At 73.7% G+C, this 53,672-nt stretch carries 37 protein-coding genes and 1 tRNA gene (1 of these 38 running past the window's edge); 27 read left to right on the top strand and 11 right to left on the bottom strand.

Annotation, left to right across the window (positions count from 1 at the left end; all coding sequences use genetic code 11):
* Nucleotides 1-160: 160 nt before the first annotated feature.
* From ACGFXC_RS17935 to ACGFXC_RS17925, 3 genes are all read right to left on the bottom strand, one after another.
* Entirely contained in the window at nt 161-1,405 is a 1,245-nt protein-coding gene (locus tag ACGFXC_RS17935) for an ATP-binding protein (RefSeq protein WP_393713775.1), read from the bottom strand.
* On the bottom strand, nt 1,402-2,142 hold the full coding sequence (locus ACGFXC_RS17930; protein ID WP_393713773.1) for a hypothetical protein: 741 nt from the start codon (nt 2,140-2,142) through the stop codon (nt 1,402-1,404). The genes ACGFXC_RS17935 and ACGFXC_RS17930 overlap by 4 nt, the downstream gene beginning before the upstream one ends.
* A gap of 144 nt (nt 2,143-2,286) precedes the next feature.
* A complete protein-coding gene (locus ACGFXC_RS17925; protein WP_393713771.1) occupies nt 2,287-2,925 on the bottom strand; it encodes a hypothetical protein in 639 nt (212 codons plus the stop codon).
* Between the two features lie 183 nt (nt 2,926-3,108).
* Between ACGFXC_RS17925 and ACGFXC_RS17920 the strand changes: the two genes are divergently transcribed.
* The gene (locus tag ACGFXC_RS17920; RefSeq protein WP_393713769.1) at nt 3,109-3,915 is read left to right on the top strand and encodes a nuclease-related domain-containing protein; all 807 of its coding nucleotides are present in this window, start codon (nt 3,109-3,111) and stop codon (nt 3,913-3,915) included.
* A gap of 25 nt (nt 3,916-3,940) precedes the next feature.
* On the opposite strand, the gene ACGFXC_RS17915 is transcribed toward ACGFXC_RS17920, so the two are convergent.
* Complete coding sequence (locus tag ACGFXC_RS17915) at nt 3,941-5,119, bottom strand: Ku protein (RefSeq protein ID WP_393713767.1); 1,179 nt, start codon at nt 5,117-5,119, stop codon at nt 3,941-3,943.
* Nucleotides 5,120-5,150: 31 nt separating this feature from the next.
* On the opposite strand from ACGFXC_RS17915, the gene ligD reads away from it, so the two are divergent.
* The gene (ligD, locus tag ACGFXC_RS17910; RefSeq protein WP_393713765.1) at nt 5,151-6,035 is read left to right on the top strand and encodes a non-homologous end-joining DNA ligase; all 885 of its coding nucleotides are present in this window, start codon (nt 5,151-5,153) and stop codon (nt 6,033-6,035) included.
* Nucleotides 6,035-6,928 carry an ATP-dependent DNA ligase gene (locus ACGFXC_RS17905; RefSeq protein ID WP_393713822.1) on the top strand — a complete coding sequence of 298 codons (894 nt, stop codon included), beginning with the start codon at nt 6,035-6,037 and terminating at the stop codon, nt 6,926-6,928. The genes ligD and ACGFXC_RS17905 overlap by 1 nt, the downstream gene beginning before the upstream one ends.
* A 64-nt stretch (nt 6,929-6,992) precedes the next feature.
* Here ACGFXC_RS17905 and ACGFXC_RS17900 read toward each other — a convergent pair whose 3' ends face one another.
* Nucleotides 6,993-7,397, bottom strand: coding sequence for a DUF6479 family protein (locus tag ACGFXC_RS17900; protein WP_393713763.1), 405 nt, complete (start codon nt 7,395-7,397; stop codon nt 6,993-6,995).
* 52 nt (nt 7,398-7,449) lie between these two features.
* Nucleotides 7,450-8,433: an XdhC family protein gene (locus ACGFXC_RS17895; RefSeq protein WP_393713761.1), complete on the bottom strand. Its 984-nt coding sequence runs from the start codon at nt 8,431-8,433 to the stop codon at nt 7,450-7,452.
* Nucleotides 8,434-8,693: 260 nt separating this feature from the next.
* Between ACGFXC_RS17895 and ACGFXC_RS17890 the strand changes: the two genes are divergently transcribed.
* Complete coding sequence (locus ACGFXC_RS17890) at nt 8,694-9,935, top strand: MFS transporter (protein ID WP_393713759.1); 1,242 nt, start codon at nt 8,694-8,696, stop codon at nt 9,933-9,935.
* 143 nt (nt 9,936-10,078) lie between these two features.
* Nucleotides 10,079-11,128: a beta family protein gene (locus ACGFXC_RS17885; protein ID WP_393713757.1), complete on the top strand. Its 1,050-nt coding sequence runs from the start codon at nt 10,079-10,081 to the stop codon at nt 11,126-11,128.
* Here ACGFXC_RS17885 and ACGFXC_RS17880 read toward each other — a convergent pair.
* Nucleotides 11,096-11,338: a hypothetical protein gene (locus ACGFXC_RS17880; protein WP_393713755.1), complete on the bottom strand. Its 243-nt coding sequence runs from the start codon at nt 11,336-11,338 to the stop codon at nt 11,096-11,098. The two genes, ACGFXC_RS17885 and ACGFXC_RS17880, sit on opposite strands and share 33 nt — an antisense overlap.
* A 288-nt stretch (nt 11,339-11,626) precedes the next feature.
* On the opposite strand from ACGFXC_RS17880, the gene ACGFXC_RS17875 reads away from it, so the two are divergent.
* Genes ACGFXC_RS17875 through ACGFXC_RS17865 form a run of 3 tightly spaced genes read left to right on the top strand, consistent with a single transcriptional unit; the run spans nt 11,627 to nt 14,132 of the window.
* The gene (locus tag ACGFXC_RS17875) at nt 11,627-12,037 is read left to right on the top strand and encodes a hypothetical protein (RefSeq protein WP_393713753.1); all 411 of its coding nucleotides are present in this window, start codon (nt 11,627-11,629) and stop codon (nt 12,035-12,037) included.
* Nucleotides 12,034-13,521, top strand: coding sequence for a hypothetical protein (locus tag ACGFXC_RS17870; RefSeq protein ID WP_393713751.1), 1,488 nt, complete (start codon nt 12,034-12,036; stop codon nt 13,519-13,521). The genes ACGFXC_RS17875 and ACGFXC_RS17870 overlap by 4 nt, the downstream gene beginning before the upstream one ends.
* The gene (locus tag ACGFXC_RS17865; protein WP_393713749.1) at nt 13,518-14,132 is read left to right on the top strand and encodes a hypothetical protein; all 615 of its coding nucleotides are present in this window, start codon (nt 13,518-13,520) and stop codon (nt 14,130-14,132) included. Before ACGFXC_RS17870 ends, ACGFXC_RS17865 begins: the two co-directional genes overlap by 4 nt.
* A 453-nt stretch (nt 14,133-14,585) precedes the next feature.
* On the opposite strand, the gene ACGFXC_RS17860 is transcribed toward ACGFXC_RS17865, so the two are convergent.
* A tRNA-Arg gene (locus ACGFXC_RS17860) sits at nt 14,586-14,657 on the bottom strand.
* A 106-nt stretch (nt 14,658-14,763) separates the two neighbouring features.
* Between ACGFXC_RS17860 and ACGFXC_RS17855 the strand changes: the two genes are divergently transcribed.
* The 15 genes from ACGFXC_RS17855 to ACGFXC_RS17785 all read left to right on the top strand — a co-directional run bounded on the left by ACGFXC_RS17855 (nt 14,764) and on the right by ACGFXC_RS17785 (nt 32,164).
* Complete coding sequence (locus ACGFXC_RS17855) at nt 14,764-15,234, top strand: response regulator (protein ID WP_393713747.1); 471 nt, start codon at nt 14,764-14,766, stop codon at nt 15,232-15,234.
* A gap of 81 nt (nt 15,235-15,315) precedes the next feature.
* Complete coding sequence (gene nrtL / locus ACGFXC_RS17850; RefSeq protein ID WP_393713746.1) at nt 15,316-16,302, top strand: ArgS-related anticodon-binding protein NrtL; 987 nt, start codon at nt 15,316-15,318, stop codon at nt 16,300-16,302.
* A 19-nt stretch (nt 16,303-16,321) separates the two neighbouring features.
* Nucleotides 16,322-17,713 carry a diaminopimelate decarboxylase gene (gene lysA / locus ACGFXC_RS17845; protein WP_393713744.1) on the top strand — a complete coding sequence of 464 codons (1,392 nt, stop codon included), beginning with the start codon at nt 16,322-16,324 and terminating at the stop codon, nt 17,711-17,713.
* Between the two features lie 167 nt (nt 17,714-17,880).
* Nucleotides 17,881-19,185 carry a homoserine dehydrogenase gene (locus ACGFXC_RS17840; protein ID WP_393713742.1) on the top strand — a complete coding sequence of 435 codons (1,305 nt, stop codon included), beginning with the start codon at nt 17,881-17,883 and terminating at the stop codon, nt 19,183-19,185.
* Nucleotides 19,186-19,191: 6 nt separating this feature from the next.
* Nucleotides 19,192-20,262, top strand: a complete 1,071-nt coding sequence (thrC, locus tag ACGFXC_RS17835) for a threonine synthase (protein WP_393713740.1) — start codon at nt 19,192-19,194, stop codon at nt 20,260-20,262.
* Nucleotides 20,263-20,593: 331 nt separating this feature from the next.
* On the top strand, nt 20,594-21,532 hold the full coding sequence (thrB, locus tag ACGFXC_RS17830) for a homoserine kinase (protein ID WP_393713738.1): 939 nt from the start codon (nt 20,594-20,596) through the stop codon (nt 21,530-21,532).
* A gap of 429 nt (nt 21,533-21,961) precedes the next feature.
* On the top strand, nt 21,962-24,106 hold the full coding sequence (gene rho, locus ACGFXC_RS17825) for a transcription termination factor Rho (protein ID WP_393713736.1): 2,145 nt from the start codon (nt 21,962-21,964) through the stop codon (nt 24,104-24,106).
* Nucleotides 24,107-24,418: 312 nt separating this feature from the next.
* A complete protein-coding gene (locus tag ACGFXC_RS17820) occupies nt 24,419-25,519 on the top strand; it encodes an LCP family protein (protein WP_393713734.1) in 1,101 nt (366 codons plus the stop codon).
* 171 nt (nt 25,520-25,690) lie between these two features.
* Nucleotides 25,691-25,909 (top strand): 50S ribosomal protein L31, encoded by a 219-nt coding sequence (gene rpmE, locus ACGFXC_RS17815; protein WP_351822319.1) that lies wholly within the window; start codon nt 25,691-25,693, stop codon nt 25,907-25,909.
* A 118-nt stretch (nt 25,910-26,027) separates the two neighbouring features.
* Nucleotides 26,028-27,107, top strand: coding sequence for a peptide chain release factor 1 (gene prfA / locus ACGFXC_RS17810; protein ID WP_393713732.1), 1,080 nt, complete (start codon nt 26,028-26,030; stop codon nt 27,105-27,107).
* A gap of 52 nt (nt 27,108-27,159) precedes the next feature.
* Entirely contained in the window at nt 27,160-28,005 is an 846-nt protein-coding gene (gene prmC, locus ACGFXC_RS17805) for a peptide chain release factor N(5)-glutamine methyltransferase (RefSeq protein WP_351822323.1), read from the top strand.
* Between the two features lie 52 nt (nt 28,006-28,057).
* Entirely contained in the window at nt 28,058-28,705 is a 648-nt protein-coding gene (locus ACGFXC_RS17800; RefSeq protein WP_393713729.1) for an L-threonylcarbamoyladenylate synthase, read from the top strand.
* Nucleotides 28,702-29,364 (top strand): protein-tyrosine-phosphatase, encoded by a 663-nt coding sequence (locus ACGFXC_RS17795; protein ID WP_393713727.1) that lies wholly within the window; start codon nt 28,702-28,704, stop codon nt 29,362-29,364. Before ACGFXC_RS17800 ends, ACGFXC_RS17795 begins: the two co-directional genes overlap by 4 nt.
* 108 nt (nt 29,365-29,472) lie before the next feature.
* On the top strand, nt 29,473-30,702 hold the full coding sequence (gene glyA / locus ACGFXC_RS17790) for a serine hydroxymethyltransferase (RefSeq protein WP_393713725.1): 1,230 nt from the start codon (nt 29,473-29,475) through the stop codon (nt 30,700-30,702).
* 115 nt (nt 30,703-30,817) lie between these two features.
* Nucleotides 30,818-32,164: an MraY family glycosyltransferase gene (locus tag ACGFXC_RS17785; protein ID WP_393713723.1), complete on the top strand. Its 1,347-nt coding sequence runs from the start codon at nt 30,818-30,820 to the stop codon at nt 32,162-32,164.
* Between the two features lie 64 nt (nt 32,165-32,228).
* Here the strand turns inward: ACGFXC_RS17785 and ACGFXC_RS17780 are convergent, their stop codons facing one another.
* From ACGFXC_RS17780 to ACGFXC_RS17770, 3 genes are read right to left on the bottom strand one after another with little or no spacing between them, the layout of a single operon-like run.
* Nucleotides 32,229-33,437: a methylmalonyl-CoA mutase family protein gene (locus ACGFXC_RS17780; protein WP_393713721.1), complete on the bottom strand. Its 1,209-nt coding sequence runs from the start codon at nt 33,435-33,437 to the stop codon at nt 32,229-32,231.
* Nucleotides 33,438-33,444: 7 nt separating this feature from the next.
* Entirely contained in the window at nt 33,445-34,176 is a 732-nt protein-coding gene (locus tag ACGFXC_RS17775; protein ID WP_393713719.1) for a 4'-phosphopantetheinyl transferase, read from the bottom strand.
* Between the two features lie 53 nt (nt 34,177-34,229).
* Nucleotides 34,230-35,138, bottom strand: coding sequence for a metallophosphoesterase family protein (locus ACGFXC_RS17770; protein ID WP_393713717.1), 909 nt, complete (start codon nt 35,136-35,138; stop codon nt 34,230-34,232).
* A 306-nt stretch (nt 35,139-35,444) separates the two neighbouring features.
* Between ACGFXC_RS17770 and ACGFXC_RS17765 the strand changes: the two genes are divergently transcribed.
* The 4 genes from ACGFXC_RS17765 to ACGFXC_RS17750 all read left to right on the top strand — a co-directional run.
* Nucleotides 35,445-36,200 carry a thioesterase II family protein gene (locus ACGFXC_RS17765; RefSeq protein WP_393713715.1) on the top strand — a complete coding sequence of 252 codons (756 nt, stop codon included), beginning with the start codon at nt 35,445-35,447 and terminating at the stop codon, nt 36,198-36,200.
* Nucleotides 36,201-36,426: 226 nt separating this feature from the next.
* Nucleotides 36,427-39,453 carry an AAA family ATPase gene (locus tag ACGFXC_RS17760; RefSeq protein WP_393713713.1) on the top strand — a complete coding sequence of 1,009 codons (3,027 nt, stop codon included), beginning with the start codon at nt 36,427-36,429 and terminating at the stop codon, nt 39,451-39,453.
* Between the two features lie 144 nt (nt 39,454-39,597).
* Complete coding sequence (locus ACGFXC_RS17755) at nt 39,598-42,537, top strand: AAA family ATPase (RefSeq protein ID WP_393713711.1); 2,940 nt, start codon at nt 39,598-39,600, stop codon at nt 42,535-42,537.
* Nucleotides 42,538-42,767: 230 nt separating this feature from the next.
* On the top strand, nt 42,768-53,672 hold the 5' portion of the coding sequence (locus tag ACGFXC_RS17750; RefSeq protein WP_393713709.1) for a type I polyketide synthase. The gene runs 7,491 nt beyond the window's last position; only the first 10,905 of its 18,396 coding nucleotides appear in the window; the start codon lies at nt 42,768-42,770; the stop codon falls past the right edge of the window.

Below are 53,672 nucleotides of genomic sequence, written 5' to 3'. Positions count from 1 at the left end.
GGGGTGGGGGCGCCCGGGCCCCCCCGCCCGGGCCCCCCCCCCCCGGGGGGCCCGCCGCGCCCCCCCGCCCCGCCCCCCCCCCCCCCCCCCGGCCCCGGCCCCGGCCGCCCCGCCCCGGCCCCGCCCCGCAGCCACCCCACCCCACCCCCGCCCCGCCCGGCTAGGGCATCGGCGCGGACACGGGAAGCCTCAGCACCGCCAGCGCCCCGCCCCCCTCCGCCTCCCCGAACTCCAGCTCCGCCCCGATCGCCTCCGCCTGACCCACCGCGATGGTCAGCCCCAGCCCGTGCCCCCTGCCGCCGCTGCGGAACCGCTGCGGCCCGTGGGCGAGGAGGTAGTCCGGGTACCCGTCGCCGTGGTCCCGTACGGTCACCACCGGCCCGTCCACCGTCACCACCACCGGACCCCGTCCGTGTTTGTGGGCGTTCGCGACCAGATTCCCCAGCACCCGCTCCAGCCGCCGCCGGTCCGTCTCCACGTGCGCGTCCCGCAGGACGCGGACCTCCGTGTCCGTGCCCGACGCCCGCACCACCCGGTGCGCCAGCCGGGCCAGCTGGTGCAGGTCGGTGTCCACCCGCTCGCTGCCGGAGTCCAGCCGGGAGATCTCCAGCAGGTCCTCCGTCAGCTGCCGCATCGTGCCCACCCGCTCCCGCACCAGCTCCGTCGGCCGCCCCTCCGGCAACAGCTCCGAGGCCGCCTGCAGCCCGGTCAGCGGGGTGCGCAGCTCGTGCGCGACGTCGGCGGTGAACCGCTGCTCGCGCAGCAGCTTCGCCTGTAGGGTCGCCGCCATCGTGTCCAGCGCCCCCGCGACCGTCGAGACCTCGTCCTGGTGCCGCGAGGGGTCCTTCGTCCGCGGATCGCCGACCCGCGCGTCGAGGTCGCCGCCGGTGATCCGGCGGGCGACCGCCGCCGTCTGCTGGAGCCGCCCCGTCACCCGGCTCACGGCGAAGGCCCCCACCAGCAGGGTTCCGCCGAGCGCCAGCAGCGAGGAGCCGATGATCGCGTTGTCCAGGCCCCGGATGGCGCGCGCGCTCTGCCCGTAGTCGACGGCCGTGGCCAGCGCCTTGCCGTCCGCCGGAGCCGCCGCCCACATCAGGGGCCGCCCGCGGGACTCCGCGACGAGCGTCCCGCGCTGTCCGCTCACGGCGAGCGCCCGCAGCCGCGGCGGCAGCCCGGCCGGGTCGAGGGCGGCGCCGCGCGGCAGGTTCTCGCCGGCCTCGTACGCGAGGGCGGCGTCGTGCAGCCTGTTCAGTGCCTTGTCGCGGGCGGTCGCGACGGTCTGCCGGGTCACCTCGACGTGGACGAGCGCGCCCACCACCGCTGCCAGCGAGCAGCACATCACCACGATGAAGCACGCCGACTTCCAGGTCAGCGACGCCGTCCACGCGGGCAGCACCCGCCTCACGGCCCGGCCCCCGCGCCGGCCCCCGCCGAGGAACCCGCCCCCGCCGAGGACCGCGCCCGCGCCGGCACCCGTACGACCTGCTCCCTCGTCGGCAGCATCGTCTTCTGCCGCGGGTCCCAGGACCAGGCGGTGATCAGTTCGTAGCCCGGGTTGCCGCTCGGCACCCGCAGGATCACGTCCTGCCCGGCCAGCTCCACCGAGACGACGGTCTGGGTGGTCGCCATGATCCGGTTGAGCCGTCCGTCGGCGTCCGCCGTGTAGACCCGTACGGACATCATCGTGTCGGGGAGGTCGATGCCCACCACGACCTCGTCCTTGCCGTTCCCGGTGAGGTCCCGGTAGTACGGCTTGCGCACCGGGCACTTGCCCGGCTCCTCGCGCGGCGTCCCGCAGTCCCGGATCGCGGCGGCCGTCTGCGCGGGCATCCCGTCCGGTCCGGTCACGGCCCCGGGGTGGGCCCGCAGCTCCGCCTGGACGAGGGCCACCGGGTCGACGCCGCTCACGTCCTGACCGGGAACCCTCGGCAGCCCCTGGACGTAGACGGGCGGCGCGCCCCCCGGATCGGCGGGCGGTACGTCGGCACCCTTGCGCTCCGGCCACAGGTGTACGGGCCCGATCGCGGTCGGCGTCGGCCCGGCGGCGGACAGCCCCCCGGGATCGCCGCACCCGGCCAGCAGGGGCAGCGGCAACAGTGCCAGGAGCAGGGCGGCACCCGAGCGGAACGGTCGATTTCGCACGGGGTGAGCCCTCCTCTGCACGGCATCCGGTCGATATCCATCAACTTTATGCAGAGAAACATCCCTTTTGCCGCCGCGTCCGTTCACCGGACGCCCGGCACCCGCGCCCGGCACGGTGCGGGTCGGCCCGCCGGCCCGGCCGGCTCAGCCCTCGGTGCGTCCGCGCCGCAGCATCGCGAAGCCCAGCCCGGCCGCTCCGACGGCCGCGATCCCGCCGCCCGCGGCGAGCAGCAGCACGCCCTCGCCCGGCCCGTCGGCGATGGTGTTCAGCCGCAGCGCCTGCACGGTCCCGGTGCCCGTGGCCCCGTCGCGCCCGCCGCCCTCCACGGCGGCGGGCAGCACCCGGCCACCGCCGCCGGCACCGTCCGTCCCGCCCGTGTGCCGGGTCCCGGTCTTGTACCCGTCGCCCGCCACCGCGTGCGAGCCGCCGGCATCCGGAAGGGTGTCCCCGACCCAGGAGGACAGCCGCCCGTCGGGCCGCAGCGCGGTGTGCAGCTCCCCGGTGGTGCCGAAGCCGGTGTACCCGTCACGGCTGTGCAGCGTCGCCACGGTGGCGCCCGCGCGCTGGATCTCGGCCTGGTACGCGTCCTTCGCGACCCGGTACACCTTCGCCGTCGAGAGGCCGTCCGCCAGGGTGAGGCTCTTGACCAGCGTCCGCTGCGTCCCGGAGGCGGCCGGCACCCCGTCGGCGGACGCCGCGCCGGCGGGCAGCGCCAGCACGGCGGCCGCACAGGCGGTCACGGCGGCGGCGCGAACGGCGGAGCGGCGGCGAGCGGTACTCACGGGAATCCTTCGGTACGGGACGGGTCCCGGCGGTTGCGGGCGGCACCAACGTAGGCCCCGGCCGTTGCAGTACGGCGGTGGACGTGTAACAGCGAGGCCGCAAGGAGCCGACGGAGCTGTTACACAACCGAGGGATTGCCGTGGACGGTCCCGGCTGCTCCCATGGACGGCGGGGGTGAGCCGATGCGCGGACTCAAGGTGGTGCCCAGCGGACGGCCCGGCCGGGGCAGGCTCTACGTCAACCGGCCCGACGGCCGGGCGGTGGCCTGGTACGACCGGCGGACCAACCGGATCAGCGTCCTCGCGGACGACCAGCGCGAGCCGGTGCTGGCGGCCCTGCGCCCGTACCTGAGCGGCGAGTGGACCATCGGGCCGCCCCCCGTCCCCACCGCCGCCGACCTGCGCCGGCTCGCGCTGCGGCCCGACCAGGACCTGGCCCCGAACCGCCCGGGCGAAAGGCTGCTCGGCGAACTCGCGTACGGATCGCCCGGCAGCCGGACCCGGCACCGGATGCGCCAGGAGCTCCAGGCGCGCGAACGGATGGGGGCCGAACTGGACCTCCTGGAGGAGTCGGACGCGCACTGGCGGGTCCTGCACGACATCCCGCTGCCCGGCCTCGGGCTGCTGGACCACCTCCTCATCGGGCCGCCGGGCATCCTCGTCGTCCGTACGGTCCCGGGCCGCCGCCAGCGCGCCCGGGTCGGGGACCTGCTGCTGACGGTGGGCCGTGCCGAACCCACCCCGGACCCCCGCTGGATCCGCCGGGCGGCCGCCCTTGCCGCCCGGGTGCTGACGGCGCCGGTGACCCCGGTGCTCGCGCTCGCCGACGCCTCGCGCGTCGAGGTGGCGCCGACGGTCCGGGACGTCCTCGTCCTCCAGCCGCCGACCGCCGCCGCCCTCCTCGCGGCGGCCCCGGTCACCCTCAAACCGCCCGACACCGAAGCGCTCTTCGCCCTGGCCCGCAGCCACTCCGCCTGGTCGGGTCGCTGAGGCGCGGCGCTCGCGCGGCGCTCCGTCAGGCCGAACTCCGCTTGCGGGGCGCCGCCTTCTTCGCGGCCCCCGTGCCGGATTTCGCCGCGCCCGCGCCGGACTTCGCGGCGGCGGCCTTGCCGCCCGCCGTCGCCGAGGCGGACCGGGCGGTGGCCGAAGCCGACTTCTTCCCGCCCGCCGCCGCGCCCGACGCGGCCGTCTTGGCCGTCTTGGCCGTCTTGGCGACCGACGCGGTCTTCCGCCCGGCGGCGGCCTTCTTGGCCGCTCCGGCCCCCGCCGAGGCCGTCGACTTCTTACCCCCCACCGTCTTGGGCGCGGCCGGCGCCGCCTTCCGCCGGATCGGCGTCACCTCGGCCCCGGCCCCGGCGTCGCCCCCGCCCCCGGCTCCCGCGTCGGCCGCGGCCGCGTCGCCGTCGCCGTCCCCGGAGCGCGAGGCCCGGGCGGCCCGGACGCTGCTCTCCAGCGCCGCCATCAGGTCGATGACCTGGCCGCCGGCCGGCTCCGCCACCGTCTGCGCCGGTTCGAACCCGTCGCCCGCCTTCGCCGCGAGCATGGCCTCCACGGCCTCCCGGTAGTCGTCGTGCAGCGAGGCGATCTCCACCTCCCCCAGGGTGGCCATCAGGGCGTCGGCCAGGTCGAGTTCGGCCTCCCGTACGCTTACCGAGCCTTCCGGGGCCACGCCCTCCGGGGCGCGGATCTCGTCCGGCCACAGCAGCCCGTGCATCGCGATCACGTCGTCGACGACCCGCAGCATGCCGAGCCGCTCCCGCCCCCGCAGCGCGTACTTGGCGATCGCGACCTTCCGGCTCCGCTTGAGCGCCTCCCGCAGCAGCGTGTACGGCTTGGCGGCCGTCGCGCCGTTCGCGGCGAGGTAGTAGGCGGCGTCCATCTGGAGGGGATCGATCTCGTCGGCGGGCACGAACGAGACGATCTCGATCGTCTTCGCGGTGGGGATCGGCAGCCGCGCCAGGTCCTCGTCCGTGATCGGGATGATCGATCCGTCCGCCTCCTCGTACCCCTTGCCGATCTCGGCGGTCGACACCTCCTCGCCGTCGAGCTCGCACACCTTGCGGTACCGGACGCGGCCGCCGTCCGTCACGTGGATCTGACGGAAGGAGATCGAATGGCTCTCGGTGGCGTTCACGAGCTTGATCGGAATGCTGACCAAGCCGAAGGAGATCGCCCCGTTCCAAATGGATCGCACGGTTCCTCCTGATTCGTGGCAATCTCATCGTATGACGCCGATCACCATGGTGGAGGGGCGTCGCATCGCGCTCAGCAACCTGGACAAGGTCCTGTACCCGCGGACCGGCTTCACCAAGGGCGAGGTGCTGCACTACTACGCCACCGTCGCACCCGTCCTGCTCCCGCACGTCCACGACCGCCCGGTCTCCTTCCTGCGCTACCCCGACGGTCCGGACGGGCAGCTCTTCTTCACCAAGAACCCGCCGCCCGGTACCCCCGCATGGGTGAAGACCACCCCCGTTCCGCGCTCCGAGGACGAGCGCGCCGAGCAGGTGGTCGTCAGCGACCTGCCCACCCTCATGTGGGCCGCCAACCTCGTCGTCGAGCTCCACACGCCCCAGTGGACCGCCGGCCGCCCGGCCGTCGCCGACCGGATCGTCCTCGACCTCGACCCCGGCCCGCCCGCCACCGTCGTCGAGTGCTGCGCCGCCGCCCTGTGGCTGCGCGAGCGCCTCGCCGCCGACGGCCTGGAGGCCCACGTCAAGACCTCCGGCTCCAAGGGCCTGCACCTGGCCGTCGCCCTGGAGCCGACCCCCTCCGCGCGCGTGTCCGCGTACGCGAAGGCCCTCGCCCAGGAGGCGGAGGCCGCCCTGCCCGGACTCGTCGTGCACCGCATGGCCCGGGCGCTGCGCCCGGGAAAGGTCTTCGTGGACCACAGCCAGAACGCCGCCGCCAAGACCACCGCCGCCCCCTACACGCTGCGCGCCCGCCCCCTGCCGACCGTCTCCGCCCCCGTCTCGTGGGCGGAGACCGAGGCCTGCCGGGCCCCCGCCGACCTGGTGTTCCTCGCCGACGACATCGCGTCCCGGCTGGCCCGCGACGGCGACCTGTTCGCCCCGCTGACCGACCCCGAACGGGCCGGGAGACTGCCGTGATCCGGGTGGCGCTGGCCGCGTCCGTACGGACCCTGCCGCGCGGGGCGGGACTGGCGTACGAGCCCAAGTTCGACGGCCACCGCCTCCTCGTCCGGCGCACGGCGGCGGACGTCGTGCTCCAGGCCCGCTCCGGCCGCATCGTCACCGGCGCGTTCCCCGACCTGGTGGCGGCCGCCCGGCAGCTGCCCGCCGGGACCGTCCTGGACGGGGAAGTCGTGGTCTGGCACGCCGGGCGCACCGACTTCGCGCTGGTCCAGCGGCGCGCCGCGGCCGCCACGCAGGTCCGGGCCGCGGTGCTCGCCCAGTCCCTGCCCGCCTCGTACGCCGCCTTCGACGTGCTGGAGCTGGCCGGGCTCGACGTGCGCGCCCGGCCCTACGAACGCCGCCGGGCGCTCCTCGTCGACCTGCTCCTGCCGCTGGGCCCGCCGCTGCAACCGGTACCGATGACCACCGACCCGGAGCTCGCCGAGACCTGGTACGAGACCCTGCCCGCCAGCGGCATCGAGGGCCTGGTCGTCAAACGGCTCGACGAGGCCTACCCGGCCGGGCGGCGCAGCTGGCGCAAGCTGCGCCACACCGACGTGGCGGACGCGGCCGTGGTCGGCTTCACCGGCACCCCGCGGCATCCCAAGGCGCTCGTCCTGGTGCTGCCGGGGGAGGACGACGAGGAGCCGCTGGTCTCCAGTCCGCTGTCGGCGTCCCTGCGCACGGAGGTGGCGGCGGCCGTCGCGGCCCGTACGCAGACGGCCCCGGCGGGGGCCACCGTCACCGCGATCGGCTTCGGGGACGTGCCGTTCCGCCCGCTGGACCCGCCGCTGGCCGCCGAGGTCCGGCGCAGCTCGGCCCGGCACCCGCCGCCGGAGGTGCTCCGGCTGCGGACCGACCTGCTGTGACGGGCCCGGACGGACCCCTGACCCGCGGTGGGCGCGGGCCAGGGGCCGTTGGGACGGGCCGGCGTCAGGCGTGGGCGCCGCGGCCCGCGTCCGGCGGGGCGCCGGGCTGCGGGTGCGGGCCGGGGCCCTCTTGCGGCGCGTAGCCGGACTCCCGCTCCGCGCGGGCCTCGACCGGGTGGCTGTGGGTCCGGGACCCGAAGTTCCCGTACCCCTGCATCTCGTGCGGGCGCAGGCCCCCTTCGGGGATCTCGACGTAATCCCGTTCCTCGCGCACCTCGTACACCGCACCGCCGTCCGGGAGGTGGGGCTGCGTCTCGGGGGTGGGGGGTGCGGGCTCGTGGTCGCGCACCCGCCTGCCCAGCACGAATCCACCGAGCAGGACTCCGACGACGGCGAGCCCGACGACCAGGAACCAGGCGATGTTGGTCAGTGTCCTGTCCATCGCGAGGGAGATCAGGGTCGTGTTCATACGTCCTATTTTCCCGCTTTTGGTCAGGATTCACGCGGTCGGCCGAAAAGAATCACCGCAGCGGGCCGTCGGAGTCCCGCAGCCCCTGTGCCTCCCGGCCGCCCAGCACCCCGAGGATCTCGGCGCAGATCGCCAGCGCCGTCTCCGCGGGCGTCTTGGCGCCCAGGTCCAGCCCGATCGGCCCGTGCACCCGCGCCAGCTCGGCCTCCCGCACCCCGGCCGCGACCAGGCCCTCGCGGCGCCGCGCGGTGGTCCGGCGGGAGCCGAGCGCCCCGACGTACGGGATCCCGAGCGCGAGCGCCGTGCGCAGGGCCGGCACGTCGAAGTCCGGCTCGTGGCTCAGCAGCACCAGGCAGGCCGCGTCGCGGTGGGCGGTCAGCACCTTCTCCGCCTCGGCCGCGCTCTGCACGGCCACGGCCTCCCACCCCAGCAGCGCCGCCTGCGCCCCGATGACCTCGGCCAGCTCCCCGGCCCCGCCGATCACCACGTGGGGCGCCGACGGGTACGCCTCCACCAGCACCAGCCCGGACCCCCCGTACAGGGCGTCCCGCCCGGGCCGCCGCGTGCCGAGGAGCTCCCCGGCCCGCCGCTCGGCGTCGTCGGCGGGCGTCCCGCCGACCCGTACGACCCGGCTCTCGGCCCGGTCGGCGGCCTCGTTGAGCCGCGTCACCAGCGCCACCCCGGCCCCCGTGCCGAGCAGCTCCCACCACTGCTCCGGCACCGCCGCCAGCGGCTGCAACAGCACCTCGGCCTGGCCGCCGCAGGTCAGCCGGGCCTCGACGGCCTCCCCGGCGCCCACGGACAGCTCGCACACCCGGGCCCGGTCCCCGTCCCCGCCCAGCGCACCCGCTTCGGCGACGAGCTCGGCGTCGAACACCCCCCGGTACAGGGCCCCCACGCACTCGCCCCGCGCGTCCACGAGCACGGCCCCGGCGGGATCCCGCGGCCCGAACCCCTGCTCGGTCACCGGCCGCGCCAGGAACGCGACCCGCCCCTCGGCCACCCACCGCCGTGCGGTCTCCGCCAGCTCACGCATCCTCGTAGCCCCATCCCGTCCGCCTGTCTTCCCGCAAAGTGCCAGGTCAACGGCACGACGCGGCCTCACCAACCACCCTACGCACGCCCCCGCCCCCCACCCACCCCCCAAATCCCACAGACCCACCCCACCCCCCTCGTACAGACCACCGGAAGTGGCCCGCGGACCGGCACGACGCAGAATCGAGGGAGCGGGACGACCGTGTTCCCCAGTGGGCCGCCGTGGCGGCGCGGGGCCGTGGAAAGGGAACCGACCGAGCCGTGGAGACCCTGAGGCGCACCTTCCAGTCCCTGTCGGTGCGCAACTTCCGGCTGTTCGTCCTGGGGCAGCTGCTCTCCGTGACCTGCACCTGGATGATGGTCGTCGCGCAGGACTGGCTGGTGCTGGAGCTGTCCGGGGACTCGGGCAGCGCGCTGGGCGTGGTGACGGCCCTGCAGTTCACGCCCGTGCTGCTGCTGACCCTGTACGGGGGCCGGCTCGCCGACCGGCACAGCAAGCGGCGGCTGCTGATGCTCGCCAACGGCGCGTCCGGGGCGCTCGCCCTGGCGCTCGGCCTGTGGATCCTGCTCGGCGAGGTCCGGCTCTGGCACATCTGGCTCTTCGCGCTGGCCCTGGGCACCGTCAACTCGGTGGAGGCGCCGACCCGGATCTCGTTCGTCGGCGAGATGGTCGGGGGCGAACTCCTGCCGAACGCCTCCGCGATGAGCGCGGCGTACTTCAACGCCGCGCGGGTGGCGGGCCCGGCGCTCGCGGGCTTCCTCATCGCCCGCCTGGACGTCGGGCCCGTCGTCCTGATCAACGCGGTGAGCTACCTGGGTACGGTCATCAGCGTCGCCCTGATGCGCCCGGCCGAGCTGCACGTCCCCGCGGTCCGCCCGGCCAAACCCCGGGTGGTGGACGGGCTGCGCTACATCGGCCGGCGTCCGGACCTGATGCTGCCGCTGGCGCTGGTCGGCGTACTGGGCCTGGCCGGGTTCAACTTCCAGCTGACGCTGCCCCTGCTGGCGAAGACCGAGTTCCACACCGACTCCACCGCCTTCGGCCTGCTCAGCAGCTCCCTGGCGGCGGGCTCCCTGCTGGCCGCCTTCGCCACCACCGCCCGCCGGGGCCGGCCGACGGCCCTCGTGGTGACCGGATCGGCCCTGGCGTTCGGCGCCACCGAGGCCGTCACGGGCCTGGCACCGACCCTGCCGGTGGCCTGCCTGCTGCTGATCCTGACCGGCTTCACGATGATGTACTTCGCCCAGGCCTCGAACCACCGCGTCCAGCTCGGCTCCGACCCCGCCTACCGGGGCCGGGTGATGGCCCTCTACACGGTGATCTTCCAGGGCACGACCCCGCTGGGCGCGCTCGTCACGGGCTTCCTCGCACAACACTGGGGCCCCCGCTGGGCCCTCTCCGCGGGAGGCCTCGTCTCCCTGGCGGCCGCCACCCTCGCCCTGACGGCCCTCCCGTCCCTGGCGGCCCTCAGCCGCAGCCCGGAACCGGACCCCGGGCCCTGAAGTCACGAGCCGGCCGCGCGGGGCGGCCCGCCGTGCGACCGGTGTGCGCCCCTCCCCGGACCGGCGCGTTCCCGTCACACTCGGCCGGGAACGGGCGGGACGTCCGTGGGCTGGTGCGTGCCGGGTGCGCTGGGGGTGAGCCGTTGGCCTACGTTCCGATCCTCAAAGGCAAGGCGGGGGAGTTCTCGGCCCTCCGGCACACCACGCCCGCGGTCCGCTCGTGCATCCGCCCCGTCATGGAGCTGGTGCCCGACCCGGACGTGCGCAACGTCCTCGAGACCTTCTGCGACCGTGCGATGGACGCGGTCCCACCGGGCATGGTGCTGACGGTGGACAGCGGCGCCCTGCCCGCGGCACGCGTGCTGGAGGGCGCCGCCGGGGGCCCGATCGACCGGCTCAGCGAGTCGCTGGGCCTGCGCGGCGTACCGATGCGCCCGGTCATCCGGCTCACGGACCCGCCGGACGTCCTGGCGGAGGCCTCCCGGGCGGCCGCCGCGCACCGCAGCGGCGTCTGCCTGCGCCTGTCCGTGGCGGCCGACGCGCCGGGCCCCCTGCCGGAGCGCGGGCAGATCCGCGCCCTGCTCGGTCGTCTGCGGCTCGGACCGGAGGAGGTCGACCTCCTCGTCGACGCGGGTCCGGTCGGCTCCGACCGGGCCCGCGACCTCCTGGCCGATCGCGCCCTCGGCGCGCTGAGGGCCCTTTCCCCGTGGCCCTGGCGGCGGGAGTGCGTCGCCGCCGGTGCCTTCCCGGTGAACTTGACCGGATTCCCCCGGGGGCGGGCCACGCCGGTTCCCCGGCACGACGTACGGCTGTGGCGACGAGTCGCACGCGGGTGCGACGCCGAGCCGCCGGACTTCGGCGACTTCGGGGTGACGCATCCACGGATGCCGGCGCGGTCCCGCGGGACCCCGGATCCGAACATGCGCTACACGACCCCGGAGGACTGGCAGGTCTACGTCTATCCCCGGGTCCGGTCCGGCAACGACGACTTCTTCGCCCTGAGCGCGGACCTGGTCGGCTCAGCACACTGGCCGGCGGCGGGGGCGCGCACGTCGTGGGGCGACGCACGGCTCGAGGAGTGCGCCACGCGGCAGCGGGCCAGGGCCGGCGGGGGCACGCAGTGGCGGGCCTGGGGCACGTCTCACCACCTGGCGGTGGCCTCACGCGCCCTCATGACCGCGGGCCACGCCTGAGCCCGGCACCCGCCGCGTCCTCACCCCGCCGCCGACGAGCGCCAGCCCCACGGCGATGACCCCGAGGTAGGCGGCGGGCGGGAGGTCGACGACCTTGTGTATCCAGCCCCACTCCGCGCCGAAGAAGGCCCGCGAAGCGAAGCCGACGAGCCCCTGGGCCCCGATGACGTAGCCGATGCTCTCGATGGTGTACCCGATGGTTGTCCGCACCCCCCAACCCTCCCGCGCCCCCGCCACCCCCTCATCCTCCCCAGGACCGAAAGCCCACTAGGCCAAAGGATGCAGCGCCCGCCGCGGCGCCGCCCGCGGCCGCCGCTCGCCCAAAGCGGCCGTGGACTTCTCCTCGTACGGCGGTCGCGGCCCGCTGGGCGGTGCGGGATCGGCTGCCCGTCGGCAGCACCGTGAGCGCCGAGTTGGACCTCCCGCACCGAACGGCCCTGTTCGCGGCGGCCGTTAAGGTTGTCCCTTCCGATTCGCGCGCCAAGGGGGGGGGCTTCTGTGACGTTCGACGAGGAGTGGGCAGCCGCCAAGCAGGGCGTCGCCGCGGGGGGCGGCTCGTCGCATGACCTGGTCGTCACTCAAGACGACCTGGGGGCCGTCGGACACGAGGCGTTCCTCATCCACGGCGAACTGCGCAAGAAGACGGACATCGCCGGCACCGGGGCGACCGGCCGGGCCGCGGCCGAGTGTTCCAGCCGCAACCTGACCATGGGTGCCGAACTGTCCGTGACCCTCTCCACCTGGGACGCGCAGGTCAAAACGGTGCTCCAGATGTACGCGCACATCTCCAACCACCTCGACTACTCCGAGAAGGCCCACGCGAACGACGACGAGGTCATCGCCGCCAGCCTGCGTCACCGCGACGGCTCCGCGATGTCGGTCTCCGAAATACAGATGTACGTGAAGTGACCCTGACCTGGACCGACCTCATCACGCTCGACCTCGCCAAGCTGAACGAATCCGCCTCGGAGTGGAAAACGGCCGCGGAGGAGCTGGCCAAGCTGCACGGCACCGTGCGCGATGGCCTGGTGAAGAAATCGGAGGCGGCCCGCTGGGAGGGAGCGAACGCCACCGTCACCAGAGAGTTCGTCCGCAGCGCGGCCAAGGAGGTGGACGGCCTCCGGCGCGAGGCCCAGGGCATTCACGCGGTCCTGGCCGACGCCCATGAGGAGCTGACCGGGATCCAGAAGCAGGCCAAGGCCCTGTCCGATGAGGCGAGGCGAGGCGACCCGGACCGCGGCTCCGAGCCGGATCCGGGGCTCCTGGTGTCCGATGGCGGCGGTGGCAAGGTCCGGGTGGAGTCATCCATCTGTGACGCGAAGGGTCCCAGCCAGCGAACCCAGAACATGATCCGCTGGTACGCGGAGACACTCGCGGGCCTGGTCAGCCACGCGGCCGAGGTGGACGCGGCGGTCACCCGGGCGCTGCGTGCCTCGCACGGCGCCGACCCGTACAACGCCGGCCACGCCGAGTACGCCTCGCTGGACCAGGACCAGCTGCCCCGCGCCATGAAGCTGGCCGCCCTGGGGGACGATGCCAAGCCCGCCCAACAAGCCGAACTGCGAAGGCTCTGGCAGTCGCTCAGCCCCGACGCGCGGGCGCAGCTGTGGACCGCCCACAGGGGCGACCTGATCGGCGCCGGTCTCCTGAGCCCGTCGGTCAAGCAGGTGGCGCCCGATAGGGGATCCGGCAGGCACGGTGCGGAGGGGGCCGAATGGGGCGACTGGATCACCAGGACCAAGATGCAAGGGCTCGTCGTCCTCGCCGATGGAAGAGGCCTGAACGACGCCTCCCGCAACATGAAGCACTATCTGGACGACACCGGCACGCCGATGGAGCTCCCGGTCGACAAGATGCTCACCGATGACGACGGCTTCCAGGGCCATGTGGACCGCCGTCACCTCCTCAACCACGAAGCGCAATGGCGTGAGCAGGCGCTGGCGGAATACGAGAGGAACGGCGGCCGGCCCGTCGCGATGCCGGTCGAAACCCCCAACGCCGACTACTCCTTCTCCATGGCGGAGAATCCCAACTGGTTCTACGCGGTCGGTTCCGCCCGGTCGAACGTGACGGGGGTGGTCACCGTTGTACCGGGCGCCGACGGCAAGCCAGCGGTCGGGCTCGACTACCAGGTCAACGTCTGGGACCGGTACAACTGGGACGAGGGCAAGGGCGTGCACATCGGGAGCTTCGAGATCCCCGACGGCGAGCCGAGCCGACAGCACAAGGTCGGCCTGGCCCAGGAGTTCAACATGGCGGGAAGCGGCTCGGTCCAGCACTACGAACTGGGCAACGGTGCGGCAGTGCCCGCCCCCGAAGATCCCGGACGGGCCGGAGAGCGCAGCGACCCGGGCCGCCATGCCCGCGACGGTGGCGGGGACGTGGATCGATGAGCGCCCCATCGGCTCCCGCCGTGCCCGGGAAGCGGAAGCGGCCCGGGCGGCGGGGCCTCGCGGCGGCAGCCTGGGCCTTCTCCGGCCTGTGCGCGCTCGGCCTCCTCGGCGCGGTTCTGATCTTCGCGTACGGGCCGAGTCACCCCGCCGAGGAGCGGAGGACGTGCTGCTGGGAGCAGGGCGCCACGCCCGAGTGGACGGCGAAGACGATGGGCTTCCAGGTACCGGATACGGCCGCTGACCGGCGAGCCGGGCTCCACAGCACCCCTCAGTACGATGTCGCGCTGCTCGTCTTCACCGTGACGACCGCCGAAGCGGACCGGTTCCTGGGGCCGCTGCAGCCGGAGGGCACGCGATTGGTCCGCAACACCCATCCCAAAAAGCCGGGGTACACCCGTATCGATGGCTTCAGCCACCTCGGTTTGCCCGAGCCCGAGACATTCGTCGACGGCATGCGCGTCGGCGGGGTCTGCCGTGGGGACAGCAAGACGCCCGAAGGCCGGGCGGTGCAGTTCTGTACGGACATCTACGCACACGAATTCCAGCCCGGCACCACCCGCATCTATCTCCGGGCCGCCAGCGATGCGCCGATCCAGAAGCCGTCGGTCTGACCTCGGATCACACCGGCCGGACCGGACACCGTCGATAGGCTGCAGGACGGCCCGCGCCTGCCCGGTCGCTCCGTTCGTCGCGGCGAACCGTGCGCGGGATGCCCTCACCATCACCTGGCACGGTGAACCGAGCGGGCTCCTAGAACCACTGGCCGCCGGATGGCGCACATGGGGGCCGTCGTGCCAAGTGAGACCACGGTCCGGTGATCTGTTCCGTGTCGGGCTTCTCCCCTGAAGCACGGCTGTCGCCACGGCGGGAGCCGATTCTCGAAACCTCCTCGACGGTGACCTTTTGTACGGGCTGACCGGCGAAGTCCCGCTGGGATCCAGGCCGCGAATAGTCCACAGCGGCTGACATACGGCTGCGCAGGGCGGCAGATGGCCGCGCATACGCGAAGACCCCGGCTTCAGCGTTACCGCTGATGGCGGGGTCTTTGGGCACTTCTTGCGAAGTGCCCCCGGCAGGATTCGAACCTGCGCACACGGCTCCGGAGGCCGTTGCTCTATCCCCTGAGCTACGGGGGCGCGTCGTCCGCGTTGCGGCGACGGGTTGAACACTACCAGCTCCCCCGGGGTGATCAGGAACCGTTTTGGGCGGGAGGGGGAGGTCGGTCGCCCGGAGGGGGTGGAAGTGGCGAAAACCCGGACGCGGGAGCTTAGGGAGACCTACTCTCGAGTTGTGCCAGGCGCCTCGGGCCGGGTGCTTGTTGTTGACGACAACAAGGTCATCCGGCAGCTGATCAAGGTCAATCTCGAGCTGGAGGGCTTCGAGGTCGTGACCGCGAACGATGGTGCCGAGTGTCTGGACATCGTCCACCGCGTGCGGCCCGATGCGATCACCCTTGATGTGGTCATGCCCCGGCTGGACGGGTTCGGGGCGGCCGCGCAGTTGCGGGCCGATCCGCGGACCCGGCACCTGCCCGTCGCCATCGTCAGTGCCTGTGCGCAGCACGAGGTCGAGGCCGGGATCGCCGCCGGGGTCGACGCGTTCGTCGCCAAGCCCTTCGAGCCCGCCGAGCTGGTGCGCGTCGTGCGCAGGCTCGTCGAGCGCAAGAACCGGCGCGAGCGCAAGGGCGGCGCTCCCGCCGGGCGGGGCGTGTGAGGGGACCCGCCGTTTCGCGTTCCTGTTCACATGGCGAAACCGGATGCGGGCGGGCGGGCCTTCTCGCCTAGGCTGGGTGCCGTGATTCCCGCCGACCTCTCTCGTGCCGTCGTACGCGCCGTACGCCGTGCCGTCGAGGGCGGTGAGCTGGGCGGGACCGTGCCCGAGCGGGTGGTCGTCGAGCGGACGCGGCCCGGCGGGGCGGGGGAGTACGCCAGCCCCGTCGCCTTCCGGCTGGCCAAGGGCGGAGACGGTACCCGCCGGGCGCCCCTCGACGTCGCGCACACCCTGGCCGGGCTGCTGCGCGCGGAGCCCGGGATCACCCGCGTCGACGTCACCGGCGCCGGGTTCCTCAACTTCACCCTCGCCCCCCGCTCCGACGCCGCCCTCGTGCGGGAGGTCCTGAGGCGCGGTCCCCGGTACGGGTACGCCGAGGGGGCCGTCGAGGCCGGTCCCTTCCGCTGGGCCGCCGCCGTCGGGCCGCGCGAGCGGGCCGTGCGCGAGGCCGTCGCCCGGCTCCGGGCCGCCCAGGGGTACGGGGAGGACCGGGAGGACCTCGCCGTCGCGCCCGTCGCCCGGCGCGACGGGGACGTCGTCGCCCGCTACGGGGCCGACGCCGCCCGCTGGGCCATGCTCGCGGTGCCGCCCCGCGAGACCCCCTCCTTCACCGCCGGGCTCCTCGCCCAGGACGAGTCCAGCGAGCCCTTCCTCGTCCGGTACGCGCACTCCCGCGCCCGGGCCCTCGTCCGGGGCGCCGCCGCCCTCGGTTTCCAAGCCGTGGCAGACGAAGACCCCGCCACTCCCGACAGCCGCGCCCTCACGGGGCTGCTCGCCGACCACACCCTCGTCCTCGAGGCCGCCGCGCACCACCGGGCGCCCGAGCGGCTCTGCCGGCACCTCGTCACCGTCGCCGACGTGCTCCTCGACCACCAGCACCACGTCCTGCCCCGAGGGGACGAGAAACCCTCGGCCGCCCACCGTGCCCGGCTGGCCCTCGCCGAAGCCGCCGGGACGGTGCTGGCCGGTGGCCTGGCCCTGCTCGGCACGGACGCCCCCGACTTCCTGTGACCCGCGAAGAGAGATTCCGATGAGCCGTTCCGCGCACCCCGCCGGGCCCCGCCACGCCGACGTCCTGCCCGAGGGCCACTACGCACCGCCGCCCGCCGACCTGAACGCGCTGGACGAGAAGGTCTGGGCGCACACCGTCGGGCGCAACGACGACGGCGTCGTGACCGTCGGCGGGATGGAAGTGACCCGGCTCGCCGAGGAGTTCGGCACTCCCGCCTATTTCCTCGACGAGGAGGACTTCCGCGCCCGCTGCCGCGCCTGGGCCCACGCCTTCGGCAAGGACGCGGACGTCTTCTACGCCGGAAAGGCATTCCTCTCCAAGGCCGTCGTGAAGTGGCTGAAGGAAGAGGGACTGAACCTGGACGTGTGTTCCGGCGGGGAGCTGGCGACCGCGCTCGCCGCCGGAATGCCCGCCGGGCGGATCGCCTTCCACGGGAACAACAAGTCGGAGGCCGAGATCCGCCGGGCCGTCGAGGCGGGCGTCGGCCGCGTCGTCCTCGATTCCTTCCAGGAGATCGCCCGCGTCGCGCACGTCGCCCGCGAGCTCGGTGTGCGCCAGCCCGTGCAGATCCGCGTGACGGTGGGCGTCGAGGCGCACACGCACGAGTTCATCGCGACCGCCCACGAGGACCAGAAGTTCGGCATCGCCGTCGCCGACGGCTCCGCCGCCGAAGCCGTCCGGCGGGCGCTGGGCCACGAGAGCCTCGACCTGCTCGGCGTCCACTCCCACATCGGCTCCCAGATCTTCGACATGGCCGGCTTCGAGGTGTCCGCCAAGCGGGTGATCCAGCTGCTGGCCGCCGTCCGCGACGAGCACGGCGTCGAGCTCCCCGAGATCGACCTCGGCGGCGGCCTCGGCATCGCCTACACCTCCGCCGACGACCCGCGCGAGCCCCACGAGATCGCCAAGGCCCTCACCGAGATCGTGGCCCGGGAGTGCGAGAGCGCCGGCCTGCGGGCCCCCCGGATCTCCGTGGAGCCCGGCCGCGCGATCGTCGGCCCCACCGCCTTCACCCTGTACGAGGTGGGGACGATCAAGCCCCTCGAAGGGCTCCGTACGTACGTCTCCGTCGACGGCGGCATGTCGGACAACATCCGCACCGCGCTCTACGACGCCGAGTACTCGGTCGCCCTCGTCTCCCGCGTCTCCGACGCCGAGCCCATGCTGGTCCGCGTCGTCGGCAAGCACTGCGAGAGCGGCGACATCGTCGTCAAGGACGCCTTCCTCCCCGCCGACCTGGCGCCGGGTGACCTCCTCGCGGTGCCGGCCACCGGGGCGTACTGCCGCTCGATGGCCAGCAACTACAACCACGCGCTCCGCCCGCCCGTCGTCGCCGTGCGCGACGGGCAGGCCCGGGTGATCGTCCGGCGCGAGACGGAGGAAGATCTCCTGCGTCTCGACCTCGGGTGATTCCCATATTTCTGGGGAAAGCCCCTCGACCCCCAAAATAGGCATCTGGGCGGTGTCTCACTCAATGGACCGAGGATGGAAACTGCTGTCCATTGAGTGAGACTGGTTCAGGACCCGCGCGCATCCGCGCGCGGGTTACGGATGGAAGATCGAAAGGCGTAGGTCGAATGATGCGTACGCGTCCGCTGAAGGTGGCGCTGCTGGGCTGTGGAGTGGTCGGCTCAGAGGTGGCGCGCATCATGACGACGCACGCCGACGATCTGGCGGCCAGGATCGGCGCGCCCGTCGAACTCGCCGGCGTGGCGGTGCGCCGTCCCTCCAAGGTCCGCGAGGGCATCGACCCGGCGCTGGTCACCACCGATGCGACGGCCCTGCTCAAACGCGGTGACATCGACGTGGCCATCGAGGTCATCGGCGGCATCGAGCCCGCCCGCACCCTGATCACCACCGCCTTCGAGAACGGCATCTCCGTCGTCTCGGCGAACAAGGCGCTGCTCGCCCAGGACGGCGCCGCGCTGCACGCCGCGGCCGAGACGCACGGGCTGGACCTCTACTACGAGGCCGCCGTCGCGGGCGCCATCCCGCTGGTCCGCCCGATGCGCGAGTCCCTCGCCGGCGACAAGATCAACCGTGTGATGGGCATCGTCAACGGCACGACCAACTTCATCCTCGACAAGATGGACTCGACCGGCGCCGGCTACCAGGAGGCCCTGGACGAGGCCACCGCCCTCGGCTACGCCGAAGCCGACCCGACCGCCGACGTCGAGGGCTACGACGCCGCCGCCAAGGCCGCGATCCTGGCCGGCATCGCCTTCCACACCCGGGTGCGCCTCGACGACGTCTACCGCGAGGGCATGACCGAGGTCAGCGCGGCGGACTTCGCCTCCGCCAAGCGCATGGGCTGCACCATCAAGCTGCTGGCGATCCTGGAGCGCGCCGCCGACGGCCGGTCCGTCACGGCCCGCGTGCACCCGGCGATGATCCCGCTCAGCCACCCGCTCGCCTCCGTCCGCGAGGCGTACAACGCGGTCTTCGTCGAGGCCGAGGCCGCCGGGCGGCTCATGTTCTACGGGCCTGGCGCCGGCGGCGCCCCGACCGCCTCCGCGGTACTGGGCGACCTCGTCGCGGTCTGCCGCAACAAGCTCGCCCAGGCAAAGGGGCCCGGCGAGTCGGCGTACACCCAGCTGCCGGTCAGCACCATGGGGGACGTCGTCACCCGCTACCACATCAGCCTCGATGTGGCGGACAAGCCGGGCGTGCTCGCCCAGGTGGCGACGACCTTCGCGGAGCACGGTGTGTCCATCGATACCGTACGTCAGCAAGGACGTCCGGACGGGGTCGGCAATGAGGCCTCCCTCGTCGTCGTCACCCACCGCGCGCCCGACGCCGCCCTTTCCGGGACCGTCGAGGCGCTGCGGAAGCTGGACACCGTGCGCGGTGTCGCCAGCATCATGCGTGTTGAAGGGGAGTAAGGACCCATGAGCAGCAATCGCACCCACCAGTGGCGCGGCATCATCGAGGAGTACCGCCACCGCCTGCCGGTGACGGACACGACTCCGGTGGTCACGCTCCGCGAGGGTGGTACTCCCCTCGTCCCCGCCCAGGTGCTCTCCGAGCGCACCGGCTGTGAGGTGCACCTCAAGGTAGAGGGCGCGAACCCCACGGGGTCCTTCAAGGACCGCGGCATGACCATGGCCATCACCAAGGCCAAGGAGGACGGCGCCAAGGCCGTCATCTGCGCCTCCACGGGCAACACCTCGGCCTCCGCCGCCGCCTACGCGGTGCGCGCCGGAATGGTCTCCGCGGTGCTCGTGCCCCGCGGCAAGATCGCGCTCGGCAAGATGGGCCAGGCGCTCGTGCACGGCGCCAAGATCCTGCAGGTCGACGGCAACTTCGACGACTGCCTGGACCTGGCCCGCGCGCTGTCCGACAACTACCCGGTGGCGCTGGTCAATTCGGTCAACCCGGTGCGCATCGAGGGCCAGAAGACGGCCGCGTTCGAGATCGTGGACGCGCTCGGCGACGCCCCCGACATCCACGTGCTGCCCGTCGGCAACGCCGGCAACATCACCGCGTACTGGAAGGGCTTCAAGGAGTACAAGGCCGACGGCCTCGCCTCCCGTACGCCCCGCGTGTGGGGTTTCCAGGCTTCCGGCTCCGCGCCGATCGTGCGCGGGGAGATCGTCAAGGAGCCGCACACCATCGCGACCGCGATCCGCATCGGCAACCCGGCCTCCTGGGACTACGCGCTGGCCGCCCGGGACGAGTCGGGCGGCTTCATCGACGAGGTGACGGACCGCCAGATCCTGGCCGCCTACCGCCTGTTGGCCGCGCAGGAGGGTGTCTTCGTCGAGCCCGCCTCGGCCGCGTCGGTGGCCGGTCTGCTGAAGGCCGCCGAGGCCGGTCTGGTCGACCCGGGCCAGCGGATCGTGTGCACCGTCACGGGCAACGGCCTGAAGGACCCCGACTGGGCGGTCGCCGGCGCTCCGCAGCCGGTCACCATTCCGGTGGACGCGGAGGCAGCGGCCGTCCGTCTCGGCCTGATCTGACCCGGGTCCCCGGGACCCCCGGGGCCACCGCGCCCCGCCCGCCCCGTTGCCGGGTTCCGGAAACTTCCGGAACCCGGCGGCGGGGCCCCGTACGGCACCGGGATCCGCGGCGGCCCGGGGGAGGGCCGCGACACGCATCGTGCGCCTCCTGTGCGCCCTATGTCGCGGGAGAACCTTCCTTCGATACGCTGTACTTACATCCGCCACCGCGCCCCGGACCGCGGTGCTGCCCCGAGGGCCTTCGGGTGTCGTACGTAGTCCAGTACATTTCGCAGCGAAGATCCCGCACCGCCACCAGATCTCGCACAGTCACAAGGAGTGTCATCGACCGATGGCAGGTCCAGCGTTCCGCGCCGCCGCCGTACGAGTGCGCGTCCCCGCCAGCAGTGCCAACCTCGGCCCGGGCTTCGACGCCCTCGGTCTGGCCCTGGGGCTCTACGACGACGTGGTCGTCCGTGTCGCCGACTCCGGCTTGAACATCGACATCGCCGGCGAGGGTGCCGACACCCTCCCGAGGGACGAGAGCCACCTCCTCGTACGTTCCATGCGCACCGCCTTCGACCTGCTGGGCGGCCAGCCGCGCGGCCTGGAGGTCGTCTGCGCCAACCGCATTCCGCACGGGCGCGGCCTCGGCTCCTCCTCGGCCGCCATCTGCGCCGGCATCGTCGCCGCGCGCGCCGTGACGATAGGCGGCGAGGCGAAGCTCGACGACGCGGCGCTGCTGGAACTGGCCACCGAGATCGAGGGCCACCCCGACAACGTCGCCGCCTGTCTGCTCGGCGGCTTCACGCTGGCCTGGATGGACGGGGGCAGTGCCCGGGCGATCCGGATGGAGCCCGCCGGTTCCATCGTTCCGGTGGTCTTCGTGCCCTCCAGCCCGGTGCTCACCGAGACCGCGCGCGGCCTGCTGCCGCGCACCGTGCCGCACGTGGACGCGGCCGTCAACGCGGGCCGTGCCGGCCTGCTCGTGGAGGCCCTGACCAGGCGTCCCGAGCTGCTGCTGCCCGCCACCGAGGACCGGCTGCACCAGGAGTACCGGTCCCCGGCGATGCCCGAGAGCGTCGCGCTCGTGGGCCGGCTGCGGGCGGACGGCATCCCCGCGGTCATCTCCGGCGCGGGCCCCACGGTCCTCGCGCTGGTCGACAACGACGCGGCCGACAAGGTCGCGCGGCTCGCGGGCGAGGGGTGGGCGGCCAACCGGCTCGCCCTCGACGCCGCGGGCGCGAGCGTCCTTCCGCTGGGTGCCCAGGGCGGCCAGACCGTGTCGTGACGACACGGCCCGCCGGGGGCGGGCGGCCGGGCAGGCCGCCCACCCGCGGACGGGGCTATTGCCGGAGATTGAGAGGGGGAATGTCTGTTGGATCCGGTAGTGTTAGTCTCAAGTGCGCATCCGAAGCCGCCATGGCTCGGTGCTCAGTGTCCCCATCCGGGACCACCTTTCTTCCGGGAGCCTCCCCGACTGCTTTGATCGCTGCCAGCAGTTTCGAGCACGCTCCGGAATCGGCGTGACATTCCCACGCTTCCAGCTCGGGGGCTTCTCGCCGGAACCACCCACGCACGTTCCCCTCCGCCGTACATCTTCCGGCGGACCACCGCCCCGGCTGCGGTCCATGCCCCATCAGGTCATGGTCTGTCGTCGGACAGCACAACCGGTCGCCGAGCCAGACAGGCCGACGTCCGCTCCAGGGAAGGACCCTTCGTGAGCGACACCACCGATCTGATGGGCGCTGCCGACACCAACGTCGACACCAGCGCCCCCGCCGCGGGCGCCGCGCCCAAGCGTCGCCGCTCCGGCACCGGCCTCGAGGGCATGGTCCTGGCCGAGCTGCAGCAGGTCGCGTCGGGCCTCGGAATCAGGGGCACCGCGCGGATGCGCAAGAGCCAGCTGATCGAGGTCATCAAGGAGGCGCAGGGCGGCAGCGCCCCCAAGGCCGCGGCTCCCGCCGCCGCCGAGGCCGCCGAGACCAAGCCGAAGCGCCGCGCCACCAGCAAGGCCCGTACGGGCGAGACCGCCGCCGTGGCGCCCGTTGAGAAGCCCGCCGTCCAGGCGCAGATCGACATTCCGGGCCAGCCGGCCGGCGGCCCCTCCCGCGCGAGCGAGGCCGAGCGCGGGGAGGAGGCCCCGGCGGGCGAGCGTCGCCGCCGCCGGGCGACCGCCCCCTCCGGCAGCCCGGAGACCTCGGCCCCCGCCGTCGTGCAGGTCGAGCAGAAGACCGAGGCCCCCGCGGCCGTCGCGGCCGAGCCCAAGGCCGAGGCGGCGACCGCCGCCCTGGCCCAGGGCCAGGGCCAGACGCAGGAGGCCGGCGAGGGCCGGACCCGCCGTGACCGCCGTGACCGCGCCGAGCGGGGCGAGCGCGGCGAGCGCGGTGAGCGGGGCGAGCGTCAGCAGGGCCGCCGCGAGCGCGGTGCCAAGGCCGACGACCAGGGCCAGGGCGGTCAGGGTCAGGGCGCTCAGGGCCAGGGCGGTCAGGGTCAGGGCGGCGGAGGCCGTCAGGACCGTGCCGACCGGCAGCAGCAGGGCGGCCGCGGCCAGGGCCAGCAGGGTCAGCAGGGCCGTCAGGACCGGCAGGACCGTCAGGACAACGGCCCGCAGGACGACTTCGACGAGGACGGCCGCCGTGGCCGTCGCGGCCGCTACCGCGACCGCCGCGGCCGTCGTGGCCGCGACGAGTTCGCGCCGAACGAGCCGCAGGTCGCCGACGACGACGTGCTGATCCCCGTCGCGGGCATCCTCGACATCCTCGACAACTACGCGTTCATCCGGACCTCGGGCTACCTGCCCGGCCCGAACGACGTGTACGTCTCGCTGGCCCAGGTCCGCAAGGCCGGGCTGCGCAAGGGCGACCACACCACCGGTGCGGTCCGTCAGCCCAAGGACGGCGAGCGCCGCGAGAAGTTCAACGCCCTCGTGCGGCTGGACTCGGTGAACGGCATGGCGCCCGAATCCGGCCGCGGCCGACCGGAGTTCCAGAAGCTGACCCCGCTCTACCCGCAGGACCGGCTCCGCCTGGAGACCGACCCGGGCGTGCTGACCACGCGCATCATCGACCTCGTGTCGCCGATCGGCAAGGGCCAGCGCGGTCTGATCGTGGCCCCGCCGAAGACCGGCAAGACCATGATCATGCAGGCCATCGCCAACGCGATCACGGTCAACAACCCCGAGTGCCACCTGATGGTCGTCCTGGTCGACGAGCGTCCGGAAGAGGTCACCGACATGCAGCGGTCGGTCAAGGGCGAGGTCATCTCCTCGACCTTCGACCGTCCGGCCGAGGACCACACCACCGTCGCCGAGCTGGCCATCGAGCGCGCCAAGCGCCTCGTCGAGCTGGGTCACGACGTGGTCGTCCTGCTGGACTCGATCACCCGTCTGGGCCGTGCGTACAACCTCGCCGCCCCGGCCTCCGGCCGCATCCTGTCCGGTGGTGTCGACTCGACCGCGCTGTACCCGCCGAAGCGCTTCTTCGGTGCCGCGCGCAACATCGAGGACGGCGGCTCGCTGACCATCCTGGCCACCGCGCTGGTCGACACCGGCTCGCGCATGGACGAGGTGATCTTCGAGGAGTTCAAGGGCACCGGCAACATGGAGCTCAAGCTCGACCGCAAGCTCGCCGACAAGCGCATCTTCCCGGCCGTCGACGTCGACCCGTCGGGCACCCGCAAGGAGGAGATCCTCCTCAACGCGGAGGAGCTCGCCATCGTCTGGAAGCTGCGCCGGGTGCTGCACGCGCTCGACTCGCAGCAGGCGATCGAGCTGCTGCTCGACAAGATGAAGCAGACGAAGTCGAACGCCGAGTTCCTGATGCAGATCGCCAAGACGACCCCGGCCGGCAAGAACGACGACTGACCGGTCCGCGTCTCACCGAAGCCGCCCCCGCCGCCTCCGCGGCGGGGGCGGCTTCGTCGTGTCCGGCGCCCGCCGGACCCGTGCGACCTTCACCACACGCCCGCCCCGGCCGCACCCCGCGCCCGCCCGTCCCCGGGGCTCCCGCACCGCCGGTGGGACACCGAGGGTGGCCGGTCCGTCACGGAACGCCGATGCCCGCTCCCCTTGTCCGCCCCGATGGTTCCCCCGCCCTCTACACCGTGGAACCCTGGAACGCACTAGTCCGTCTGAATGAGAGACGCGGCGGGCAACGCACGCAGGACTGAGGAGAGCATGAGCGAGGAAAGCAAGGGTCGCGGCCGACGCGCCGCCACCCGGCGCCGACGTAAACCGCCGCAGCGCCGGCGTGCCCTCACCATCACCGCGTGGACGGCCGCGGGTGTCGTCCTGCTGGGCGGCGGCGGCCTCGGCTGGTTCTACTTCAAGCTCAACGGCAACCTGAAGACCGTGGACATCGACCAGGCCCTGGGCAAGGACCGCCCCGCCAACGTCGACAACGGCTCGATGGACATCCTCGTCCTCGGCTCGGACTCGCGCGACGGGGCGAACAGCGAGTACGGCGCGGACGACGGGGGCTCGGCCCGCTCCGACACGGCGATGATCATCCACCTGTACGAGGGCCACAAGCAGGCCAGCGTCATATCGATACCGCGCGACACGATGCTCCCGCGGCCCGCCTGCCCCACCGGCAAGGGCAAGAGCAGCACGCCCCGCCAGCGCGCGCAGTTCAACGAGGCCTTCACCATCGGCGGGGCCGCCTGCGCGGTCAAGACCGTGGAGGCGATGTCGGGGATCCGCATGGACCACTACATCGAGGTGGACTTCACCGGCTTCAAGAAGATCATCGACAACCTGGGCGGCGTGCAGCTCACCACGACCAAGCCGATCAAGGACGGGGGCAGCCACCTCGACCTGCAGCCCGGCCCCCACAAGCTCAACGGCGAGCAGTCCCTCGGCCTGGTGCGCACCCGCAAGAGCGTCGGCGACGGCAGTGACCTGGGCCGAATACAGCTCCAGCAGGCCTTCATCAAGGCGCTGATCAAGCAGGTCAAGGGCGTCGGGGTGTTCGACAACCCCAAGAAGCTCTACGACCTCGCGGACTCCGCGACCAAGGCGATCACCACCGACAAGGCGCTCGGCGACGTGAAGTCCCTCGCGGGATTCGCCCAGGGCCTCCAGGGCATCACCGGCGAGAACATGCACATGATCACGCTGCCGGTGACGCGGGACCCGCTGGACAAGGACCGCGTGGCGCCGCTGGCCAAGGAGTCCAAGATGGTCTGGGACGCCCTGCTCGGCGACCAGCCGATCCCCGCCGCGGCCACCGAGAACTCCTCCGGGGACAAGAGCGAGGCCGGGTCCATCGTCCAGTGACGGCCCGGCCGCGACCGGCGGGAATAGCCGCACCTCCCTCCCCGTTGAGGGGAGCGTCCTCAGAATTTTGACAGGCGGCCCGGTCCTGGCAGACTGGTCTGTCGGCCCCGGTTCACGCAGTGCGCAATTCGGCTCCTGCGACCCGGCGCCCTCCCGAATCTAGGAGACACCTTGAAGCGCGATGTTCACCCCGAGTACGTCGAGACCCAGGTCAGCTGCACCTGTGGCGCGTCGTTCACCACCCGTAGCACCCTGACCGAGGGCACCATCCGTGCCGAGGTCTGCTCCGAGTGCCACCCGTTCTACACGGGCAAGCAGAAGATCCTCGACACCGGTGGCCGCGTGGCCCGCTTCGAGGCCCGCTTCGGCAAGGGCGCGGCCCAGAAGTAGCGCGACCCAGGCGCCGGTATCCGGCCGCTCCCCGATGCGACGGGGGTGGCCGGACCGGCGCCTTTGTCGTCGTGCCGACAAGCCAGCCCACTTTTGACTTTCACCACAGGAGCACCCGATGTTCGAGGCGGTCGAGGAACTGATCGGCGAGCACGCCGATCTTGAGAAGAAGCTCGCCGACCCTTCGGTCCACTCCGATCAGGCCAACGCGCGCAAGCTGAACAAGCGCTACGCGGAGCTGACCCCGATCGTGGCGACCTTCCGCGCCTGGAAGCAGTCGGCCGAGGACATCGAGACGGCCAAGGAGTTCGCGGCCGTCGATCCCGACTTCGCCGCCGAGGCCAAGGAACTGAGCGCCCAGCGCGACGAGCTCACCGAGAAGCTCCGCCTGCTGCTCGTCCCGCGCGACCCCAGCGACGACAAGGACGTGCTCCTGGAGGTCAAGGCCGGAGCCGGCGGCGACGAGTCCGCCCTCTTCGCCGGTGACCTGCTGCGCATGTACCTGCGCTACGCCGAGCGCGTGGGCTGGAAGACCGAGATCATCGACGCCACCGAATCCGAGCTCGGCGGCTACAAGGACGTCCAGGTCTCCGTCCGCACCAAGGGCGGCAACGGCGCCACCGAGCCCGGCCAGGGCGTGTGGGCCCGCCTGAAGTACGAGGGCGGCGTGCACCGCGTCCAGCGCGTGCCGGCCACCGAGTCCCAGGGCCGCATCCACACCTCCGCCGCCGGCGTGCTCGTCACCCCGGAGGCCGAGGAGGTCGAGGTCGAGATCAACATGAACGACCTCCGCATCGACGTGTACCGCTCCTCCGGCCCCGGCGGCCAGTCCGTCAACACCACCGACTCGGCCGTGCGCATCACGCACATCCCGACCGGTGTGGTCGCCTCCTGCCAGAACGAGAAGAGCCAGCTCCAGAACAAGGAGCAGGCCATGCGCATCCTGCGCTCGCGCCTGCTAGCCGCCGCGCAGGAAGCCGCCGAGCAGGAGGCCTCCGACGTGCGCCGCAGCCAGGTGCGCAGTGTGGACCGGTCGGAGAAGATCCGTACGTACAACTACCCGGAAAACCGGATCTCGGACCACCGGACCGGTTTCAAGGCGTACAACTTGGACCAGGTGCTCGACGGCGACCTCGACTCGGTCATCCAGGCCTGCGTGGACACGGACTCCGCGGCCAAGCTCGCCGCCGCGCACTGATCCCGCCCGATCCCGCACCACCCCCCGTACGACAGCAGCCCGGAGGACCAGCGTGAACTTGCTGCTTGCCGAGGTGGCCCAGGCCACCCAGCGGCTGGCCGCCGCCGGCGTGCCCTCACCGCGCTTCGACGCGGAGGAGCTCGCGGCCTTCGTGCACGGCGTCAAGCGGGGGGAACTGCACCACGTCAAGGACGCGGACTTCGACGCCCGCTACTGGGAGGCCGTCGCCCGCCGCGAGGCGCGCGAGCCGCTCCAGCACATCACCGGCCGCGCCTTCTTCCGCTACCTGGAGCTCCAGGTCGGGCCCGGGGTCTTCGTGCCCCGGCCCGAGACGGAGTCGGTCGTGGACTGGGCCATACAGGCCGTCCGGGCGATGGACGTGGTCGAGCCGCTGATCGTGGACCTGTGCACCGGCTCCGGCGCCATCGCGCTCGCCATGGCCCAGGAGGTGCCGCGCTCGCGCGTGCACGCCGTGGAGCTGTCCGAGGACGCGCTGCGCTGGACCCGCAAGAACGCCGAGGGCTCCCGGGTCAGCGTCCACCAGGGCGATGCGCTCAGCGCGCTGCCCGAGCTGGACGGCCAGGTCGACCTGGTCATCTCCAACCCGCCGTACATCCCGCTCACCGAGTGGGAGTATGTGGCCCCCGAGGCCCGGGACCACGATCCCGAGATGGCGCTGTTCTCCGGGGAGGACGGCCTCGACACCATCCGCGGCATCGAGCGCACCGCGCACCGGCTGCTGCGGCCCGGCGGCATCGTCGTCATCGAGCACGCCGACACCCAGGGCGGCCAGGTGCCGTGGATCTTCGCCGACGAGCGCGGCTGGGCCGACTCCGCCGACCATCCCGACCTGAACAACCGCCCGCGCTTCGCGACCGCCCGCAAGGCCATGCCGTGACCGGCGCGACCACCGTTCCCGCCACCACCCCGCTGTACGAGGAGGCCCGCTGATGGCCCGGCGATACGACTGCAACGACGCGACCGACCGCAAGACCGGTCTGCGTGAAGCGGCATCCGCCGTACGTCGCGGCGAGCTCGTCGTGCTGCCCACCGACACCCTGTACGGGATCGGTGCGGACGCCTTCAGCGCCGAGGCCGTCGGTGACCTGCTCGCCGCCAAGGGGCGGGGCCGCAACATGCCCACGCCGGTGCTCATCGGCTCCCCGAACACGCTGCACGGCCTGGTCACGGACTTCTCCGAGCAGGCGTGGGAGCTCGTCGACGCCTTCTGGCCGGGCGGGCTGACCCTCGTCGCCCGGCACCAGCCGTCGCTGGCCTGGGACCTGGGGGAGACCCGGGGGACCGTCGCCGTGCGCATGCCGCTGCACCCCGTCGCGATCGAGCTGCTGACCGAGGTCGGCCCGATGGCCGTGTCCTCCGCCAACCTGACGGGGCACCCCGCGCCGGAGGACTGTGACGCGGCGCGCGAGATGCTCGGCGACTCCGTGTCCGTGTACCTGGACGGCGGCCCGACGCCCAGCACCCTGCCGTCGTCGATCGTCGACGTCACCGGGAAGGTGCCCGTCCTGCTGCGTGCGGGGGCCCTGACCGCCGAGCAGCTGCGAGAGGTCGTACCCGACCTCGAGGTGGCCCCGTGAGCCCTGAGGGGCGTGGCATAGCAAGGGGCCAGGTCCCGGTGGCAGCCGGGGGAGACCCCTTCCGCATACTCCACGTCAGCACCGGCAACGTGTGCCGCTCGCCGATCACCGAGCGGCTGACGCGGCACGCCCTGTCGCACCGGCTCGGCGGCCTCGGCCTGTTCTCCGGTGACCTCATCGTGGAGAGCGCGGGCACCTGGGGGCACGAGGGGGCGCCGATGGAGGCCAACGCGGCCGCCGTCCTCGCGGACTTCGGCGCCGACGCCTCCGGCTTCACCGGCCGCGAGCTGCTGGACGAGCACGTCATACGCGCCGACCTGGTGCTGACCGCGACGCGGGACCACCGGGCGCAGGTCATCTCGATGGGCCACTCGGCGGGGCTGCGCACCTTCACGCTCAAGGAGTTCACCCGGCTCGTGCGGGCGATAGACCCGGCGACGCTGCCGCCGCTGGACGACGGCATGGCCGAGCGCGCCCGCGCCCTGGTACGGGCCGCCGCGGCGCTGCGCGGGTGGCTGCTGGCGCCGTCGCCGGACGCCGACGAGGTGTACGACCCGTACGGGGCGCCGATCACCTTCTTCCGCTCGATCGGCGACGAGATCAACCAGGCCCTGGACCCGGTGGTCACCGCCCTCACGGGCGTCACCGCCCGCCGCTGACCGCGCGGCCGCACCCCCGGCGCACGCCGCCGGGCTCGCCGCGGAGCGGGTTCAGGGGGGCGGGGCTATCGTGGCTGGTACCTGACGGGTAGCCCCTGGAGTCGCGCCATGAGCGTCATCACCCAGCCCACGGACCTGCTGCGGCAGCAGGACCCGCAGATGGCCGACGTGCTCGAAGGGGAGCGCGGGCGCCAGGCGCTGTCGCTCCAGCTGAGCGCCGCCGAGAACTTCACCTCCGCCGCCGTCCTCGCCGCCCTCGGGTCCCCGCTCGCCAACAAGTACGCCGAGGGCTATCCCGGCGCCCGCCACCACGGTGGCTGCGAGTACGCCGACCTGGCCGAACGGATCGCCGTCGAGCGGGCCAGGGCGTTGTTCGGGGTCGAGCACGCCAACGTACAGCCGCACTCGGGGTCCTCCGCCGTGCTGGCCGCCTACGCGGCGCTGCTGCGGCCCGGGGACACGGTCCTGGCGATGGGGCTCCCGTACGGAGGGCACCTCACGCACGGTTCGCCCGCGAACTTCTCCGGCCGCTGGTTCGACTTCGTCGGCTACGGGGTCGACCCCGAGACCGGGCTCATCGACTACGCGCAGGTGCAGGAGCTGGCCCGGGCGCACCGGCCCAAGGCCATCGTGTGCGGGTCGATCTCCTACCCCCGCCATCCCGAGTACTCGGCGTTCCGGGAGATCGCCGACGAGGTCGGGGCCTACCTGATCGCCGACGCGGCGCATCCGATCGGTCTGGTGGCGGGCGGCGCGGCGCCGAGCCCGGTGCCGTACGCGGACCTGGTCTGCGCGACCACGCACAAGGTGCTGCGGGGCCCGCGCGGCGGGATGGTGCTGTGCGGGGCCGAGTTCGCGGAGCGCGTCGACCGGGCGGTGTTCCCCTTCACCCAGGGCGGCGCCCAGATGCACACCATCGCGGCGAAGGCGGTGGCCTTCGGGGAGGCGGCCGGGCCGGCCTTCACGCGGTACGCGCACACGGTCGTCGCCAATGCCCGGGCCCTGGCCGCGGCCCTGCGGGAGCGGGGCTTCGCGGTGACCACGGGGGGCACCGACACCCACCTGATCAGCGCGGACCCGGCCCGGTTCGGTCTGGACGGGCCCACCGCCCGAGGCCGGCTCGCGGCCGCCGGGATCGTCCTGGACACCTGCGCCCTGCCGTACGGGGACCAGCGCGGGATCCGTCTGGGCACGGCGGCGGTGACCACGCAGGGCATGGGGGAGCGGGAGATGGCCCGGATCGCGGAGCTGTTCACGGCCGCGCTGGCCGGCGGGGCGGCGGCCACCCGCAAGGAGGTCGGCGAGCTCACCCGGGAATTTCCCCCGTACGGGGATTAATGGGGCACGGGGGGCGTACCGCAACCGGCACGGGGTAACCGCGCGTCCTCTTGAGCGATGACATCACGGCTAATGTGTGGGGCTGAGATGGCCGGCGATACATCTGGGGCAGCCCGTGCGTGAATATCTGCTGACGCTTTGCGTCACGGTCGCGGTGACCTACCTGCTGACCGGGCCCGTGCGGAAGTTCGCGATCGCGGCCGGGGCGATGCCGGAGATCCGTGCCCGCGACGTGCACCGGGAACCGACTCCGCGGCTCGGCGGCATCGCCATGTTCGGCGGTCTGTGCGCGGGCCTGCTGGTCGCCGACCACCTGCGCAACCTCAACGGCGTCTTCGAGCTGTCGAACGAACCACGGGCCCTGCTCTCCGGCGCGGCGCTGATCTGGCTGGTCGGCGTACTGGACGACAAGTTCGAGATCGACGCCCTGATCAAGCTGGGCGCGCAGATGATCGCGGCCGGCGTGATGGTGATGCAGGGCCTGACCATCCTGTGGATCCCGGTCCCCGGCATCGGGACGGTCGCGCTCACCCAGTGGCAGGGCAACCTGCTCACCGTCGCCCTCGTCGTGATCACCATCAACGCGGTGAACTTCGTGGACGGACTGGACGGTCTGGCGGCCGGCATGGTCTGCATCGCGTCGACGGCGTTCTTCCTCTACGGGTACCGGATCTGGTTCGGCTACGGCATCGAGGCGGCCGCCCCGGCGACGCTGTTCGCCGCCATCCTGATGGGCATGTGCCTGGGCTTCCTGCCGCACAACATGCATCCCGCGCGGATCTTCATGGGCGATTCCGGGTCGATGCTGATCGGCCTGGTCCTGGCCGCCTCGACCATTTCCATCACCGGCCAGGTGGACCCGGACACGATGGCGCTCTTCGCGGGCGGTGAGCGCAACGCGACGCACGCGATGCTGCCCGCCTTCATCCCGCTGGTGCTGCCGCTGAGCATCGTCGCGATCCCGGTCGCCGACCTCGTCCTGGCGATCGTGCGGCGCACCTGGAAGGGCCAGTCGCCCTTCGCCGCCGACCGCGGGCACCTGCACCACCGGCTGCTGGAACTCGGGCACTCGCACAGCCGTGCCGTACTGATCATGTACTTCTGGTCCGGGCTGATCGCCTTCGGCGCGGTGGCCTACTCGGTGAACTCCACCTCGATGTGGATCGTCCTCGCCATCGCCTCGCTGAGCGGGCTGGGCCTGGTCCTGCTCCTGCTGCCCCGGTTCACCCCGCGGACCCCGCGCTGGGCCGAGGCGCTCGTCCCGCCGCGCTACCGGCGCGCGGCGCCGGTGCGCCGCGAGGTGGCCGCCCGGACCGCCCCGGTGCCCTCCGGGGCGGCGCCGGCCGAGGGCGAGGCCGTGCGCACCGCGGCCTCGTACGGGCTGAACGGCTCCACCGCGCTGTCCGAGCTGTCCCGCCGCGGGGGCGGCGGGACCGGCACGAAGGAGCGGGAGCGCACCTGAGCCCGGGTCCGGGCCGCCGCCCCGGTGGGGCCGGCGCCCGGGGCGGGCCGTCAGGGTGGGGCCGTCAGGGGTGGGCGCCCCGGGGCGGGTAGGTGCCCCACACCCCGCGCAGGGTGCGGCAGATCTCGCCCACCGTGGCACTGGCCGCCAGGGCCGACCGCATCGGGAACATGACGTTGTCGTTGCCGCGCGCGGCCTCCTCCAGCCGGGCCAGGGCGTCGTCCACCGAGGACTGCACGCGCCAGGCCCGCAGCTTCGCCAGCCGTTCCCCCTGGCCCCGGTGGGCCGCACGGGCCTCGGGGCAGGGCGCCTGGCCGCCGTACGGGCCGGGCGGCCGGCCCTCCCGGGGCAGGACGGTCCTCTGGAACCGGCGCTCGACGGCCCGGACGGCGCCGCCCAGCCGCTCGATGCTGTCCATCAGCGCGACCGCCGCCGCCTCGATCTCCCGGGAGGCATCGGCGCGCCGCCACGGCCGGCCGCCGCCGGGCGACGGGGTGATCCGCGGCGCGGGGCCGCCCAGGCGCAGCACGGTGCGGCCGGCCCGGTCGGGGCCGAACTGCTCGTTCATGGCCCGGGTCCAGATCCGGCGCGCGGCCCGGAACTTGGCCAGGACCTCGCTCTGGCTGTCACCGTCGGAGAGGCAGAAGGTGAGCCCCGGGACGAAGGTGTCCGCGTTCATGCCCGCGGAGACCGCCGTACGGACGTAGGCGATGCCGTTGGCGAGGGTGAACGCGACCTCTTGGGCCGGATCCGCGCCGGCTTCGGCCAGGTCGTGACCGCACACGGACAGGACGTTCCAGCGGGGCAGGGAGGTCCGGCAGTACCGCAGGACGTCCCGGGTCAGGCGCATGGACGGGGCGGGCGGGAAGAGGCAGGTCCCGCCGGGGGCGATGAATTCCTTGAGCACGTCGCCCCGGACCGATCCGCGCAGCCGCGCGGCGGGAACGCCGTGCTCCTCGGCGACGAGCTCGTAGAGCAGGATCAGGGGCGCGGCCGCGGCGTCCACTTCCAGGGAGAGGGAGACCCGGTCCAGCGGGATGCCGCTGAGCAGCACCCGCATGTCGTCGATGGAGTCGACGGCGACCCCGGCGCGGCCCACGTGGCCGAAGGCGAACGGAGCGTCGGAGTCGAGCCCCGATTCGGTGGGGCGGTCCACGAGCAGCGGCAGGACGCGCGCGCCGCGGTCGACCAGCTCTCGCAGACGGGTGTTGGCGGACACCGAGGTGCTGAACCGGGGGGTCCGTTCCGCGCCGGGGGAGATGCCGGACGTCATGTGCTCCTCACGGATGTGATGGGGGGCGCCGGAGCGCCACCGGGTCGGGATGGCGGCCCGCGGCCTCCCCGCCGGTGGCGGGGGCGGCGTCCACGGTGATCGCGGTGAGGACGGTGCCCGCGCGGGCGGTCCAGCGGCCGGCGAAGGAACTGAGGCCGGGGTGGGCGCGGACCAGGGCGGGTGGGAGCACGCGGGCGGAGAAGGTGCGGCGGACCGGGTCGATCCGGATCAAGGCGTCCTCGAACGACAGCGCGAGCGATGTCTGCGGGAACCACGCCTTGTAGACGCTTTCCTTGGCACTGAAGAGCAGTTTGTCCCAGTTGAGGGAGGGATGCCGGGCGGCGAGTTCGCCGACCTGGGTGATTTCCTGCGGCAGGGCGATGCTCGCCAGCACGCCCCTGGGGAGCGGCCGGTCGGGTTCCGCGTCGATGCCGAGGGCCGCGACCCGGGATCCGTGGGCCACGGCGGCCGCGTGGTACCCGGTCGTGTGGGTGATCGCGCCGCGCACCCCGCCGGGCCAGACGGGGAGCCCGCGGGGGGTGGCGAGCAGGGGGGCCCAGGGTGCGCCCAGGGCGTCGAGCGCCTGGTGGGCGCAGTGCCGGGCGGTGGCGAATTCGAGGCGGCGGCGCTCGACCGACCTGGCCACGAGGGCCGCCTCCTGGGGGTGCAGGGAGGAGAGCGGCACGTGGTCGAACGCCTCGAAGGCGTGGACGTGGGAGGGCAGGACTTCTTCGATCATGATTCCCTTTTTTCTCGTCCCCGCCCCGCCCCGCCACGGGCTCGGGCCGTGCGCTACCAGCTGCGGGCGGCGGCCACCGCGGAGGCGTTCCCCAGGATCTGGACCGGCCGCCCCGGAGGTGTCGGGCGCCGTTCCCACTCCCGCGGGTAGCCGAGGGACACCTCGTGGTGCGGGACGCCGTCGCAGTGGATGGTGCGGGGGATGTGCAGGTGGCCGTAGACCACGGCGGCCGCGCGGTAGGCGCGGTGCCAGTCGGCGGTTCCGGTCGTTCCGCACCACAGGGCGAACTCCGGGTACCGCAGGACCCTCGTGGGGTCGCGGACCAGGGGGAAGTGGTTGACCAGGACGGTGGGCAGGTCGGGCGGTAGCGCGTCGAGGCGGTCGCGGGTGACGGCCAGCCGCGCGCGGCACCAGGCTTCTCGGGTCGGGTACGGGTCGGGGTGCAGGAGGAACTCGTCGGTGCAGACGACACCGGCTTCGTCCGCCAGCCGCAGCGCGTGTTCCTTCGAATGGGCGCCGGCCGGGCGGAAGCTGTAGTCGTACAGGACGAAGAGAGGGGCGACGACGGCCGGTCCGCCCTCTCCGTGGAACACCGGGAAGGGGTCCTCCGGCGTGATCACGTCCAGCCGGCGGCAGATGTCGACGAGGTGGTGGTACTTCTCCTCGCCGCGCAGCTGTACCGGGTCGCCGGGATCGGTCCACAGTTCGTGGTTGCCCGGTGTCCAGACCACCCGGGCGAACCGCTCCCGCAGCAGGGCCAGGGAACTCTCGATGTCGGAGACGGTCTCCCCGACGTCCCCGGCCACGATGAGCCAGTCCGCCGGGGAGCCGGCCCGCAGGCCGCTGACGATGTCCCGGTTGCGCTCGTGGCGCACGTGCAGGTCGCTGATGGCCATCAGCCTGCCGTCATGGGCGGGGGGAAGGCCCGCGCCGGGGAGCGGGAGGCGGTGGTTCTCACGCATGTCCCTCTGCCCTCCTCGGTGTCGGTCGGACCTGGCATCGGCGACCTCACCGCCCCAGAGTGATCCGTCCCAGAGTGATCCATCCCACTGCTCGGGGAAACCCCTAACCGGCCCCCTAGGCCCGCCGGGCGGGGTGTCCGGTGGGGCCGCCCCGCCCGTCGTCGTGCCGGAACCTAGGGGTGGGCGGGTCGGCGATCAGGGGTTGTCGTCGTCGGGGGATGCGCAAAGGATCGCCACCAGGTGGGACGGCGGTGGTGGTGCGGCCGACGGCCGGTGCCCCGGACCCGTATGACGAAGGGAACTGCCATGACCTCGAACGGCGTCGACAGGAATCTGTGGATGCGGCAGTTCCACCCCGCTCCCGGAGCGAAGGTGCGGCTGGTCTGCCTCCCCCATGCGGGCGGCTCCGCTCCCTACTTCCTCCCGGTGTCCAAGGCGCTCTCGCCCGCGCTCGACGTCCTGGCCGTGCAGTACCCCGGCCGCCAGGACCGCCGTGACGAGCCCGGCATCGACAACATCGCGGAACTCGCGGACGCCGTGACGGACTCGCTGCTGTCCTGGGCGGACCGGCCGATCATCATTTTCGGCCACAGCATGGGAGCCACGCTCGCCTTCGAGGTCGCCCTGCGACTGGAGGCCAAGGGCATCGTGCCGCTCAGCGTCTTCGCCTCGGGCCGGCGTGCCCCCTCACGTCACCGCGACGAGCGCGTCCACCTCCGCTCCGACGACGACCTCATCAGGGAGATCCAGTCGCTGAGCGGCACCCAGGCGGCTGTGCTGGCCGACGAGGAGATCCTGAGGATGGTCCTTCCGGCCATTCGCAGCGACTACAAGGCGGCCGAGAGCTACCGCTACGAGCCGGGACCGAAACTGCGGGCCCCGATCCAGGCGCACTTCGGCGTGGACGATCCGAAGGTTTCCCTGGACGAGGCCCGGGCTTGGGAAGAACACACCTGCGGACCGTTCGAGCTCCAGACCTACCCCGGCGGCCATTTCTATCTGAACCAGCAGGCGGGACGGATCATCGAGGCGATCTCCGCGGTCGCTTCCTCGGTGTCCTGACGCCCGCGACCGCCCGGAAGGCGTCTCACGGACCGGGCGGGCTTATGAGACGGAGTTTTGGTTGTCAGTTCAATAAGGGGAAATCGAGTGCGGCGGAGATCCGTCGGCCGTGGCTGATTTCTGCCCGTGAGGTGGCGAGTTCGAGAAGGTGGAGCAGGCTTGATGGCCCCTTAGGGCTTGGTTGACACTGCCTTGAAGTTGATGTTGTCTGGCATTGGGTTCGAGCATGCGGAAGGGCGTCTTCAGACCCTTCCGGCGCTCGGTCCGAGTGTCCTGTCACGCGGGGGTGGCCCGGGCAACTCGACTGCGGGGGTGTCTTTTCTGCATGGTGCTTTTCGGTCGAACCGAAGAAATGAAACTGCTTGTTTCTGTCTATTCTGCATTGTGTTCATCCGGAAGGTCCGCGACTATCCTGGTCGAAGCGGCTCCGGGCTGCGGGAAAAGCGCGGTCATGGCGGCGCTGGCCGAGCATGCGGAATCTGCCGGAGCGGTCGTCCTGCAAACGGTCGCGGTTCCGCACGAGTCCGAGGTCCCGTTGAGCCTGCTGCGGAACATCGTTGACGGAAGCCCTTTCTACGACATGCTCGCGCCGCGTTTCCGTGCGCTGAGCGGCGGCCCCTCGACGGAGCAGGACGACGCCGCGTGCGAGCAGATCCGCCGCGACAGCGAACGCTACGAACTCCAGCGTGAATTCTGCGCCTCGCTTCGGGAACTCTCCCGGACGACCCCCGTGGTGCTGGCCGTCGACGACGTCCAGCACGGCGACCGGGAGTCCCTGCGTCAGTTGCTCCACCTGGCCCGGCATTGCCGCACGGCCCCGCTCATGATGCTGTTCACCCGGTCCCCGGCCACCTGCGGACGCCAGGAAATCGGGTTCGGCGCAGAGCTCCTGCGGCAGCCGAACTTCACCCGCGTCCGGCTGCCGCGCCTCGACCGCGGCGCCGTGCTCGGCCTGCTGGCCGAGGCGTGGCCCGGACGGCAGGAAGCGCACACGGTCGACCGCTACGTCGCGCTCAGCGGCGGCAACCCGCTGCTCCTGCGTGCCCTGATGGAGGACCACCGCGCCCATGCCGGTCCGGGTGCGAACCGGCCGCTCACCGAGCTCCGCACCGGTCAGAGCTACCGGGACGCCCTGCTGGTCTGTCTGGAACGCGGCGGCGAGCTCAGCCGCAAGGTGGCGACCGGCCTGGCGGTCCTCGGCGGCCCGGCCCACGGCGACCTGCTGGCCGATCTGCTGGCACTCTCCCCGGGGCAGCTGACCGAGACCCTGAACGCCCTCGCCGAGTCGGGGATCGTCGAGGGACGGGCCTTCCGCAGCCCACACGCCCGGGACACCGTCCTCAACGCACTGGACCCCGCCCGCCGCCACGAACTCCACTCGCGCGCGGCCGAACTGCTGCACGCCCGTGGTGCTCCGCCGTGCGCCACGGCCGAGCACCTCGTGCAAGCCGGGCGGGCCGACGGCGTCTGGGGGGTGGGGGTCCTGCGGGAAGCGGCCGAACAGGCCCTGCTCGACGACCACGTCAAGCAGGCGGTTTCGTACCTGGAGCTCGCCCACGCCGCCTGCGAGGACCCCACGCGCCGCATCGAGATCCGGATCAGGCTCGCCCTCATCGCGCAGCGCATCAGTGCCGCGACCGCCGAACTCCACCTCGCGGAGGTCTCGGAGACGCTGCGGCTCTGCCCGGTGCCGGACGAGACCGTCGGGTCGTTCGTCGAGCTGCTCCTCGCCCACGGCTGGCTGGAGCAGGCGCGCGACATCATCGAGCGCACCGCGCCGGGCGACGGCGAGCCCGACGGCGCCGGTACGGCCGAGGACGAGATCTGCGGCGCCTGGGACCGCGGGGGCGAACCGGCACCGTGGCCGTTGGCCGCATCGTCACCGGACACCGGCGCGCAGGAGGACCCTCCGGACTGCGGGGCGGTGCCGCCGAGGGCCCAGGGACGCCTGTGGGGCAGGAGGCCGGCCGCGTCGTGGGGAACGCAGCGGCCCCGGGAACTGGAGCAGTACGTCGCCGGCGCCGAGGGGCTGCTGGAGATCACCCCGCTGATGGACTTCACGTTCTACCCGCTGCTCGGGGCGATGCAGTCCCTGCTCCACAACGGGGCCGTCGACCGCGTCGTGCACTGGTGCGACACCTTCACGCGGAGATCGGCCCATCGGGACGCGCCGGGGTGGGAGGCGTCCTTCGCGGCCCTGCGCGCCGAGGCCAGCCTGCACAGGGGTGACCTCGCGGCGGCGGAGAAAGGGCTCCGGGACTGTCTGAGCGCACTGCCGCAGCGGCACCGGTCCACCAGCGAGGGAGCCGTGGTCGCCCACCTCGTGGTGGTCAAGATCGCCCAGGGCGATCTGGACGAGGCGGCTCGCTGCCTCAGCCGGCCGACGGCGCGGTCGCTGGCCGGCAGCGTGCACTGGCTGGTCTACCGGCGGGCGCGCGGCCTCTACCACCTGGCCAACCACCGGTACCACTCGGCTCTGCGGGACTTCAACGCCGCAGGGCGGCTCGCCGGGCTCTGGGGACTGGACCGGCCCGGCCTGTTGCCCTGGCGCACGGACGCGGCCGAGGCCATGCTGCGGCTGGGTGAACGCGAGGAAGCGCTGCGTCTGGCCACCGAGCAGTTGGCCATGGCCGAGAACGGCTCGCCCCGGGTCCGCGGGATCTCGCTGCGGATGCGGGCCCTCGCGGCGGACCAGCACGGACGCGTGGCGCTGCTCGGCGAGGCGCTCACCGAACTGCGCAGGTCCGGGGACCGGCTGGCTGTCGCCCGGGTCCTGTTCGACCTCGCCGACGCCCACGAGGAAGCGGGCGAGAGCCGCCGGGCCGTCGTCTCCCGGCGGCGGGCGACACGTCTCGCGAAGGAGTGCGGGGCGCGTTCCCTGCTGCACCGTGACGAGGGCGGAAGCGCGCCGGAGGCATCGAAGCGGATCCACCTCGCCTGCGCCGGGGCGCTGCCGGTCCCCCCGGAGGAAGCGGAGGCGCAGGCCGAGGCGGAGCCGGATGAGGGGGCGCCGGACGAGGTGGCCGCAGACCGCCCCGGCGGGCCCGCCGCCGGGCCCCGCCAGGAGCTCAGCGATTCGGAGCGCAAGGTCGCGGCGCTCGCCGCCAACGGCTATACGAACCGTGAGATCTCCGTGCGTCTGTTCATAACGAAGAGCACGGTCGAGCAGCACCTCACCCGCGTGTACCGGAAACTTCGCGTCGCCGGACGGGAAGAATTACCGCTGGATCTCGAAACCTCCGTCGAGGTGTGACGCCCACGTCCGGCGCATGCCGCTGCCCGCCCCTCCCGTAGGGGCGGGCAGCGGCATTTAGCCACCCCACCCCTCATCGCCCCCCGCCGAGCTGCGGGCAGGGGGTTGCGAGGGTTTGCGTAGGGGGTGTGCGGCCTTGACGAAATGGCTGCCCCGTGGGCTAGAGGGCGGGGGAGAGAAGGTAGGGGTTGGGGTCAGGGGGAGGGCTCAGTAGGGTCGATTCCAGTGGATCCGTATTCAAAACAAAGTGATCCTCAAGTGATTCTCAAGCGGCAGGGAAAAGCGGTGGGGATTGTGGCTGGCGGAGTTGTCTCGGAGCTTTTCGAGCGTGACGAGGAAATGGATCTCCTGACGGACGTACTGGCGGGGGTCCAGCGGGGGGAGGGCGGTGTCATCCTCCTCGGCGGGGGCCCCGGGGTCGGCAAGACGGCACTTCTCGACGCCTTCCTGCTGCGTGCCGCCGATGCCGGCGCTCAGGTGTTCAGAGCGTCGGGAGCGCTCTCGGGGACGGGCGGCGACCTCGCGGTCATCAGGGAGCTGTTCCTCGGCTCGAACGAGGACGAGGACGAGCACCTGCGCGCCGCCACGCGCACCCGTGAGGGGGCCGCCGAGTTCGAGGACCGGCTCTTCGCCGCGATGTGCCGGGAGAGCCGCCTGCGGCCCGTCGTGATCGGGGTGGACGACGCGCAGCTCGCCGACGCCGCCTCCCTGCGCTGCCTGCTCTACCTGGTCCGCCGACTGCGCTCCGCGCCGGTCATGATGGTGCTCACCGAGTCCACGGGCCCCCACACGCTGCCTCCGGCCTTCCACGCGGAGCTGCTGCGCCATCCCCAGGTCCGGCAGGTGCGCCTGCTGCCCCTGTCGCGGGACGGCATCGCAGGGGTGATCGAACAGCATGTCGACACCGTCGGGTCGCCGGGGCTGGTGGCGGACTTCCATGCCGTCAGCGGGGGCAATCCGCTGCTCGTGCACGCCCTGCTGGCCGACTGCCGCGACGCACGCCGCCTGGACCCGCGGCAGCCGTCCAGGGCCGTGGCGAGCACCGCGTTCACCAAGGCGGCCCTCGCCTGGGCCTACCGTGACGAGGCCGAACTCTTCGACATAGCCTGCGGATTTGCCCTGCTCGGGGAATCGGCGACGCCCACCCTGGTGGCCTGCCTGGTCGGCCGGGGCGCCGACGCGGTCGACCAGGTCATGACGGCACTGGACACGGCGGGGCTCCTGGAGGGCGGCACCTTCCGCGACGCCGTCGTCGGCAAGGCGATCCTGGAGCACGTGGACGCCGTCACCAAGGCGAACCTGCGCCGCCGCGCGGCCAGGCTGCTGCACGACGACGGCGCGCCCGCGACCGTGGTGGCGCATCACCTGCTCGCCGCCTCGGTCACCGAACCCTGGGCGGGCCGCACCCTGCTGGCGGCGGCCGAGAAGGCGATGGAGGAAGGGCAGGAGGAACTGAGCCTCGACTGCCTGCGGCTGGCCGGGCAGAGCGCGACGACCGAGCGGGAACGGGCCGCCGTCGTCATGGCGCGCGTGAAGACGGGCTGGCAGATCGATCCCCGGCTGGTGGTTCCGTGGCTCGACCCGCTCGTCGGCGCCCTCAACGCCGGGCACCTCAAGGGCGCCGACGCCGCCTCGGCCGTCAAACACCTCGCCTGGCACGGCCAGTTCCGCGAGGCGCAGGAGAGCATCGCCGCCCTGTCCGAAGCGCCCTACGCCGACGATCCCCGGATGGAGGACGAACTCCACTTCGTCCGACGCTGGTTGCGGCACACCTGCCCGCCGCTCGCCGCTGACGTTCCCGGTCCGGCGCGCCCCGCGGCGCGGCGCGGTCCGCAGCCCCGGCAGGTGAGCCCCTCCTCGTACGCCGTCGAACTGCTCGGCACGGTCCTGGCCGAGGGGCCCGACGACCAGACCGTCGCCATGGCGGAGGAGATCCTGCGGGGCTGCCGCTCCCACCAGACGGTCGTCGAGGCGCTGGAGGCCGCGCTCCTGACGCTGGTCTACGCGGACCGTCCGGACCGGGCGCGGTTCTGGTGCGACGTGCTGCTCCAGCAGGCCGGCACCCGGTCGAAGGGCACCCTCGTGGCGATCCTGTCCGGCGTCCGGGCGGAGATCGCGCTGCGGCAGGGCATGCTTCCGGCCGCGGAGGCGTACGGGCGGGCCGCCCTGTCGGCCATCTCGCTGCCCGGCTGGGGCATGGCCGTCGGCAGCCCGCTGGCCTCTCTGGTGCTGGCCACCACCGCGACCGGAATGACCGGGGAGGCCGGAGCCTGGCTGAACCAGAGCGTTCCCGAGGGGATGTTCGAAACCCGTCACGGGCTGCTGTACACCCACGCCCGGGGCCACTACCACCTCGCCGTCGACCGCCCGGACGCCGCCCTGGACGACTTCCTGACCTCTGGCGAGCTCGCCAAGGAGTGGGGCGCGGACACGCCGGCCTTCCTCCCGTGGCGGACTTCGGCGGCGCAGGCCCACCTCGCGCTGGGCAGCCCCGCGGAGGCGCGGACCCTCGTACGGGAACAGCTGGCCCGGCCCGGCGGAAGCACGCACCGGGCTCGCGGGGTGTCCCTGCGGCTGCTGGCGGCCACCAGCGCACCGGATCAGCGGCCCGCCCTGCTCAGGGAGTCGATCAACCTGCTGGAGGCCTGCGGGAGCCAGGTCGAGCTCATCCGCTCGCTGGCCGACCGCAGTCAGGCCCTGCATGCGCTCGGCGCGCCCGCGAAGGCCCGGATGGCGGCCCGCCACGCCAGGACCGTGGCCGACAACTGCGGAGCGGACGCGCTGTTTCGCCGGCTGTTCCGCGACGAGGCGTCCGAGGGGGACCACGGGTTCGAAGGCGCCGAGGGCGAGGACGAGGGTTCGGCGAACCTGACCGCCGCCGAACGCAGGGTCACGGCCCTGGCGGCGGTCGGCCACTCCAACCGGGAGATCGGCCGCAAGCTGTTCATCACCAAGAGCACCGTCGAACAGCACCTCACACGTGTGTACCGGAAGCTCGGGGTGCGCAGCCGGGCCGAGCTCGGTGATCTGTTCGTGGGGACGCACGCGGACAGCGGGACCGAACGGCTGGCCCGGACGTCCTGATGCGCCCTCCGCCCGGTACGGCGCGCCCCCCGCACGGGCCGGCCGGGGCGGAGGCCGGGACCGGGACCGGGACCGGGACCGCGGCGACGGTGGTCGGGGTCGGGGTCGGAGCTAAGGGGTCGGCTAGTGGTTGGGGCTAGGGGCGGCCCGGCCGGATATTCGCAATGGACTGCGGCCACGTGCCGCTTCGAGCGCGCTTCGCGTGATCCTCGTGACGTAAAGGGAAGCACATGGCGGGTCGGTCCGAGTCAAAGGCCGCTGAACTCCAGGCACGATCTTCCGAACCCATCGCGGTGGTGGGGATCTCGTGCAGGCTGCCGGGAGCCGCCGGCCCGGACGAACTGCTGAGCCTCCTGCGGGGCGGCGCGGACGCGGTGAGCGCCGCGCCGCCGGAGCGGCCCTACGCACCCGGACGGGGCGGGTTCCTGGAGTCCGTCGACACCTTCGACGCCGGATTCTTCGGCATCTCGCCGCGCGAGGCCGCCGCGATGGACCCCCAGCAGCGGCTCACCCTGGAGCTCGGGTGGGAGGCACTGGAGGACGCGGGCATCGTGCCCGGCCGCCTCCGCGGCAGCCGGACCGGCGTGTTCGTCGGCGCGATCGCCGACGACTACGCCGCGCTGGTCCGGGCCGGCGGCGACGAGGCGCTCACCCCGGAGACCACCACCGGCCTGAGCCGTGCCCTGATCGCCAACCGGGTCTCCTACGCCCTGGGCCTGCGCGGACCCAGCTTCACCGTGGACTCCGGCCAGTCCTCGTCCCTGGTCGCCGTGCACCTGGCCGCCGAGAGCCTGCGGCGCGGCGAGTGCTCCGTCGCCCTGGCCGGCGGTGTGAACCTGATCCTCGCCGAGCACAGCACCGCCGCCGTCGAGCGGTTCGGGGCCCTGTCCCCGGACGGCCGCTGCTACACCTTCGACGCGCGGGCCAACGGCTACGTGCGCGGCGAGGGCGGCGGTCTCGTCGTGCTCAAGACCCTCTCCGACGCGGTCGCGGCCGGCGACGACGTCTACTGCCTGCTGGCCGGCAGCGCCGTGAACAACGACGGCGGCGGTGAGGGGCTCACGGTCCCGGAGCGCGGCGCCCAGGAGGCGGTGATCGCCGCCGCGTACGAGCAGGCCGGGATCGCCCCCGCCGACGTCGCGTACGTGGAGCTGCACGGTACGGGAACCCCTACCGGGGACCCCGTGGAGGCCGCCGCCGTCGGCGCCGTCTTCGGCGCGGGCCGTCCGGACGACCGGCCGCTGCTCGTCGGCTCGGTGAAGACCAACATCGGTCACCTCGAAGGCGCCGCCGGCATCGCCGGATTCCTCAAGGGCGTGCTGGCCGCGCGCCACCGCGAGATCCCCGCCAGCCTCCACTACGAGTCCCCGAACCCGGCCATCGCGCCGGCCGAGCTGGGCATCCGGGTCAGCACCGCACTCACGGCCTGGCCCGAGCGGGCCGGCCGCTTCGTCGTGGGCGTGAGCTCCTTCGGCATGGGCGGCACCAACTGCCATGCCGTGCTCACCGAATGGGACGGCGCCGCCGCGACGCCGGCCGGGCCCGGCGTCCGGCCCTCCGCGACGCCCTTCCCGCTGCTCGTCTCGGGCCGGGACGAGCAGGCGCTGCGCGCCCAGGCACGCACGCTCCGCGCACACCTCGAAGCCCGCCCCGGCCGGCCGCTGCGGGACGTCGCCCACGCCCTGGCCACCAGCCGGACGGCCTTCGCCCACCGCGCGGTGCTGCTCGCCGCCGGACCGGACGAGGCCGTGGCCGCCCTGGGCCGCCTCGCCGACGGCTCGCTGGACCCCGACGCCGTGCGCGGCTCGGTGTCCAACGGCTCCCTGGCCTTCGTCCTCCCCGGACAAGGCGGCCAGCGGCCCGGTATGACGGCCTCGCTCCACCAGGCCTCCCCGGAGTACGCGGCGGCCCTCGACGAGGTGTGCGCCGCCATGGACCCGCACCTGCGGCTGCCCCTGCGCGACGTGCTGTTCGCCGAGGAAGGCTCGCCCGAGGCGGCCCTGCTGGACCGGACGGAGTTCACCCAGCCGGCGCTGTTCGCCGTCGAAGTCGCCCTGTTCCGGCTCGTCGAACACTGCGGTCTCACCCCGCAGCTGCTGCTCGGACACTCCGCCGGCGAACTGGCCGCCGCCCACGTCGCGGGCGTCCTGTCCCTGGAGGACGCGTGCACGCTCGTCGCGGCGCGCGGCCGGCTGATGCAGGCCCAGCCGTCGCACGGCGCGATGGTGTCCGTCCAGGCGAGCGAGGCGGAAATCCGGCCCCTCCTCGGCGACGGCGGCCGGGTCGCCATCGCAGCCCTCAACGGACCGCTCTCCACGGTGATCTCGGGTGACGAGGACGCCGTCCTCGACGTCGCCGCCCACTGGCAGGAGCGCGGACGCAAGACGAAGCGGCTGCGGATCAGTCACGCCTCCCACTCCCCGCACATGGACGGGATGCTCGCCGAGTTCCGCGCCGTCGCGGCCGGTCTGACCTTCCGGGCCCCGCGCATCGCGATCGTCTCCAACGAGACCGGACGGCTGCTCACCGCGGAAGAGGCCGGCTCCCCGGACTACTGGGTGCGGCACGTGCGCGGCGCGGTGCGCTTCCTCGACGGGGCCCGCTTCCTCGAGGACCAGGGCGTCACCACGATCCTCGAACTCGGCCCCGACGGCGTGCTGTCGGCCATGACCCGGGACTGCCTGCGCGGAGCCGAAGCCGTGTGCGTCCCCCTGCTGCGGGGCCGCAACCGCCCGGAGCCGGAAGCGGTGCTCGCCGCGCTCGCGGCGCTGTACGTCCGCGGGGTCCCGATGGACTGGGCGCGGCTGGCCACCGAGGCCGGCGCCCGCCGGGCCGCGCTGCCCACGTACGCCTTCCAGCGCAGGCGCCACTGGCTGGCGGACGGGGCGCAGCGGGCCGCCTCCGGCGCCGCCCGCGCCGTGCCGGGCCGGGGCGCCCGGACCCCGGAGCCGGCCCCCGGGGCCGCCGCGCCGGCGGACGGGCCGCAGTCCGGGCCCACGGCGGCGGAGCTCGTGCGGGCCGTCACGGCCCTGGTGCTCGGCCACGCGTCCGCCGACGACGTTCCGATGAACTCCGCCTTCAAGGAGCTGGGTTTCAGCTCCCTGATGCTGGCCGAGCTCGGCGAGCGCCTGACGCAGGCGACCGGCCGCCGCATCCCGACCACGCTGCTGTTCGACCACCCCACGCCGGACGCCCTCGCCCGGCGGCTGCAGGAGGACGGGCCGAAGGCGGCCGTGTCCGAGGAGCGGGCCGTTTCCCGGGACGCGGATGAGGACCCGGTCGTGATCGTCGGCATGAGCTGCCGGTTCCCGGGCGGCGTCGACTCGCCCGAGGAGCTCTGGCGGTTCGTGTCCGCCGAGGGCGACGCCATCTCGCCGCTGCCCGCCGACCGCGGCTGGGAACTGCCCGCCGGATTCGCCGGCGAGGGAGGCTTCCTCGCGGACGCCGCCGGATTCGACGCCTCCTTCTTCGGGATCTCGCCGCGCGAGGCCCTCGCGATGGACCCCCAGCAGCGGCTGCTGCTGGAGACCTCGTGGGAGGCGCTGGAGCGGGCCGGTGTGGACGCGCTGTCCCTGCGCGGCAGCCGCACCGCCGTGTTCGTCGGCGCGAGCCCCTCGGAGTACGGCCCCCGGCTGCACGAGAGTTCGCAGTCCGACGGCCACGTCATGACCGGTACGGCGCCGAGCGTGCTGTCCGGGCGCATCGCCTACGTGCTGGGGCTCGAAGGCCCCGCGCTGACCGTGGACACGGCCTGCTCGTCCTCGCTGGTGGCGCTGCACCTCGGCGTGCGGGCCCTGCGCGACGGCGACTGCGACCTCGCGCTGGTGGGCGGTGTGACCGTGATGGCCACCCCCGGAGCGTTCGTGGAGTTCTCCCGCCAGGGCGGTCTGGCCGGCGACGGCCGGTGCAAGGCCTTCTCGGCCGCCGCCGACGGCACCGGCTGGGGCGAGGGCGTCGGCATGCTCGCCGTCCAGCGCCTCTCCGACGCCGTGCGCGACGGCCGCCGGGTCCTGGCGGTCGTCCGCGGCTCCGCCGTCAACTCCGACGGCGCGTCCAACGGCCTGACCGCCCCCAACGGCCTCGCGCAGCAGCGCGTCATCCGGCAGGCGCTCGCCGACGCCCGGCTGGCCGCCGCCGACGTGGACGTGGTCGAGGCGCACGGTACGGGCACCAAGCTCGGCGACCCGATCGAGGCGCAGGCGCTGCTGGCCACCTACGGCCAGGACCGGGTGCATCCGCTGATGCTCGGCTCCGTCAAGTCCAACATCGGGCACACGCAGGCCGCCGCGGGCATCGCCGGTGTGATCAAGTCCGTGCTCGCCATGCAGCACGGGACGCTGCCCCGGACCCTGCACGTCGACGAGCCCTCGCCGCACGTGGACTGGTCCGCGGGCGCGGTGGAGCTGCTGACCGAGGCGCGCGAGTGGCCCGCGCCGGGCCGGCCGCGCCGGGCCGGCGTGTCCTCCTTCGGCATCAGCGGCACCAACGCCCACGTGATCCTGGAGCAGGCGGGGGTCACGGCGGAGCGGGACGAGCCCGCGGGCGGGCCGGCCGGCGCCGTTCCCTGGGTGCTCTCGGCCCGTTCCGAGGCGGCGCTGCGGGACCAGGCGCTCCGGCTGGCCGAGCACGTCCGGACGCGGGAGCCGCGTCCGGCGGACGTGGGCCTGTCACTGGCCGTCACCCGGGCCGGCCTGGAGCACCGGGCGGTGCTGACGGCCACGGACCGCGTCGAGTTCCTGACCCAGCTGGCCGCGCTCGCCACGGGCGGGAGCGCCGCGGGAGTGGTGCGCGCCGTGGCCCGCGAGGGCGGGTCGACCGCCTTCCTCTTCACCGGCCAGGGATCGCAGCGGCCCGGCATGGGGCGCGGACTGTACGAGAACCAGCCGGTGTTCGCCGCCTCGTTCGACGAGGTGTGCGCGGAACTGGACCCGCTGCTGGGACGTTCGCTGAAGGACGTCGTCTTCGGCGACCCCGATGCGCTGGACCGGACCGAGTGGGCCCAGCCCGCGCTGTTCGCCCTGGAAGTGGCGCTGTTCGACCTGGTCGCTTCCTGGGGCATCGGCCCGGACGTGCTGCTGGGCCACTCGATCGGCGAGCTGGCGGCCGCCCACGTCGCCGGTGTGTGGACGCTGCCGGACGCCTGCCGCGTCGTGGCGGCCCGCGGCCGCCTGATGCAGGCGCTGCCCACGGGCGGCGCGATGGCCGCGGTGCAGGCCACCGAGGACGAACTGCCGCCGCTGCCCGCCGAGGTGTCCGTCGCCGCCGTCAACGGACCCCGCTCGCTCGTGCTGTCGGGCGACGAGGACGCCGTGGACGCGCTCGTGCGGGACTTCGCCGCGCGGGGACGCCGCACCAAGCGGCTCGTCGTCAGCCACGCCTTCCACTCCGCCCTGATGGACCCCATGCTCGCGGAGTTCGCCGAGGTGCTCGCCTCGGTGGAGTTCCACCGGCCGGGGATCCCCGTCGTCTCCGGTCTGACCGGCGCGCTCGCGGGCGACGAACTGCGCACGCCCGCCTACTGGGTGCGCCACGCCCGCGAGACCGTCCGCTTCGCCGGCGCCGTCACGACGGCGCTGGGCCGCGGCGTGGACAAGCTGCTCGAACTCGGTCCCGGCGGTCCGCTGACGGCGATGGCCGAGGAGGTCCTCGCGGACGCGGGCCGCGACGCGGACGTCACCGCCGTGCCCGTCCTGCGGGGAGGCGACGACGAGGCCCGGGCCGCGGTGACCGCGGCCGGCCGCCTGCACGCCGCCGGGGCGGCCGTGGACTGGCCCGCCCTGTTCGCCCCGTACGGGGCCCGGCGCACCGGCCTGCCCACCTACGCCTTCCAGCACGAGCGCTACTGGCTCGCCCCGGCGGCCGGCCGTGACCCGGCCACGGCCGGTTCGCTGCGCTACCGCACGGCCTGGACGGCCGTGCCGGACGGCGCCCGCCCCGCGACGAGCGGCACCTGGGCCCTCGTGGTCCCCGCCGCCGGACTCGACGAGGCCACCGTGGACGGTGTGGCGCGGACGCTGCGCGAGCACGGCGCCCACCCCGCGGTCATCGAGGTCGACGCGGGCGCACCCGACCGGACCGGCATCGCGGACGCGCTGCGCACGGCGCTCGGCGAGGACGCGGGCGGCGTGGTGTCGCTGCTCGCCCTGGACGGCACGCCCGCCGCGGGCGTGGCCGCCACCGCCGTGGTGCTCGGGGCGATGGCCGACCTGGGCGGCGACAGCCGGCTGTGGTGCCTGACCCGCGGCGCCGTGTCCGTGAGCGCCTCCGACGCGCTGGACGCGCCGGAGCAGGCCCAGGTGTGGGGGATGGGCCGGGTCGCGGCCCTGGAGGCGCCCGAGCGCTGGGGCGGTCTCGCCGACCTGCCCGCCGTACTGGACGAGCGGGCCCGCACCCGGCTGGGCGCGGCCCTGTCCGGCGCCACCGGCGAGGACCAGGTGGCCGTCCGCACCGCGGGCCTCTTCGCGCGGCGCCTGGTGCGCCACACCGGCGGCGCCGACGGCGCCGACGGCGTCGACCGCATCGACGGCATCGACGGCGTCGACGGCACCGTCCTGGTGACCGGCGGCACGGGCGCGCTCGGCTCCCACCTCGCCCACTGGCTCGCCGACGGGGGCGCCCGCCACGTGCTGCTGACCAGCAGGCGCGGCCCGGACACGGAAGGCGCCCGGGAACTGGTCGCGCAGCTGCGCGAACGGGGCACCGACGTGACGGTCGCCGCCTGCGACGTCACCGACCGGGAGCAGCTGGCGGGGCTCCTCTCCGCGATCCCCGCCGACCGGCCCCTGACCGCCGTCGTACACGCCGCGGGCGTCCTGGACGACGGCGTGCTCGACTCGCTCACCCCCGGCCGGTTCTCCGCCGTCGCCGGACCCAAGGCGGACGGGGCGCGGCACCTGCACGAGCTCACCCGCGACCTCGGCCTCCGCGCGTTCGTGCTGTTCTCCTCCTTCGCGGGCACCGTGGGCCTGGCCGGACAGGGCAACTACGCGGCCGCCAACGCCTACCTGGACGCGCTCGCCGTACACCGCGCCCAGCTCGGCCTGCCGGCCACCTCGGTGGCCTGGGGCTCCTGGGCCGGGGCCGGCATGGCCGCCGATACGGAGGCCGTGCGGCGCCAGCTGGCGCGTACCGGACTGGTCCCCCTCGACCCGGCCGCCGCCCTGACCGAACTGCGACGCGTCCTCGACGACGGCGAGAGCGCCGTGACCGTCGCCGACATCGACTGGGAGCGCTTCACGGGCTCCGGCGCGGGCCGGCACACCACGCTGTTCGACAGCGTCCCCGGGGCCCGCCGCGCCCCGCACGACGGCGCCCGGGCCGGCGCGGACGGCGCGGCGGGCCGGCTCGCCGGCCTCGGCGGGCAGGAGCTGTACCGCGCCCTCGCGCAGCTGGTCGCCGCCGAGGCGGCCGCCGTCCTGGGCCTGCCGGCCACGGCCCGGATCCAGGAGGACCGGACCTTCCGCAACCTCGGCTTCGACTCGCTGATCGGCGTCGAGTTCCGCAACCGGCTCGCCGCGGCCACCGGGAGGCGGCTGTCGCCCGCCCTGGTCTTCGACCACCCCACTCCGCAACGGCTGGCCGAACACCTCGCCGCCACCATCGAGGGGACCTCCGCCGGATCCGTGGAGCGCACCGCCGCCGTGCGCGACCACGACGACCCGATCGTGATCGTGGCGGCCGCCTGCCGCTTCCCGGGCGACGTCCGCTCCCCGGAGGACCTGTGGCAGCTCGTCCTCGACGGACGGGACGCCATCGGCCCCTTCCCGTCGGACCGCGGCTGGGACCTCCACGGGCTCTACAGCCCCGACCCGGGCCGGGCGGGCACCAGCTACGTCCGCGAGGGAGGCTTCCTCTCCGACGTGGCCGGCTTCGACGCGGCCTTCTTCGGGATCTCGCCGCGCGAGGCCCTGGCGATGGACCCCCAGCAGCGGATCCTGCTGGAGTCCTCCTGGGAGGTCCTGGAGCGCGCCGGGATCGACCCGACGGCCCTCGCGGGCAGCCGCACGGGCGTGTTCGTCGGCACCAACGGCCAGGACTACGCCACCCTCCTGGGCTCGGCGGACGTCGAGGGCCACGTGCTCACCGGCACCGCCTCCAGCGTGCTGTCCGGGCGCATCGCCTACACCCTGGGCCTCGAAGGCCCGGCGATGACCGTGGACACCGCCTGCTCCTCCTCGCTGGTGGCACTGCACCTCGCCATCCAGGCGCTGCACGCGGGCGAGTGCGACCTCGCGCTGGCCTGCGGCGTGACGGTGATGTCCACCCCCGACATCTTCGTGGAGTTCTCCCGGCAGCGCGGTCTCGCCGTGGACGGACGCTGCAAGGCGTTCGGTTCGGGCGCGGACGGGACCGGCTGGGGCGAGGGCGTCGCCACCGTGCTGGTGGAACGCCTCTCGGACGCCCGCCGCCGCGGCCACGACGTCCTGGCCGTCGTACGGGGCAGCGCCGTCAACCAGGACGGCGCGTCCAACGGCCTGAGCGCGCCCAACGGGCCCGCACAGCAGCGGGTGATCCGCCAGGCACTGGCGGACGCCGGCCTCGCCCCCTCGGACGTGGACGCCGTCGAGGCGCACGGTACGGGGACGGCACTCGGCGACCCGATCGAGGCGCAGGCGCTGCTGGCCACCTACGGCCAGGACCGGCTCGCGGGCCAGCCGCTCCACCTCGGTTCCGTGAAGTCCAACATCGGGCACACCCAGGCCGCGGCCGGCATGGCCGGCATCCTGAAGCTGCTGCCGGCGCTGCGGCACGCACAGCTCCCGCGCACGCTGCACGCCACCGAGCCCACCCCCGAGGTGGACTGGTCCGGGGGCGCCGTCGAGCTGCTCACCGAGACCCGTCCGTGGCCCGCCCTGGACCGCCCGCGCCGTGCGGCGGTGTCCGCCTTCGGCGTCAGCGGCACCAACGCGCACGTGATCCTGGAGCAGGCGCCGCCCGCCACGGAGCCCGTGGAACCGGCGGACGCGCGACCGTCCGTACTCGGCTCCCCGGCACTTCCCTGGGTGCTCAGCGCCACGTCGGGTGAGGCGCTGCGGGAGGCGGCCGGGCGTCTGTTCGACCGGATGCCCGACGCGCCCGCGGCCGACATCGGCCGTTCCCTCGTCACGACCAGGGCGGTCTGGGAGGAGCGGGCGGTCGTACTCGCCGACGGCACCGGCGCGCACCTGCCGGCGCTCGGCGCGCTGGCCCGGGGCGAGGGCGACCCGCGCGTGGTGCGCGGCACCGCCGACACCCGCGGCCGGACCGTCTTCGTCTTCCCCGGGCAGGGCGCCCAGTGGGCCGGCATGGCCGCCGGACTCTGGGAGTCCTCGCCGGTCTTCGCGCAGTGGATGGACCGCTGCGCCGCAGCGCTCGCACCCCTGACCGACTGGTCGCTGGCCGAAGTGATCCGCGGCGCAGACGGCGCCCCCGGCCTGGACCGGGTGGACGTCGTCCAGCCCGCCTCGTGGGCCGTGGGCGTCTCGCTCGCGGGCCTGTGGCGGTCCTGCGGCGTCGAACCGGCCGCCGTGGTCGGCCACTCCCAGGGGGAGATCGCCGCGGCCTGCGTGGCCGGGGCGCTCTCGCTCGACGACGGCGCCGCCCTCGTCACCCTGCGCAGCAAGCTGATCGCCGAGGAACTCTCCGGCCACGGCGGCATGGTGTCCGTGGCCCTCTCCCCGGCCGACACGGCCGGGCGGATCTCCCGCTGGGACGGCCGGATCTCGGTCGCGGCGAACAACAGCCGCAGGTCCACCGTCGTTTCCGGCGACCCGCAGGCGCTGGCGGAGCTGCTGGCCGGCTGCGAGGCCGACGGGATCCGCGCCCGCCGCATCCCCGTCGACTACGCCTCCCACTCCGCCCACGTGGAGCGGATCGAGGAGCGGCTCGCCGAGCTGACGGCCGGCATCGCGCCGCGCACGGGCGAGATCCCGTTCCACTCCACCACGACGGGCGGTCCGCTCGACACGGCCGGCCTCGACGCCGGCTACTGGTACCGCAACCTCCGCCGGCCCGTGCTGTTCGGGCCGGTCGTCGAGGACCTCCTCGCCCGCGGCCACGACGTGTTCGTCGAGGTCAGCCCGCACCCGGTGCTCGTTCCCGCCGTGCAGGACGCCATCGACGCGGCCGGCACCGCCGCCGCCGCCGTGGGCACCCTGCGCCGGGACCAGGGCGGCCCCGACCGCTTCGCGCTCTCGCTGGCCGAGGCGTACGTCCGCGGCACCGGCGTCGACTGGACCGCGGTGCTCGGCGCCACCGGTGCCCCCCGCACCGAGCTGCCGACGTACCCCTTCCAGCACAGCCGCTTCTGGCCCGACTCCGCCCGGGCCGCGGCCGCCGCGGGCCCGGGCGACGAGGACGCCGAGCTGTGGCAGGCCGTCGAACGCGGCGACCTGGGCGCCGTCGCGGCCGAACTCGGGGTCCAGGACGGCGATCCCCTGCGGTCGCTGCTCCCGGCCCTGTCCGGCTGGCGGCGCAAGCGCCGGAACTCCGCCCTGGCGGACGGCTGGCGCTACCGCGTCTCCTGGACGCCGGTGGCACCTGCCGCCGCTCCGGCCCCGTCCGGCACCTGGCTGCTGGTGACCGGGGACCCGGACGGCGAGGAGTCCCGCTGGGCCCGCGCGGCCCTCGGCGAGCACGTCACCGTCGTGCCGGGCCCCGCGCCCTCCCCGGACGTACTGCGGGCCCCGGAGGGTGCCCCGTGGACCGGCGTGGTGTCCCTGCTGGGACTCGACGACCGGCCGCACCCCGAACACCCCGCGGTCCCCGCGGGCATCGCCGGCACCCTGACCCTGCTGTCCGCGCTGCGGGAGGCCGGGATCGACGCACCGCTGTGGTGCCTGACCCGGGGCGCGGTCGGCACGGGGCGGTCGGACCGGGTGTCCGCGCCCGGGCAGGCCCAGCTGTGGGGCCTGGGCCGGGTCGCGGGACTGGAGACCCCCGCCCCCTGGGGCGGACTCCTCGACCTGCCGCCGGCACTCGACGACCGGGCCGCCGGACTGCTGCGCGCCGCGCTCGGCGCGGGCGGCGACGAGCAGGAGTACGCGCTGCGCGCCGCCGGCCTCTACGTCCGCCGGCTGGTGCGGGCCCCGCTGGCTGGTGCGAAGCCGGCCCGCCGCTGGCGGCCGCGCCCGGACGGCACCGTGGTGGTCACCGGC

Source organism: Streptomyces sp. NPDC048507 (assembly GCF_043199995.1).
In the GTDB taxonomy this organism is placed as follows: Bacteria; Actinomycetota; Actinomycetes; order Streptomycetales; family Streptomycetaceae; genus Streptomyces.
The sequence above is the reverse complement of the archived record's forward strand: the minus strand, read 5'-3'. Positions and strand labels throughout refer to the sequence as shown.

Coding starts and splice junctions, on each gene's coding strand:
- ACGFXC_RS17920 (WP_393713769.1), top strand. CDS start 3,109: ATGCGCGGACTCAAGGTGGTGCCCAGCGGACGGCCCGGCCGGGGCAGG.
- ligD (WP_393713765.1), top strand. CDS start 5,151: ATGACGCCGATCACCATGGTGGAGGGGCGTCGCATCGCGCTCAGCAAC.
- ACGFXC_RS17900 (WP_393713763.1), bottom strand. CDS start 7,397: ATGAACACGACCCTGATCTCCCTCGCGATGGACAGGACACTGACCAAC.
- ACGFXC_RS17895 (WP_393713761.1), bottom strand. CDS start 8,433: ATGCGTGAGCTGGCGGAGACCGCACGGCGGTGGGTGGCCGAGGGGCGG.
- ACGFXC_RS17865 (WP_393713749.1), top strand. CDS start 13,518: ATGAGCGCCCCATCGGCTCCCGCCGTGCCCGGGAAGCGGAAGCGGCCC.
- lysA (WP_393713744.1), top strand. CDS start 16,322: ATGAGCCGTTCCGCGCACCCCGCCGGGCCCCGCCACGCCGACGTCCTG.
- ACGFXC_RS17840 (WP_393713742.1), top strand. CDS start 17,881: ATGATGCGTACGCGTCCGCTGAAGGTGGCGCTGCTGGGCTGTGGAGTG.
- thrC (WP_393713740.1), top strand. CDS start 19,192: ATGAGCAGCAATCGCACCCACCAGTGGCGCGGCATCATCGAGGAGTAC.
- thrB (WP_393713738.1), top strand. CDS start 20,594: ATGGCAGGTCCAGCGTTCCGCGCCGCCGCCGTACGAGTGCGCGTCCCC.
- ACGFXC_RS17820 (WP_393713734.1), top strand. CDS start 24,419: ATGAGCGAGGAAAGCAAGGGTCGCGGCCGACGCGCCGCCACCCGGCGC.
- prfA (WP_393713732.1), top strand. CDS start 26,028: ATGTTCGAGGCGGTCGAGGAACTGATCGGCGAGCACGCCGATCTTGAG.
- ACGFXC_RS17800 (WP_393713729.1), top strand. CDS start 28,058: ATGGCCCGGCGATACGACTGCAACGACGCGACCGACCGCAAGACCGGT.
- glyA (WP_393713725.1), top strand. CDS start 29,473: ATGAGCGTCATCACCCAGCCCACGGACCTGCTGCGGCAGCAGGACCCG.
- ACGFXC_RS17780 (WP_393713721.1), bottom strand. CDS start 33,437: ATGACGTCCGGCATCTCCCCCGGCGCGGAACGGACCCCCCGGTTCAGC.
- ACGFXC_RS17775 (WP_393713719.1), bottom strand. CDS start 34,176: ATGATCGAAGAAGTCCTGCCCTCCCACGTCCACGCCTTCGAGGCGTTC.
- ACGFXC_RS17770 (WP_393713717.1), bottom strand. CDS start 35,138: ATGCGTGAGAACCACCGCCTCCCGCTCCCCGGCGCGGGCCTTCCCCCC.
- ACGFXC_RS17765 (WP_393713715.1), top strand. CDS start 35,445: ATGACCTCGAACGGCGTCGACAGGAATCTGTGGATGCGGCAGTTCCAC.
- ACGFXC_RS17760 (WP_393713713.1), top strand. CDS start 36,427: ATGCGGAAGGGCGTCTTCAGACCCTTCCGGCGCTCGGTCCGAGTGTCC.
- ACGFXC_RS17755 (WP_393713711.1), top strand. CDS start 39,598: ATGGCTGCCCCGTGGGCTAGAGGGCGGGGGAGAGAAGGTAGGGGTTGG.